Origin of the sequence: Kitasatospora sp. NPDC056800, assembly GCF_042789775.1 — a bacterium.
Classification (GTDB): domain Bacteria; phylum Actinomycetota; class Actinomycetes; order Streptomycetales; family Streptomycetaceae; genus Kitasatospora.
Window position 1 is genome coordinate 1 of the sequence record NZ_JBHUAL010000041.1, and the last position, 45,720, is coordinate 45,720.

Annotated in this window: 36 protein-coding genes; 10 read left to right on the forward strand and 26 right to left on the reverse strand. The window is 73.9% G+C overall.

Features of this window, described 5'->3' with window-relative positions:
* From ACFRQN_RS12290 to nrdR, 5 genes are all read right to left on the reverse strand, one after another.
* A partial coding sequence (locus ACFRQN_RS12290) for an ATP-binding protein (RefSeq protein WP_380740116.1) occupies positions 1-1,712 on the reverse strand: 1,712 nt, incomplete at its 3' end.
* 303 nt (positions 1,713-2,015) lie between these two features.
* A complete protein-coding gene (locus ACFRQN_RS12295) occupies positions 2,016-2,783 on the reverse strand; it encodes an SDR family oxidoreductase (RefSeq protein ID WP_380740118.1) in 768 nt (255 codons plus the stop codon).
* A 35-nt stretch (positions 2,784-2,818) separates the two neighbouring features.
* Positions 2,819-3,706, reverse strand: a complete 888-nt coding sequence (locus ACFRQN_RS12300; protein ID WP_380740120.1) for a hypothetical protein — start codon at positions 3,704-3,706, stop codon at positions 2,819-2,821.
* Between the two features lie 108 nt (positions 3,707-3,814).
* Complete coding sequence (locus ACFRQN_RS12305) at positions 3,815-6,721, reverse strand: vitamin B12-dependent ribonucleotide reductase (RefSeq protein WP_380740122.1); 2,907 nt, start codon at positions 6,719-6,721, stop codon at positions 3,815-3,817.
* 205 nt (positions 6,722-6,926) lie between these two features.
* Positions 6,927-7,427: a transcriptional regulator NrdR gene (nrdR, locus tag ACFRQN_RS12310; RefSeq protein WP_049653458.1), complete on the reverse strand. Its 501-nt coding sequence runs from the start codon at positions 7,425-7,427 to the stop codon at positions 6,927-6,929.
* A gap of 354 nt (positions 7,428-7,781) precedes the next feature.
* Here nrdR and lexA point away from each other — a divergent pair, with 354 nt between their 5' ends.
* A complete protein-coding gene (gene lexA, locus ACFRQN_RS12315) occupies positions 7,782-8,663 on the forward strand; it encodes a transcriptional repressor LexA (RefSeq protein WP_310593172.1) in 882 nt (293 codons plus the stop codon).
* Between the two features lie 176 nt (positions 8,664-8,839).
* Here lexA and ACFRQN_RS12320 read toward each other — a convergent pair whose 3' ends face one another.
* The 5 genes from ACFRQN_RS12320 to ACFRQN_RS12340 are packed head-to-tail and all read right to left on the reverse strand — an operon-like array spanning position 8,840 to position 16,687.
* Complete coding sequence (locus tag ACFRQN_RS12320) at positions 8,840-10,969, reverse strand: ATP-dependent DNA helicase (protein ID WP_380740124.1); 2,130 nt, start codon at positions 10,967-10,969, stop codon at positions 8,840-8,842.
* Between the two features lie 12 nt (positions 10,970-10,981).
* Positions 10,982-12,805: an IucA/IucC family protein gene (locus ACFRQN_RS12325; protein WP_380740126.1), complete on the reverse strand. Its 1,824-nt coding sequence runs from the start codon at positions 12,803-12,805 to the stop codon at positions 10,982-10,984.
* A complete protein-coding gene (locus tag ACFRQN_RS12330; protein WP_380740128.1) occupies positions 12,783-14,258 on the reverse strand; it encodes a lysine N(6)-hydroxylase/L-ornithine N(5)-oxygenase family protein in 1,476 nt (491 codons plus the stop codon). Before ACFRQN_RS12330 ends, ACFRQN_RS12325 begins: the two co-directional genes overlap by 23 nt.
* A gap of 9 nt (positions 14,259-14,267) precedes the next feature.
* A complete protein-coding gene (locus ACFRQN_RS12335) occupies positions 14,268-14,981 on the reverse strand; it encodes a GNAT family N-acetyltransferase (protein WP_380740153.1) in 714 nt (237 codons plus the stop codon).
* Positions 14,873-16,687 (reverse strand): IucA/IucC family protein, encoded by a 1,815-nt coding sequence (locus ACFRQN_RS12340; RefSeq protein WP_380740130.1) that lies wholly within the window; start codon positions 16,685-16,687, stop codon positions 14,873-14,875. Before ACFRQN_RS12340 ends, ACFRQN_RS12335 begins: the two co-directional genes overlap by 109 nt.
* 412 nt (positions 16,688-17,099) lie before the next feature.
* Between ACFRQN_RS12340 and ACFRQN_RS12345 the strand changes: the two genes are divergently transcribed.
* Together ACFRQN_RS12345 and ACFRQN_RS12350 are read left to right on the forward strand one after the other, a co-directional pair.
* Entirely contained in the window at positions 17,100-18,293 is a 1,194-nt protein-coding gene (locus tag ACFRQN_RS12345; RefSeq protein ID WP_380740132.1) for a trypsin-like serine peptidase, read from the forward strand.
* A gap of 58 nt (positions 18,294-18,351) precedes the next feature.
* The gene (locus ACFRQN_RS12350; protein ID WP_380740134.1) at positions 18,352-19,470 is read left to right on the forward strand and encodes a trypsin-like serine peptidase; all 1,119 of its coding nucleotides are present in this window, start codon (positions 18,352-18,354) and stop codon (positions 19,468-19,470) included.
* A 68-nt stretch (positions 19,471-19,538) separates the two neighbouring features.
* On the opposite strand, the gene hflX is transcribed toward ACFRQN_RS12350, so the two are convergent.
* From hflX to miaA, 5 genes are all read right to left on the reverse strand, one after another.
* The gene (hflX, locus tag ACFRQN_RS12355; RefSeq protein WP_049658942.1) at positions 19,539-21,041 is read right to left on the reverse strand and encodes a GTPase HflX; all 1,503 of its coding nucleotides are present in this window, start codon (positions 21,039-21,041) and stop codon (positions 19,539-19,541) included.
* 237 nt (positions 21,042-21,278) lie between these two features.
* A complete protein-coding gene (locus ACFRQN_RS12360; RefSeq protein WP_074005689.1) occupies positions 21,279-23,456 on the reverse strand; it encodes a bifunctional (p)ppGpp synthetase/guanosine-3',5'-bis(diphosphate) 3'-pyrophosphohydrolase in 2,178 nt (725 codons plus the stop codon).
* Positions 23,457-23,715: 259 nt separating this feature from the next.
* Positions 23,716-24,621 carry a diaminopimelate epimerase gene (gene dapF / locus ACFRQN_RS12365; RefSeq protein ID WP_380740137.1) on the reverse strand — a complete coding sequence of 302 codons (906 nt, stop codon included), beginning with the start codon at positions 24,619-24,621 and terminating at the stop codon, positions 23,716-23,718.
* A gap of 32 nt (positions 24,622-24,653) precedes the next feature.
* Positions 24,654-25,166, reverse strand: coding sequence for a hypothetical protein (locus ACFRQN_RS12370; protein ID WP_049658893.1), 513 nt, complete (start codon positions 25,164-25,166; stop codon positions 24,654-24,656).
* Between the two features lie 228 nt (positions 25,167-25,394).
* On the reverse strand, positions 25,395-26,339 hold the full coding sequence (gene miaA, locus ACFRQN_RS12375) for a tRNA (adenosine(37)-N6)-dimethylallyltransferase MiaA (RefSeq protein WP_049658895.1): 945 nt from the start codon (positions 26,337-26,339) through the stop codon (positions 25,395-25,397).
* A 163-nt stretch (positions 26,340-26,502) separates the two neighbouring features.
* Here miaA and ACFRQN_RS12380 point away from each other — a divergent pair, with 163 nt between their 5' ends.
* Positions 26,503-26,772, forward strand: coding sequence for an antitoxin (locus ACFRQN_RS12380; protein ID WP_241853171.1), 270 nt, complete (start codon positions 26,503-26,505; stop codon positions 26,770-26,772).
* 25 nt (positions 26,773-26,797) lie between these two features.
* On the opposite strand, the gene ACFRQN_RS12385 is transcribed toward ACFRQN_RS12380, so the two are convergent.
* Entirely contained in the window at positions 26,798-27,496 is a 699-nt protein-coding gene (locus ACFRQN_RS12385) for a class III extradiol dioxygenase subunit B-like domain-containing protein (protein WP_117489707.1), read from the reverse strand.
* 78 nt (positions 27,497-27,574) lie between these two features.
* Complete coding sequence (gene miaB, locus ACFRQN_RS12390; protein ID WP_255357448.1) at positions 27,575-29,077, reverse strand: tRNA (N6-isopentenyl adenosine(37)-C2)-methylthiotransferase MiaB; 1,503 nt, start codon at positions 29,075-29,077, stop codon at positions 27,575-27,577.
* A gap of 95 nt (positions 29,078-29,172) precedes the next feature.
* Between miaB and ACFRQN_RS12395 the strand changes: the two genes are divergently transcribed.
* A complete protein-coding gene (locus ACFRQN_RS12395) occupies positions 29,173-30,192 on the forward strand; it encodes a TAXI family TRAP transporter solute-binding subunit (RefSeq protein WP_117489705.1) in 1,020 nt (339 codons plus the stop codon).
* A gap of 15 nt (positions 30,193-30,207) precedes the next feature.
* Here ACFRQN_RS12395 and ACFRQN_RS12400 read toward each other — a convergent pair whose 3' ends face one another.
* Together ACFRQN_RS12400 and ACFRQN_RS12405 are read right to left on the reverse strand one after the other, a co-directional pair.
* A complete protein-coding gene (locus tag ACFRQN_RS12400; RefSeq protein ID WP_380740140.1) occupies positions 30,208-31,641 on the reverse strand; it encodes a sensor histidine kinase in 1,434 nt (477 codons plus the stop codon).
* 6 nt (positions 31,642-31,647) lie between these two features.
* A complete protein-coding gene (locus tag ACFRQN_RS12405; protein ID WP_049655579.1) occupies positions 31,648-32,421 on the reverse strand; it encodes a response regulator transcription factor in 774 nt (257 codons plus the stop codon).
* A gap of 391 nt (positions 32,422-32,812) precedes the next feature.
* Between ACFRQN_RS12405 and ACFRQN_RS12410 the strand changes: the two genes are divergently transcribed.
* The 5 genes from ACFRQN_RS12410 to ACFRQN_RS12430 all read left to right on the forward strand — a co-directional run bounded on the left by ACFRQN_RS12410 (position 32,813) and on the right by ACFRQN_RS12430 (position 38,003).
* Positions 32,813-33,586: an amino acid ABC transporter ATP-binding protein gene (locus ACFRQN_RS12410; RefSeq protein ID WP_049655580.1), complete on the forward strand. Its 774-nt coding sequence runs from the start codon at positions 32,813-32,815 to the stop codon at positions 33,584-33,586.
* Positions 33,587-33,707: 121 nt separating this feature from the next.
* The gene (locus tag ACFRQN_RS12415) at positions 33,708-34,616 is read left to right on the forward strand and encodes a glutamate ABC transporter substrate-binding protein (protein ID WP_074005695.1); all 909 of its coding nucleotides are present in this window, start codon (positions 33,708-33,710) and stop codon (positions 34,614-34,616) included.
* 53 nt (positions 34,617-34,669) lie between these two features.
* Positions 34,670-35,320, forward strand: coding sequence for an amino acid ABC transporter permease (locus ACFRQN_RS12420; RefSeq protein WP_049655583.1), 651 nt, complete (start codon positions 34,670-34,672; stop codon positions 35,318-35,320).
* On the forward strand, positions 35,317-36,165 hold the full coding sequence (locus ACFRQN_RS12425) for an amino acid ABC transporter permease (RefSeq protein WP_074005696.1): 849 nt from the start codon (positions 35,317-35,319) through the stop codon (positions 36,163-36,165). The genes ACFRQN_RS12420 and ACFRQN_RS12425 overlap by 4 nt, the downstream gene beginning before the upstream one ends.
* A gap of 122 nt (positions 36,166-36,287) precedes the next feature.
* Complete coding sequence (locus tag ACFRQN_RS12430; RefSeq protein ID WP_380740142.1) at positions 36,288-38,003, forward strand: FAD-dependent monooxygenase; 1,716 nt, start codon at positions 36,288-36,290, stop codon at positions 38,001-38,003.
* 28 nt (positions 38,004-38,031) lie between these two features.
* On the opposite strand, the gene rny is transcribed toward ACFRQN_RS12430, so the two are convergent.
* The 7 genes from rny to ACFRQN_RS12465 form a co-directional block, all read right to left on the reverse strand.
* Complete coding sequence (gene rny, locus ACFRQN_RS12435) at positions 38,032-39,501, reverse strand: ribonuclease Y (RefSeq protein WP_375877269.1); 1,470 nt, start codon at positions 39,499-39,501, stop codon at positions 38,032-38,034.
* Positions 39,502-39,634: 133 nt separating this feature from the next.
* A complete protein-coding gene (gene recX / locus ACFRQN_RS12440; RefSeq protein WP_380740144.1) occupies positions 39,635-40,687 on the reverse strand; it encodes a recombination regulator RecX in 1,053 nt (350 codons plus the stop codon).
* Positions 40,688-40,691: 4 nt separating this feature from the next.
* Positions 40,692-41,804, reverse strand: coding sequence for a recombinase RecA (gene recA / locus ACFRQN_RS12445; protein WP_049659177.1), 1,113 nt, complete (start codon positions 41,802-41,804; stop codon positions 40,692-40,694).
* 195 nt (positions 41,805-41,999) lie between these two features.
* Positions 42,000-43,226, reverse strand: a complete 1,227-nt coding sequence (locus ACFRQN_RS12450; protein ID WP_380740146.1) for an AI-2E family transporter — start codon at positions 43,224-43,226, stop codon at positions 42,000-42,002.
* A gap of 37 nt (positions 43,227-43,263) precedes the next feature.
* On the reverse strand, positions 43,264-43,458 hold the full coding sequence (locus tag ACFRQN_RS12455) for a DUF3046 domain-containing protein (protein ID WP_117489691.1): 195 nt from the start codon (positions 43,456-43,458) through the stop codon (positions 43,264-43,266).
* Positions 43,455-44,045 carry a GNAT family N-acetyltransferase gene (locus ACFRQN_RS12460; protein ID WP_074005700.1) on the reverse strand — a complete coding sequence of 197 codons (591 nt, stop codon included), beginning with the start codon at positions 44,043-44,045 and terminating at the stop codon, positions 43,455-43,457. Before ACFRQN_RS12460 ends, ACFRQN_RS12455 begins: the two co-directional genes overlap by 4 nt.
* 92 nt (positions 44,046-44,137) lie before the next feature.
* Complete coding sequence (locus ACFRQN_RS12465; protein ID WP_380740149.1) at positions 44,138-45,565, reverse strand: S8 family serine peptidase; 1,428 nt, start codon at positions 45,563-45,565, stop codon at positions 44,138-44,140.
* Between the last annotated feature and the right edge of the window lie 155 nt (positions 45,566-45,720).

Genomic DNA, 45,720 nt, shown 5'->3' on the forward strand with positions numbered 1-45,720 from the left:
AGCACCACCGCGAGGGCGGCGGCGGGCCGCCCGGCCGCCGCCGGACGGGCGGCGGCCCGGCGGAACGCGCCGAACCGGCCGGCCGCACCCGCCGCGTCGGTGCCGGCGGGCTTCGCCGCCCGGTCCGTCGCGGGGGCGGCGGTGGCCAGCGTCTGTCCGCGGCGGCGCTGTGGCAGGCCGCTGTCGGTCGTCCGGACGGGCGCGGCCGGCAGCGCGGGCGCGGTGGCGGTCCGCGTCCCGGCCGCGGCCTGCGCCCCGACGCGGGTCCGCTGCGCGGAGGGCGCCGGAGGCAGGGAGGCCGGGGCGGGGCGCGCCGAGGTGAGCGCGGGGCGCGCGGTCTCCGCGGGCGACGCCTGTACCGGTACGGACACCTGGACGGGCGCCGGGGCCGCGGCCGGTGCCGGGTGGGTGACCAGCTGATGCGGGATCAGCATCACCACGCCGGTACCGCCGCGTGCCGAGGGCCGGAAGGAGATCTGCAGCCCGTGCTTGCGTGCCAGCACGCCGACCACCGCCAGCCCCAGGCGGGTACCCGCGGAGAGCGTGGTGAGGTCCAGCGGTTCGGCGGAGACGGCCCGTTCGGCCCGGCGCAGCCAACTGTCGCTCAGGCCCAGCCCGCTGTCCTCGACGGTGACCGCCAGCCCGGCGGGCACCTCCTCGACGTAGACGTGCACCTCGGCCGGCGGGGCGGAGAAGTTGGTGGCGTTGTCCAGCAGTTCGGCCAGCGCGTGCATCACGCCCTCGGCCGCGTACCCGGCGACCGCGGCGGTGCTGGCGTTGTGCAGCCGCACCCGCTGGTAGGCGCCGATCCGGCCGAGCGCGCCGCGCAGCACCGACTCCACCGCGATCGGCTTGGCCCAACGGCGGCCCGAGCGGGCGCCGGTGAGCACGGCGATGCTGTCGGCCATCCGGCCCGCCTGGGCGGTCGAGTGGTCCAGGCTCAGCAGGTCGCCGAGGACCTCCTCGTCGTGCCGGTGCTGCATCTCGCGCAGCTCGGCGTGCATGCTCGTGGCCAGCGCCTGGACCCGCCCGGCGGCGGTCGCGCACACCGCGAGCGCGGCGGCCCGCAGCCGCTCGCCGCGGCCGATCTCCTCGCCGACGGCGCGCAGCAGCGGGTACTGGGGGTGCTTGCGGTGGACGGCCAGCGCACTGTCCACCGCCGCGCCGGCCCGCAGCTTCGCCACCACCTCGGGCAGCACGCCCTCGGTGATCCGGGCCAGTTCGGCGCGCTCGGCCTCGAGCCGGGTCCGCTCAGCCTCCGCCCCGGCCCGCTCGGCGTCGAGTTCGGCCCGCAGCCGGGCCAGCTCGGCGTGCGCGGTGGTGACGTCGGCCTCGGCCCGGGCCTGCCCGGCGCGGGCGGCGTCCCGCTCGGCGAGCGCGGCGGCGGTGCGGTCGGCGGCGGCCGTCTCGGCCTGCCGGGCCGTGCCCGCGGCGACCAGCGCCGCCCGGGTCTCCTCGTGCTGCGCGGCCAGGTCCTCGGCCAGCCCGCGGGAGCGCTCGACCCCGGCCGCCGCGAGGCCGACGGCGATCAGCCAGAGCACCGTGACGGCGCCCACCGCGAGGGCGGTGAGCGGCTGGTGCGCGCCGAGCGCCCTGGCCACGCCGACCGGCGCGGCGACCAGCGCCAGCAGCACGGCGGCCGCGGTCAGGGCGACGGTGCGCGGCGCGGGCCGTCGGCGCGATCGGCCGTCGGGGCTGGTGGCTTCTCTCATCGGTGCGGTCCTCGGCAACGTCGGCGGGCGGCGGCGCGGGCGGCGGGTCGGCGACGGTTGCGGCCGCCGACAGCTGGTCGGGCGCATACCAGTCCGCCCGGCGACGTAGCGAAACGTCTCCGGACGTCTGATCGGTTCACGCTTTCGGCCGATCATATCGATTCAGACATAGGCCTCAAGCGGCCAGTTGACGGCCAATCTCCTACCTTCACGCCGCCCACACCACACAACGACGCCCCGACGCCCACCCGAGCACCACGCCTCACACCCCGGGCGCCCGCCCTGTGCCGGCGGCCGCCGACCTCAGCGGCCGCCGAACCGTCGCTCCAGCGCCTCCTCGAAGGTCCCCCGGCCCACCGCCCGATCCGGCGTCAGATTGCCGCCCGCCCGCAGTCCGCGGCCGGTCGCTCCCGGGAGGGGCAGCGGCAGCAGCAACCGGCGCCTGCCCGCCGCCCGCAGGTAGGCCTCGGCCAGCTCCCGGTACGAACGCACCTGCGGGCCGCCGACCTCCGGGGCGAAGCCGGCGGGCTCCTCCCCCGCCAGGCCCGCGACCGCTGCGGCCACCTCCCGTACGTCCACCGGCTGGCACGCCACCCCGCTCAGCACCGGGAGGACCGGCAGCTTCACGGAGGCGTCGAAGACCTTCAGCACCAGGTCGTGGAACTGCGTCGCCCGCAGCACCGTCCAGCCCAGCCCCGACTCCCGCACCACCCGCTCGCAGGCGAGCTTCGTCGCGTAGTACCCGAACGGCACCCGGTCGATCCCGACGATCGACACGTACACCAGGTGCCGCACCCCGGCCTCCCGGGCCCGGGCCACCAGCGTCCGGACCCCGGCCACGTCCGCCTTCTTCTGCGTGGTCGCGCAGTCCACCACCACCTCGACCCCGGCCATCGCCTCCGCAACCCCGGCCCCGCCGACCAGGTCCCCGACCACCCACTCGACCCCGTCGCCCCCGTCCCGCACCCGCCGGCTCAACCCCCGCACCGCCACCCCGCGCGCCACCAGCAGCCGCACCACCTCCCGCCCCAACGTCCCCGTCGCCCCGGTCACCAGCACCGTTCCCACCACCGCGCCACTCCTTCCCTGAGAAAACCCGTCACCCCCTACAGACCGGACACCGCCCCCGAACGTGACATCGGCACGCCGGACGCGCTCCGGGACGTCCGGCCCCGCCTGACCGCAGTCCGGATCCGGTGGCAGTTCGCACACACGGCCTCGCACTTGGCGATCTCCGCCGCGACCTCCGACCACGGCTTCCGCTCGGCGATCAGCTGCGACACGTTCGCCGACTTGGCGCCGCGCACGTGGTCCCAGTCGAGGCCCCGGGCCCATCCCCGCCAACCGCAGTCGGCGCAGCCCCGCGCCAGCTTCAACCGGTCGTTCCGCGCCTGGGCCTCCACCATCCGGGCCCAGGACGGAGGCAGCCGTTCCGTCGAACGCCCGCGCTGCCGCATCGTCCGCGCTCGATGGCAGCGGGCGCACCGGACCTCGCACTTGGCGAGCTCGGCCAGCAGCCGGTCCTTGGCGACGCACAGCTGCACGAGGCGGGATATCGTCCCCGCCTTCTGCGTCGGGTCCAGGTGATCGGGGTCCAAGGCCCGTACATCGGCGTACCCGCAGTCAACGCAGCCGCCGCTCTTCCACTCCGTCACCACGGCCTGAAGCCTGGCCCGCGACCGGCGCAGATCGTGCCCGGCACCGAGCTTCGCGCGCCGAGCGCGCTGCCGCTCCAGTGCGGCGGCCCGGACCTCCGGCCGTTCCCACTTCTTCCGCCGGGCCCGGTTCGCGGCCTCGCGGGCCTCCGGCCTCGCCGCCCTCGCCCGGACGGCCTGCTTGCACTCGCTCTGCAGACCGCTCGGCCTGCTCGCGTTCCTCGGGAAATCGGCGGCCGGGTGGTGGTCCCGGCACGCCGGGCACCAGATCGGGGTCTCCGGTGTGATCTCCGCCGCCGGTGGCCGTCGTGGTGCCCGCTTCTCTGCTCCTGTCGCCATGCGCGCAGCAAAGCAACCCCGACCGACAGAAAAGGCGGGGCGAGGACGTGAAGTCCTCGCCCCGCCTCAGGTTTTCACCTCATCGGGTGAAACCGGGGTCGGGCGCGGTCAGCTGCAGCCGCTGGTGGAGCCGCAGCCCTCGCAGAGGTAGCAGCTGCCGGCGCGGCGCATCTTGGTGCCGCAGGAGAAGCAGAGCGGGGCGTCGGCGTTGAGGCCGAGCTGGATCTCCATCAGCTCCGTGGAGTTGTGGGCCTGCTTCGGGGCCGCCTTGGGCGCCTCGACGGCGGGGGCCGGGGCCGGGGCCGGGACGGCGGCCGGCTTGGCGGCGACGGGGGCGGACTGGGCGAGCGACTCGGTGTCGAGCTCCTCGGCCTCCAGCGGCTCGTACGAGCCCGTCTCCAGGTGGCGCTGGCGCTCCTCGACGGAGTGGATGCCGAGCGCCGAGCGGGTCTCGAACGGCAGGAAGTCGAGCGCCAGGCGGCGGAAGATGTAGTCGACGATCGACTGCGCCATCCGCACGTCCGGGTCGTCGGTCAGGCCGGCCGGCTCGAAGCGCATGTTGGTGAACTTCGAGACGTAGGTCTCCAGCGGCACACCGTACTGGAGGCCGACCGAGACGGCGATGGAGAAGGCGTCCATCATGCCCGCGAGGGTCGAGCCCTGCTTGGACATCTTCAGGAAGACCTCGCCCAGGCCGTCGTCCGGGTAGGAGTTGGCGGTCATGTAGCCCTCGGCGCCACCGACCGTGAAGGAGGTGGTGATGCCCGGACGGCCCTTGGGCAGGCGCTTGCGGACCGGGCGGTACTCGACGACCTTCTCGACCACGGCGGCCGGGGTGACCGGGGCGGCCGCCTCGGTCTTCTCCTCGGAGTCCTTCTTCTTGGCCGAGAGCGGCTGGCCGACCTTCGAGTTTTCGCGGTAGATGGCGAGCGCCTTGACGCCCATCTTCCACGCCTCGAAGTAGATCTCCTCGACGTCCTCGACGGTCGCGGCGGCCGGCATGTTCACGGTCTTGGAGATGGCGCCGGAGATCCAGGGCTGGATCGCGGCCATCATCCGCACGTGCCCCATCGGCGAGATGGAGCGCTCGCCCATCGCGCAGTCGAACACCTCGTAGTGCTCCGGCTTCAGGCCCGGGGCGTCCACCACGTTGCCGTGCTCGGCGATGTGGGCGACGACCGCCTCGATCTGCTCGTCCTGGTAGCCGAGGCGCTTGAGGGCGCGCGGGACGGTGCCGTTGACGATCTGCATCGAGCCGCCGCCGACCAGCTTCTTGAACTTGACCAGGGCCAGGTCGGGCTCGACGCCGGTGGTGTCGCAGTCCATCATCAGGCCGATGGTGCCGGTCGGGGCGAGCACCGAGGCCTGGGCGTTGCGGAAGCCGTTCTGCGCGCCGAGGCGGAGCACGTCCTGCCAGGACTTGTTGGCGGCCAGCCAGACCGGGGCGTCCAGGTCGTCGTGGGAGACGGCGTCCAGCGAGGCGTCGGCGTGCTGCTTCATGACCTGCTGGTGCGGGGCCGCGTTGCGGGCGTAGCCGTCGTACGGGCCGACCACGCCGGCGAGTTCGGCGCCGCGGCGGTAGGCGGTGCCGGTCATCAGCGAGGTGATGGCGCCGGCCAAGGCGCGGCCGCCCTCGCTGTCGTAGGCGTGGCCGGTGGCCATCAGCAGGGCGCCGAGGTTGGCGTAGCCGATGCCGAGCTGGCGGTAGGCGCGGGTGGTCTCGCCGATCTTCTCGGTGGGGAAGTCCGCGAAGCAGATGGAGATGTCCATCGCGGTGATGACCAGCTCGACGACCTTGGCGAAGGTCGCCGCGTCGAAGGAGTCGTCGTCGCGCAGGAACTTCATCAGGTTCAGCGAGGCGAGGTTGCAGCTGGAGTTGTCCAGGTGCATGTACTCGGAGCAGGGGTTGGACGCGTTGATGCGGCCGGACTCCGGGCAGGTGTGCCAGTGGTTGATCGTGGTGTCGTACTGGATGCCGGGGTCGGCGCAGGCCCAGGCGGCCTCGGCCATCTTGCGGAACAGCTTCTTCGCGTCGACGGTCTCGATGACCTCGCCGGTCATCCGGGCGCGCAGGCCGAATTCGGTGCCGTTCTCGACGGCGGTCATGAATTCGTCGTTGACGCGGACCGAGTTGTTGGCGTTCTGGTACTGGACGGAGGTGATGTCGTCCCCGCCGAGGTCCATGTCGAAGCCCGCGTCGCGCAGGGCGCGGATCTTCTCCTCCTCCTTCACCTTGGTCTCGATGAAGGCCTCGACGTCCGGGTGGTCCACGTCGAGCACGACCATCTTGGCCGCGCGGCGGGTGGCGCCACCGGACTTGATGGTGCCGGCCGAGGCGTCGGCGCCGCGCATGAAGGAGACCGGGCCGGAGGCGTTGCCGCCGGAGGAGAGCAGTTCCTTGGAGGAGCGGATCCGGGAGAGGTTCAGGCCGGCGCCGGAGCCGCCCTTGAAGATCATGCCCTCTTCCTTGTACCAGTCGAGGATCGAGTCCATGGAGTCGTCGACGGACAGGATGAAGCAGGCGCTGACCTGCTGGGGCTGCTTGGTGCCGACGTTGAACCAGACCGGCGAGTTGAAGCTGAACACCTGGTGGAGGAGGGCGTGGGTCAGCTCGTGCTCGAAGATCTCGGCGTCGTCCTTGGAGGCGAAGTAGCCGTGCTTCTCGCCGGCGGCGCGGTAGGTGAGCACCACGCGGTCGATGATCTGCTTGAGGCTCCACTCGCGCTGGGGGGTGCCGACGGCGCCGCGGAAGTACTTGGACGTGACGATGTTGACGGCGTTGACCGACCAGAAGTCGGGGAACTCGACGCCACGCTGCTCGAAGTTGATCGAGCCGTCACGCCAGTTGGTCATGACGACGTCCCGCCGCTCCCAGCGGACCTCGTCGTACGGGTGCACGCCAGGAGTGGTGTAGATGCGCTCCATCCGGAGACCGCCCTTCGGGGCCTTGGCGCCCTTGGCCGCGGCCTTCTCGGACTTCGACCCGCGTGCGGAACCGCTCGTGGTGTCTGTCACTTCTCGCTCCTCCTCCTGGGCAAACGCCCGAAGTGCCCTGAAAAGTCCGGGCACTGCTGGTTCGTTCTTCCGGTGTGCGGGCAGGCAGGAACCCTGCCTGCTTACGCACGGTTTGTAGTGTTCTGTGCCCCGATTTCGGGCACGCGTGGGCCCCGCGGGGCCGTGGTGGTGCGGGTGGCTGGGCCCGCGAGGGGCCCGGCGCCTCCTAGGGCGCGGCGGCGGACACGGACACGCAGGTGTCGTCCGCCTCGGGGGTGCGGGGCCGTTCTGCGCGGAGCTCCGCGATGGCGGCCTCGAAGTCTTCCAGTCCGTCGTACGCCTGGTACACGGAGGCGAAGCGCAGGTAGGCGACCACGTCGAGTTCCTTGAGCGGGCCGAGTATGGCCAGCCCCACGTCGTGGGTGGTCAGCTCGGCGCTGCCGCTGGCGCGCACGCACTCCTCGACCCGCTGGCCGAGCTGGGCGAGCGCGTCCTCGGTGACCGGGCGGCCCTGACAGGCCTTGCGGACGCCGGTGATGACCTTCTGCCGGGAGAACGGCTCGGTGACGCCGCTGCGCTTGATGACCATCAGCGCGGCCGTCTCCACCGTGGTGAAGCGGCGTCCGCAGTCCGGGCACTGCCGACGACGGCGGATGCAGCTGCCGTCCTCGGTGGTCCGGCTGTCGACAACACGGCTGTCGGAGTGCCGGCAGAAGGGGCAGTGCACCTCGGGATCCCTCCCTGGCAGAACGTTCGGACCTGTTGAGTCTATGCGATGCGCCCCCGGCCTGGGCAAGCTGATCATGCGGGGCGACCACTAGTACTGGGCACGGAGAGGACTGTAGCCACTACATCTAGGAGTCTGGGGGAGGTGAGCGCCTTGGCGTGTCGATGCCGCGAGGGGCCCGATTAGACTGCCGGGGGCGAGTTTCGCTCGAACATTTACTCGATGTACAACAAAGCCTTGATCGAGTCAGTCAACTCCCGAATAATTCACTCGAACGTGTGTTTGGCGCAACCTTTCGATAGGAGGCGCGTTGGGCTGGAAAAGGGGAGAGGACAGCCGTCGAGAGGGGCCGCCGTGAACACGATCGAAAGCAACACCATCCCGGTGCAGGAACACTCCCAGTTCAAGGTGGGGCAGCGCACCACGAATCAGCAGGGTGTGGACAGCAGCATGGACCGTAGCGAAGACCACCGCCTCTCCGGCGCGGCCCTTTCCGGGGCGACCCGCGTTCCCGACCAGCCGATCGAACACTCCACCGCCATGGACGACTCCCACACCTCCCCCGCCCGGGCGATGCCAGGTCGCCCCCCCGGCATCCGCACCGACGAGGCCGGTCTCACCGAGCGCCAGCGCCGGGTGATCGAGGTCATCCGGGATTCCGTCCAGCGCCGCGGCTACCCGCCGTCCATGCGCGAGATCGGCCAGGCCGTGGGCCTGTCCAGCACCTCCTCGGTCGCCCACCAGCTGATGGCCCTGGAGCGCAAGGGCTTCCTGCGCCGGGATCCGCACCGCCCGCGCGCCTACGAGGTCCGCGGCGTCGAGGTGGCCCGCCCGAACACCGCCGAGACGGCCGGCCGGCCCTCCACCTCCTACGTCCCGCTGGTCGGCCGGATCGCCGCCGGCGGGCCGATCCTGGCCGAGCAGACGGTCGAGGACGTCTTCCCGCTGCCCCGCCAGCTGGTCGGCGAGGGCGAGCTGTTCGCGCTCACCGTGCGCGGCGACTCGATGATCGAGGCGGCCATCTGCGACGGCGACTGGGTCACTGTGCGCCGCCAGCCGGTCGCCGAGAACGGCGACATCGTGGCCGCGATGATCGACGGCGAGGCCACCGTGAAGCGACTCAAGCGCGAGGACGGCCGGATCTGGCTGATGCCGCACAACCCGGCGTACGAGCCGATCAACGGCGACAACGCGACCATCCTGGGCAAGGTCGTCGCGGTCCTGCGCCGCCTCTGAGCGCACCCACGCCGCCCCTGGGCGGCCCCGTGCGCCTCTGAGCGCACCCGCGCCGCCTCGGCGCGCACAGCAACACGCACCAGCACGCACCGCACCACCACACACACCGGGAAGGGGCTCCTCCGCACAGTGCGGGGAGCCCCTCCGGCGTTCCACGGGCCGGGCGGCCGGTGCCCTCAGCCCCGCTTCACCACCGGCCGCACCGGCGCCGCCGAGGCGTCGATCGACGCCAGCGAGCGGCGCACCTGGTTGCGGTCCGTGGTGTACCAGAACTCCGGCATCGAGGAGCGGAAGAAGCTCCCGTACCGCTTGGTCTCCACCCGCGGGTCCAGCACCGCGACCACGCCCCGGTCGTCGGCCGCGCGCACCAGCCGGCCCGCGCCCTGCGCCATCAGCAGCGCCGCGTGGGTCGCCGCGACGGCCATGAAGCCGTTCCCGCCGCGCTGTTCGACGTCCTTCTGGCGGGCGCTCATCAGCGGGTCGTCCGGCCGGGGGAACGGGATCCGGTCCATCACGACCAGCTGGCAGGCCGAGCCGGGCACGTCCACGCCCTGCCAGAGCGAGAGCGTGCCGAACAGGCAGGTCGTCGCGTCCGAGGCGAACTCCCGGATCAGCTCGCCGAGGGTGTCCTCGCCCTGGAGCAGGACGCGGTGGTCCAGCCGCTCGCGCATCGCCTCGGCGGCCGTCTGGGCGCCGCGCATCGAGGAGAACAGGCCCAGCGTGCGCCCGCCGGCCGCGCCGATCAGCTCGGCCAACTCGTCCAGCATGTCGGGCCGTTCAGGATCGCGCCCGGGGTCGGCCAGGTGCTTGGCGACGTACAGGATGCCCTGCTTGGGGTACTTGAACGGCGAGCCGACGTCGATCCCGCGCCAGTGCGGCACCGCGTCCTCGCCGAAGCCCGCGTCGGCGTCCGGGTTGTCCCCGGCGGTGCGGACGTCCGGCAGCCGCGTCTCGGAGGGCAGGCCGACCGAGGCGGCGACGCCGTTGAAGTCCCCGCCGAGCTTGAGCGTGGCCGAGGTGAGGACGACCGAGCGCTCCTTGTACAGCCCCTCGCGCAGCAGCCCGGAGACGCTCAGCGGGGCGACCCGCAGCGAGGCGGTGCCCAGCCCGTAGCGGTCGCTGCGCTCGATCCAGACCACGTCGTACTCGGAGTCCTCCAGCAGCCGCTCGGCCGTCTCGTGCAGCGCCTCGGCCGAGGCCATCGCCTGCTTGCGGACGGCGTCCTCGTCGCTGAGCCCCTTGTCCCTGGTCTCGCCGAGCGAGGTGATCACCTGGCGGGAGGCGTCCCGGATCGCGGTGACCGCGTACGCGAGGTACTCGGGCAGCTCCTCGACCCGGCCGGGCTGGGCGGTCTCCATCAGGCCGTGGTAGTTCTCGGCGGCGGCCTGGAGCGCGTCCACCGCCTTCTCGTTGGCCAGCCGCGCGGCCCGCTTCACCGCCCGGTTGACGGCGCCGATGGTCAGCTCGGCGGTGGCCGCGCCGGTGACCCGGTTGACCAGCTCGTGCGCCTCGTCCACGATCAGCAGCCCGTGCTCGGGCAGCACCGGCGCGCCCTCGATCGCGTCGATCGCGAGCATCGCGTGGTTGGTGACCACGACGTCCGCCAGCTTGGCCCGCTCCCGCGCCTTCTCCGCGAAGCACTCCTGCCCGTACGGGCAGCGGGTGGCGCCCAGGCACTCCTTGGAGGTGACAGAGAGCTGGGCCCAGGCCTTGTCGGAGACGCCGGGGCTGAGGTCGTCGCGGTCCCCGGTGTCGGTCTCGTCGGCCCAGTCGCGCAGCCGCAGCACGTCCTTCCCGAGCTTCCCGGTGGGCCCGCCGAGCGCGTCCACCGGGTCGAACAGGCCCTCGCCCTCGTCGCTCGGGGTGCCTTCGTTGGCCCGGTGCAGGCAGAGGTAGTTGGAGCGGCCCTTGAGCATCGCGAACAGCGGGCGGCGGCGCAGCACCGGGTGCATCGCCTCGACGGTGCGCGGCAAGTCCCGCTCCACCAGCTGGCGTTGCAGCGCCAGGGTGGCGGTGGCGACCACCACCCGGTCGCCGTGGGCGAGCGCGGGCACCAGGTAGGCCAGGGACTTCCCGGTGCCGGTGCCGGCCTGGACGAGCAGGTGCTCGGCGTGGTCGACGGCGTCGGCGACGGCCTCGGCCATCCGGACCTGGCCGGGGCGCTCCACACCGCCGACGGCCGCCACCGCGGCGTGCAGCAGTTCGGGGATCCGCGAGCGCGGGACGGCGACGGCTTCCTCGGCCTCGTCGCCGAGGACTGCCGCCCGCTGGGATTCGGAGTCGTGGGATTCGGAGTCGTTCGTCATGACCCTCCCAGCCTACGGGGCGGGGGTGACAATCCGGTCCCGTTGCCCGGGCATCCGCACGTCCACGGCGACCAGCGCGTTCGGCACCGTCCCGTACCGGGCGGCGTGCGGGCGGTGCGGGCGGTCCTGGTAGCCGTCCATCAGCAGCCGGTTGCGGTTGAGGCAGAGCCGGTCGATCCGGGGGCGGAACAGGTCGAACAGCTCGAAGCGCTCGCGCAGCTCGGGGAAGCGGTCCTGGTAGCGCAGCACCTCGGCGCGCAGCAGGGCCCAGAACTCGGTCTCGGGCAGTCCGGTCTGCGCCTCCAGCAGCGGGGCGAGGAAGCGGAAGACGCCGATGAACAGCCCGGAGTGGATGAACTGGCAGAGCCCCTGCGGGCTCTCCCGCAGCAGCACCTCGGCCACCTCGTCGGGCAGGCCGCGCAGTTCGGGCAGGTCCTGGGCGCTGAGGTTGACGTCGTCCACGAAGTCCTTGACCGCGAGCCGGACCGGCGCGTCGGCGGGGTCGAAGACCACGATGGCGTTCTCGCCGTGCGGGGAGAAGACCAGCCCGTAGCGGTAGAGGAAGTGCAGCAGCGGCGGCATCATCGCGGCGAACAGCCGGGCGGTCCAGTCGCCGGGGAGCAGGCCGGAGCGGTCGATCAGCTCGGCGGCGAGCGCCCGCCCGTCGGAGCCGGTCTGCAGCAGCGAGGCCAGGGTGCGGGCGCGCTCGCCGCCGTCCAGGAAGGGGCCGAGCGGCTGGCGCCAGATCGCGCCGAGCAGTTCCTTGTACTGGTACGGCGCCTCGGGCAGCTCGCGGTAGAGCGGGTGGTCGACGGTGACGGAGGCGATCTCGCCGAGCAGGATCACCCGGCACTCGTCGCGCAGGTACGGGTCGGCGTCGCGCAGTCCGAGCAGCCAGGCGGTGACGGCGGGCGCGGCCAGCGTGCGCTCGACCGGCAGGCCGCGCCAGACCAGGGTGTTGAGGATGGACAGCGGCAGCTTGACGGTGCAGCGCTCGGGGTGGGCGGTGTTGAAGAAGGAGCGGATGGACTGCTGGGGCAGCCGTAGGTCGCCGTCCGAGGGCAGCGGGACGATCTCGCCGGAGGCGATCCAGGGCGCGAACAGCGGCAGGACCGTCTCGTCCCACTGCCAGGGGTGGACGGGCAGCAGCAGGTAGTCCTCGGCGTCCGGGCCGAGCGCGGCGCGCAGCGCGTCCACGTCGTCGAGCTCGCGGGCGTACAGCTGCTCGGGCCGCTCCAGGCCGGGCACGCCGCGGTACTCGGCGAGCCGGCGGTGCACGGCGATCCACGGCAGCGGGCGCGGGCTGCGGGCCTCCGGGGCCCAGCGGGCGGCGTCGGCGGCGGAGAAGCCGATCCGGCCCTTGTTGGGGACGATCCAGGGGTGGCCGGTCTGCCGCCCCTCCAGCGCGGCGTGGTCGAGGTCGGCGAGTTCGGCGGCGGTCAGCGCGGTGGCGAGCTGGCGGGCGTCGGCGGTGAGGGTGGCGGAGAGCTCGCGGATCAGGTGGCCGGTGGTCTCGCCGCGCAAGCCGAGGGTCTGCCGGGCGTACGGGAGGAAGCGCAGCGGGTCCAGGCCGTCCGGGCGGGAGCAGCGGACGGACTCCGGGTCGACCTGCCAGCTGTCGTAGGAGCCGCGCCGGGCGGTGAAGCGGTACTCGGCCTCGGGCAGCTCCAGCCGGTACTCGCCGGGCTCGTCGCCGGGGACGGGTCGGAGCAGTTCCTCGTAGGCGAACTCGCCCAGCATCTTGGCCAGCAGGGCGCGGCCGGCCCGCTGCCAGTGCCCGGCGGTGAGGTGCGGGGCCAGGTGGAGCGGCGGTTCAGCGGCCGACGGTTGCGGCACGGGTCAACTCCTGGGGGCGGGGGACGGCGGGGGTGGGCTGTTCTACGGGACCGGCGGGGGTGGGCTGTTCTACGGGACCGGCGGGGGCGGACTGTTCTACGGGACCGGCGGGGGTGGGCTGGCCGGCGGGCCCGGCGGGGCCGGGCGGCGCGAAGCCGGTCCAGGCGGTGCGGCCGGGCAGCCGGTGGACGGTGCGCCCGGTGACGGCGTTGAGGATCACGGCGGCCCGGTGGGCGCCGAGTCCGAGGTCGGGGGTGCCGACGCCGTGGGTGTGGAGTTCGGCGTTCTGGACGTACAGCCCGCCGGTGAGTCCGGGCCGGGTGGCGACCCGGTGGTCCTGGTCGACCCGGTAGCGCCCGGCCTCGTCCCAGTCGATCAGTTCGGCGAGCGGTTCGAGCGCGGCCGGGCGGGCCGCCCGGTAGCCGGTGGCGAGCACCACGGCGTCGGTGCGCAGCAGGTGTTCGGCGCCGGAGTCGGTGTGCCGGCAGTGCAGTTCGAGGCCGCCGCAGGGGCCGGGGCGGGCGGCGTCGACGGCGGTGCCGGGGGTGATCTCGACCGGGGCGGCGTCGATCGGGCGGCCGATGGTGCGCTCGTAGAGGTGGTCGTGGATCTCGGCGAGGGTCTCGGCGCTGGCGGCCTTGTGCAGCTGCCACTGGGCGGTGACCAGCGCGTCCCGGACGGCCGCGGGCAGGCCGTGGAAGTAGCGGGTGTAGTCGGGGGTGAAGTGCTCCAGGCCGAGCTTGGAGTACTCCATGGGGGCGAGCGCCCTGGTCCGGGTGAGCCAGCGCAGCCGGACGTCGTCGCCCTCGTGGCGCCGGAGCAGGTCGAGGAAGACCTCGGCACCGGACTGCCCGCTGCCGACCACGGTGATGTCGCGGGCGCCGGCCAGGTCGGCGCGGCGGTCCAGGTACTCGGCGGAGTGGAAGGCCCGCGGGTGGCCGGCCAGCGCGGCGAAGGCCTCGGGCAGCACCGGCCGGGTGCCGACGCCGAGGGCGAGGTTGCGGGCCCTGACCTCGGAGCGACGGCCGGTCGCGGTGTCGGTCAGTTCGGCGCGGTACCAGGGCGCCTCCCAGCGCAGGGCGGTGACCTCGGTGCCGAAGCGGCAGTTGGCCAGCCGCTCGGCGGCCCAGCGGCAGTAGTGGTCGTACTCGCGGCGCGGCAGCTGGAAGCGCTCGGCGAAGTAGAACGGGAACAGCCGGTCCTGGTCGCGCAGGTAGTTGAGGAAGGACCACGGGCTGGTCGGGTCGACCAGGGAGACCAGGTCGGCGAGGAACGGCACCTGCATCCGGGCCCCGTCGACCAGCATCCCGGGGTGCCAGCGGAACTCCGGGCGCTGGTCGCAGAAGAGCGTGCGCAGGCCGGGGACGGGTTCGGCGAGTGCGGCGAGCGAGAGGTTGAACGGGCCGATGCCGACGCCGAGCAGGTCGTACGGAGGGGGTGTCGAGGTGTCCACAGGGTCGTCCTAGGCGGGGAGTTGGGCCTGCGCGGCGGGCCCGTCGGCCCGGTCGCGGACCATCAGGGCGGCGCGCTTGTCGGGCAGGTCGAGTTCGGCGGCGGCCCGGAATCCGGCCCGTTCGAAGGCCCGGACGGACCGCCGGTTGCGGACGTCCGGCTCGGCCACCACCCGTTCGCAGCGCGGATTCCGGCGGAGAATCAATTCTGCGAGGGCGGCCAGCAGAACGGCGCCCAGGCCGCGGCCGCGGCTGGCGGCGGGGCCGAGCAGCAGGTGCACGCCGGTGTCGTACGGCCGGGCCGGGTAGTGCGCGGCGAGCGGGTCGAGGTCGGCGCGGTAGACCTCCCAGTAGCTCATCGGCTCGCCGTCGAGCAGGCCGAGGCACGGGAGGCTGCGGCCGTCGCCGTCCAGTTGGGCCCGGACGTGCCGTTCGGTGACCTCCGGCGGCCCGGCGAGCTCCCAGAAGGCGTCGACCTCGGGGTCGTTCATCCACAGGGCGAGCAGCGCCAGGTCGGCGGGCAGCCGGACCGGGCCGAGCCGGAACTCGCCGGCCGGGGTAAGGACGGCGCCCCACCCGGACAGGCCGTCCGGCACCCGGCACCCGTCGTCCGTCATCAGGCACCCGCCACCGGGTTGGGGATGTCCACGTACACGGACTGGCTGGCGACCGGGCCGACCAGTTCGTCCATGCCGTTGACCCGGGTGAGCAGGTTGGCCTTGCAGGGCAGCGCGGGCGCGTCCAGCAGCAGCGCGGGCAGCGCCGAGCCGGTGGCGGCGGCCCGCGGGCCGGCCAGGAACCGGCGCAGCGCGGCCAGCAGCACCGTCTCGTCGGCGAGCCGCTGGGAGCCGAGGGCGCCGATCAGGCCGAGCACGTGGTTGATGCCGAGGTAGTAGGCGAAGTGGTGGTCGATCACCTCGTCCGGCAGGAAGGTGTCGCTGTCCGCGCCGAGTCCGGGCAGCCGGGCGGCGAGCCGCGCGGCGGCGCTCTCCCGGTAGTAGTAGCCCTGGTTGTCGCGGTAGCGGCCGCCGCAGGGCCAGCCCTCGGCGTCCAGCAGGACGAGGCTGTTCTGCTGGTGGGCCTCCAGGGCGATGCCGCCCCGGCCGTCCAGCCAGAGGATGGGCAGCACGACCGCGTCCAGGTAGCGCAGGAACCATTCGGCGGCCACCGTCGGCAGCGGGCGGGCGCAGCGGACGGCCAGGGCCCGCAGGGTGTCGCCGAGCCGGGAGGGCACGGTGTCGCCGGTGCCGAGCGGCTGTTCGGCGACCAGGCCGGCGACGCACAGCGCCCGGTCGGTGGGCGCGAAGGGCTGGGCGCGCAGCACGGTGTCCAGGCCGCCCGGGTCGCCGAGGGCGGGGTGGTCGACGCCGATCCAGGCCGGGTCGCGGACGATGTCGAAGCCGGGGTGGGCGGCCCGCCACTCGGCGGCCAGCCCGCTCTCCAGCAGCCGGTGCATCTCCAGGCCGCGGTGCAGTTCCTTGCGCAGGTTCTCCCGGCGGGAGTTGGTGATCCGCAGGCCGAGCGAGAGCTTGAGCATCCACGGGGTGCCGGGCCGGTAGACGGTGCGCACCGAGGAGGTGGGGTACCAGGGGTCGCCGGCCGGGCCGAGGTCGTGCAGCAGCCCGTCGGCGAGCAGGGCGGCGACGGCCGGGCGGTGGGCGAGTTCGCGTGCCTGCCAGGGGTGCAGCGGGACGGCGGCGGTGCCGGGCGGCAGCGGCACGGCGCCGTCGAGCAGTCCGGCGGTGAGCCGTTCGGCGCTCTCGGCGACGGCGGAGCCGGCCGCGAGCAGTTCGCGGTCGACGGCGTACCAGTGCAGTTGGAAGGAGCCGTGCAGTTCGGGCGAGTAGGCGGCGCTCTGGGCCGGGCCGAGGCCGTCGCGGCTCTTCGGCGTGGGGTGCAGCGGGTGGCCGAGCAGCAGGGACTGCTCGGCGGCGAGGAAGTGCGAGCGCTCCGGCCCGCCGGGCACGGCGGCGGTGCGGCGGTGGGCGAGGATCTCGGCGGTGCGCACGACCGAGTCGCCGACCCTGGCGGCCAGGTCGGCGACCTGCCCGGGGTCGGGTCGTTCGGCGGCCGCGGCGGCGAGCAGCGCGGCGGCGGTGACGGCGTCGACGGGGGCCTCGCGGACGTCCCCGGCCGGGCCGGTCTCCCCGACCGCGAGGGTGGCGGGTCCGAAGCGGTGCCAGCCGCCGGGCGACCAGTAGCGGACCGGGGCGGTGAGCCGGGCGGCCCCGCCGAGGACGGCGATCCGCAGCCGGCCGTCCGGGCCGGGCCGGGCTCCGGTCTCCCGGGTCCAGCAGCGCAGCAGGGCCTCCAGTCCGGCCTGTTCGGCGGCGACGGCCGGGTCGGGGTGCAGCAGGAGGTCGTGCCCGTGGGCCCGCTCCACGGTGGGCGACGGTACGGGCGGGGCGACGGTGAGGGCGGCGGTGCTCAAGGCTGCTCCTTGGGGCGCGTGGGGGTGCGGACGCGCACTGTGGTGGAGGGGTCGGCGGGCGCTCGCACCGTCGCGTCAGGTAAGGGTTACCTATCCCTGACGGGTGATCACAAGGACGACTCACTCGTCAGGGTGAAGATCGGGGATTGTCCACCAACGGGGCCCGATGCCCTGCTGCGTCGGCGGACCGGGCGGGCCCGGATCACGGATCGGTGACCTCCGGCCCGCACCGCAACCCGGGGGGCGGGCAGCGCCGTCCTCGTCCGCGATGGAAGACTCCATGGCGGCGAACCGCCGCACCGCGAACCGGCCGGACACGCACCACCGCGGTGCGCAACCGCCGGCCGTGACACCACCGGGCGGCCCGGCACCGACCGGCACCGACCGACCGAGCACAGGGGGAAGCGCACAGATGCCCACGATCCACCGGTCAGCCCTGGCCGCCGCCCTGGCCGCGGGCACCCTGCTCGCCGTGACCGCCTGCGGGCCGGACGGCCCGGCGGGCGGCGGGACCAGCCCCGCACCGCCGCCCTCCACCGAGTCGACCCAGGCCGCGGGTTCGGGCGGCGTGATCGGCGGGATCCCGCTCCCGTCCGGGCTGCCGACCAGCCTGCTGGAGGGACTGCCCAGGAGCTGGGACGACCTGAAGAAGTGGAAGTACGAGGACTGGGACAAGTGGGCGTCCAAGCACGTCTTCAACAACCCGGTGGTGAAGGACTTCTGGGACCCGGACAAGATGGGCGACTCCAAGCCCGCCGACCCGGCCCCGCCCACCGCCAAGCCCGCCCCCGCCACGCCCAAGCCGGCCACCGACGACGGCGTGACCGACCCCGATCCCGCGCCGGTCAAGGCCGTGACGGTGCCCCGCCCGTACCTGAAGCAGCCCTCCGGCAAGGTGTTCTTCTCCGCCCAGGGCGGCCGCGGCAACTGCTCGGCGACGGTGATCGCCGACCCCCAGCACCCGGGCAAGAGCAACCTGGTCTGGACGGCCGGGCACTGCGTGCACGAGGGCAAGGGCGGGAACTTCTACAAGGACCTGGTCTTCGTGCCCGCCTACAACAACTCCGGCGCCTCCAGCGGCGGCAAGCGGGCCCCGCTGTCCGAGCTGGCCCCGCTCGGCACCTGGTGGGCCGACCAGGTCACCACCTCGCCGCAGTGGATGGTCGAGGGCGGCGGCACCGGCGACGCCGCCAACCAGTACGACTTCGCGGTGATGCGCGTGCACAACCAGAACGACACCGGCAAGTCCCTGGAGGAGACGGTCGGTTCGGCCGTCCCGGTCTGGTTCGACGCGCCGCGCGACCAGCTCAAGGTCTCGGCCGTCGGCTACCCGCTCGCCAAGCCGTTCGACGGCCAGGAGCTGTACAAGTGCGACGGCGGCAAGCCCACCCGGCTCTCCTTCGACGCCAAGCGCCCGACCATGCTGACCATCGGCTGCACCATGACCCAGGGCGCCAGCGGCGGCGGCTGGTTCGCCACCATGCCGGACGGCCGGACCGCGCTGGTCAGCAACACCTCGATCGGCACCCAGGAGCACACCTCGCTGAGCGGGCCGTACCTGGAGGCGGTCGCCCGGCAGGCGCTGGACTGGATCTCCAAGAAGTAGCCGCCGCCGACGGGGGGCGGTAGGGAACCACCAGCACAGCACGGGGGGACGAGCCAGCATGCCGAGAACCACCAGCCGGCGGCGCCGGGCCGCGACGGGCGGCGCTGCGCTGCTCGCCGCGCTCGCGCTGGGCGCGGCCGGGTGCGGCCCGGACGGCCCCGCCCGGCCCGCCACCGCGCCCCTCGCCCTGCCCAGGTCGTCGCCCACCAGCCCGGGCGACCTGAGCGGCTGGAAGGTGGACGACTGGGCCCGCTACGTCGCCGAGAGCGCCTTCGCCAACGACGCGGCGCCCGGCGCCTGGACGGCGGCCCGGATGGACGCCGCCAGGCCCCGGCCCACCCCGGAGTACTCGCTGACCGCCCCCGCGGCGGCCGGCGTCGAGCGGGACGCCCCGCCCGCCGCCGTGCCGGCCAAGCCGCAGCCGCACCCGTACGGACCGGTGGGCTCGGTGGTCGGCCGGCTCTTCGCGACCACGCCGCAGGGCGACGTGTCCTGCTCCGCCACCGTGGTCTCCGATCCGGTCAACCCGGGCCGCAGCAACCTCGTCTACACCGCCGCGCACTGCCTGCACGACGGCAAGGGCGGCGGCTGGCTGAAGAACCCGGTCTTCGTGCCCGGCTTCAACCGGGACGGCCAGGCGGTCCACGGCAAGGCGAACGCCGACCGGCTGGTCGCCCCGTACGGCCGGTGGACGGCGGTGCGCGCGCTGGTCTCGCCGACCTGGCTCCAGGAGAGCGGCGTCGGCGCCCACCACCAGTACGACTACGGCGTCCTGCGGGTGCGCGGCGAGGACGGCTCCGGGAGGTCCCTGGAGGAGACGGTCGGCGGCTCGGTGCCGATCTGGTTCAACGCCCCGCGCGACCAGATCACCGGGACCGCCGCCTACGGCTACCCGGCCGAGCGGCCGTTCGACGGCCTGGAGCTCGAGCACTGCGACTCCCCGCTCGCCCCCGGGCTGCTCTCCTTCGACCGGGACCGCCCGCCGATGTACGTGATCGGCTGCACCATGACGGCGGGCGCCGCCGGCGGCGGCTGGTTCGTCATCCGGGACGGCAAGCCCAACCTGGTCAGCGTCGGCGCGGTCGGCAACCGCAACCCGGCCGGCTACCAGGCCGGCCCCTCCCTCCAGGACCAGGCGAAGCAGGCCTTCGACTACTTCGCCAAGAACGTCCGGTAGCACCGCCGGAGACACGGAGGGGCCCCGGGACGGCGATCCGTCCCGGGGCCCCTGCGTGCGCTTCGGGCTCAGCCCTGCAGGGCCACCGCGAAGTACTCCAGCTCGGCGGCCAGCTCGGCCGGCACCTTGGCGTGCAGCAGGGTGCCCTCGCCGGTGTGCTCGGTGGAGAGCAGCTCGCCCTCGGCGTGCACCCGGGAGACCAGCGCGCCCTGGGTGTAGGGCACCAGGGCCCGCACCTCGACCGCCGGACGCGGCAGCTCGTCGTCGATCAGCCGCAGCAGCTCCTCGATGCCGGCGCCGCTGCGGGCCGACACCACGATGGCGTGCGGCTCGCGGCGCAGCAGGCGCTGGAGCACGTGCGGATCGGCGGCGTCCGCCTTGTTGATCACCACGACCTCCGGCACGTTCTGCGCGTCGACCGAGACGATGACCTCGCGGACGGCGGCCAGCTGCGTCTCCGGCTCGGGGTGCGAGCCGTCCACGACGTGCAGGATGAGGTCCGCGTCGGCGACCTCCTCCATGGTCGAGCGGAAGGCCTCGACCAGGTGGTGCGGCAGGTGCCGGACGAAGCCGACGGTGTCGGCCAGGGTGTAGAGCCGCCCGGTCGGGGTCTCGGCCCGGCGCACCGTCGGGTCCAGGGTGGCGAACAGCGAGTTCTCCACCAGGACGCCGGCGCCGGTGAGCCGGTTGAGCAGGGAGGACTTGCCGGCGTTGGTGTACCCGGCGATGGCCACGGACGGCACCTGGTGGCGCCTGCGCTCCTGGCGCTTGGTGTCGCGGCCCTTCTTCATGTCGGCGATCTCCTTGCGGAGCTTCGCCATCTTCTCGCGGATCCGGCGCCGGTCGGTCTCGATCTTGGTCTCACCGGGACCGCGGGTGGCCATGCCGCCGCCCGAGGAGCCGGAGCCACCGCCACCCATCTGCCGGGACAGCGACTGACCCCAGCCGCGCAGCCGCGGCAGCATGTACTGCATCTGCGCGAGCGAGACCTGCGCCTTGCCCTCCCGGGACTTGGCGTGCTGGGCGAAGATGTCCAGGATCAGGGCCGTCCGGTCGACGACCTTGACCTTGACCACGTCCTCCAGGTGGATCAGCTGGCCCGGGGTGAGCTCACCGTCGCAGACCACGGTGTCGGCGCCGGTGGCGGCGACGATGTCGCGCAGCTCCTTCGCCTTGCCGGAGCCGATGTAGGTGGCCGCGTCGGGCTTGTCACGGCGCTGGATGACGCCGTCCAGCACCTGGGAGCCGGCCGTCTCGGCGAGCGCGGCGAGCTCGGCCATCGAGTTCTCCGCCTCCTCCAGCGTGCCGTCCGTCCAGACGCCGACGAGCACCACGCGCTCCAGGCGGAGCTGGCGGTACTCGACCTCGGTGACGTCTTCGAGTTCGGTGGAGAGGCCGGCGACACGGCGCAGGGCGGCTCGCTCGCTGCGGTCGTACTGGTCGCCGTCGTAGTGGTGGCCGCGGTCCTCGTCGATGGCCGCGAGGTCCTCGTCCATGAGGGCTTCCGCCCGCAGACCGTCGAGGCGGCGCGGAGCGTCGGCGTGGTCGCGGGTGTCGAACGTGGAGGTCATTCTGTCCTTTGGCTGGCTGGTACGGGTGGCCTTCGGGGACCGCGGTGGCGGTCCCGTACGGAGTCTGCCCAGCTGCCGCCCCGGCTACCGTCCGGGCGGGGTGAGCTACCCCTCAGGTCCCCGGGTGCCCCCGGGCTCCTGTGCCCGGAGAACGCCGTGGACCGGCCGTGAATTCCCCATGATGGTCGCACGCCCGGCGCGGGCCGGTCATCCCCATTTTCCCCGGGACGGCGGCCCCTACGAACCCTCCGGGGCCTGCGGCCGGCTCACGTCGTACACCCCGGAGACCTTGAGCATCGCCCGCATCAGCCCGGGCAGCGCGGCCGGCTCGGGCAGTTCGACGGTGTAGGTGTGCCGGACCCGGGACTCCTGCGGCGGCTCGACCTCGGCCGAGACGATGCCGACGCCCGCGCCGGAGATCGCCGCGGTGAGGTCGGCGAGCAGCCGGGGCCGGTTCAGCGCCTCGGCCCGCAGGGTGGCCCGGTGCCCGGCCGCCGGCGCGCCCTCCGACTGCCAGCGGACCTCCAGCTCGGCCCGCCCGTCCGCGCGCATCCGCTCCCCCGCCGGGCAGCCGGTGCGGTGCACCGCGACCGCGCCGCCGCGGATCGGGTAGCCGGCCACCTCGTCCGGCGGCACCGGGGTGCAGCAGCGGGCCAGCCGGACCGACGCCCCGGGCCGGCCGGCCACCGCGACCGGGGCCGCCCGCCGCTCGGCGGCCGGGCGCCCGGGCGGGGCGGGCTGGCCGCCGGCCGGGCCGGTGCGGACCACCGGCTGCCGGGCCGGGGGATCGGCCAGCCAGCGCTCGATGGCCAGCCGGGCGGCGGGGGTGCGGGCGTGCGCCAGCCACTCGGGGGCGGGCCCGGAGGGCGGTCCGCCGCCGGCCGGGAGGGTCTCGGTGAGCACCGCGATCTGGTCGCCGTCCTCCAGCACGGTGGACAGCGCGGTGAGCCGCCCGTTGACCCGCGCGCCGATACATCGGTGGCCGGTCTCCTCGCCGAGCAGGTAGGCCGCGTCCACGCAGGTGGCGCCGGCCCGCAGCTGAAGCGTTTCGCCGCTCTCCGTCACCACGGTGATCTCGCGGTCGCCGGCCAGGTCGGCGGTGAGCGCGGACCAGAAGGCGTCCGGGTCGGGCGTCTCCTGCTGCCACTCCAGCAGCCGGCTGAGCCAGCCCGGGCGGGCCGGGTCGGTGCGGTCCAGCTCGTCGGCGTCCTGGACGGCGCCGGCCGGGGACGGGTCCCCGAGCGCGACCACCCCGGTCTCGGCCACCTCGTGCATCCGCCGGGTGCGGACCAGCACCTCGACCACCGCGCCGCCGCTCAGCGCCACGGCGGTGTGCAGGGACTGGTAAAGGTTGAACTTGGGCGCGGCCACGAAGTCCTTGAACTCCCCGGGCAGCGGCGTCCAGCAGGTGTGCAGCTCGCCGAGCACGGCGTAGCAGTCGGCGTTCTCCTCGACCACCACCAGCAGCCGCCCGAAGTCGGCCGGCCGCGGCCCCTGCGGCCGGCCGTCCGGCCCGGGCACGGCGGCCCGCCGGAGCAGCACCCGGTGCAGCGAGACGCAGTGCCGGGGCCGGACGGTCACCTCGGCGGCCACCCCGCCCTCGGCCAGCTGGCGGGCCAGCTGCCGGGCGAAGGGCTCCAGCAGGGTGTCCGGCTCGGCCTCGTGACCGGTCATCAGGGCGCGGGTGCGGGCGTGCTCCTCGGGGTGCAGGGTGGCGAAGACGATGTCCTCCAGCTCCGCCTTGAGCACCTGGATGCCGAGCCGCTCGGCCAGCGGGATCAGCACGTCCCGGGTGACCTTGGCGATCCGCACCTGGCTGGCCGGCTTCATGTGCCGGATGGTGCGCATGTTGTGCAGCCGGTCGGCGAGCTTGATCACCATCACCCGGACGTCGTCCCCGGTGGCGACCAGCATCTTGCGGAAGGTCTCGGCCTCGGCGGCGGCCCCGAAGTCGACCTTCTCCAGCTTCGTCACCCCGTCGACCAGGTAGGCGACTTCCGGCCCGAACCCGGCACCCACCTGGTCCAGCGTCAACTCGGTGTCCTCGACGGTGTCGTGGAGCAGCGAGGCGACCAGGGTCGTCGTCCCGGCGCCGAGTTGGGCCAGGATCATGGTGACGGCCAGCGGGTGGGTGATGTACGGCTCGCCGCTCTTGCGCTTCTGGCCGCGGTGGCTGGCCTCGGCGAGCCGGTAGGCCCGGGCGAGCAGGCCGAGGTCGGCCTGCGGATGGTGCCGGCGGTGGACCCGGACGAGCGGTTCCAGGGCGTCCGGCACGGGCGGCCGGCCGGTGGCGAGCAGGGCGGCCCGCCCGGCCCGGCCGAGGGCGGCCAGGCCGAGCTCCCCGAGGGGCCGCCTGGCCCCTCCCTGCCGTACGGTCGTCGGCTGCCCCAGGGGCTGCCCGGCTTCGATGGTCATCGGCACCTCCGGCAACGGTCGCCGGGCGCCGCCCCGTCCGAGGGGGTGATCTCGACACCCCTCCCCATGGGGTGATCGACCCGGTGGTCCATGCTACCGAGCAGAGCACGTTCCGCGACGCCCTGATTCCCGTCCGCGACCGGTATCACCCGATCGGGGGGATTCATCACCGAACGAATTGGGCAAACCGGGCTGCCGGCCCCCGGGCCTGCCGCCCCGCGGACGCGGGTTCGAGGACGAGCCCCACCGGAGACGGGCCCTAACGGACCGACCCCCACCAGCTCCCGTCCAGCCGGCCCTCGGCCACGATCACCGCCGGCCCGGCCATCTCCACCCGGCCGTCCGGGTGCTCGGTGATGACCAGCCGACCGCCCAGCACGTCCACGGTGTACGAGACCGCCTCGCCGGTGACCGCCGGGTCGGCGCCGTCCCGGCGGATGGCCGCCACCGCCACCGCGCACGCGCCGGTGCCGCAGGAGCGGGTCTCGCCCGAGCCGCGCTCGTGCACCCGCATCGCGACGTGCCGCGGCCCGCGGTCCACCACGAACTCGACGTTGACGCCCTCCGGGTAGGCGTCCGCCGGGCTGGTGAGCGGCGCGGTGTACAGGTCCCCGGCGTGCTCCAGGCTCTCCACGAAGGCCACCGCGTGCGGGTTGCCCATGTTGACGTTCAGGGCCGGCCAGCGCCGCTCGCCGACCGCGACCTCGATGCCGTCCGGCCCGGGCAGCCGGGCCCGGCCCATGTCGATGGTGACGTCGCCGGGCGTGCCGTCCGCGGCGGCCCCGGCGACCTTCGCGGTGAGCACCCCGGAGCGGGTGGCGACGGCCAGTTCGCCCGGCTCGGCCAGTCCGGCCTCGACCAGGAAGCGGGCGAAGACCCGCAGGCCGTTGCCGCACATCTCGGCGACGCTGCCGTCCGAGTTGCGGTAGTCCATGAACCACTCGGCCCGGTCGGCCATCGCCGCGGCGGCCGGGTCGGCGGCGGCGCGCACCACGCGCAGCAGCCCGTCCCCGCCGATGCCGGCCCGCCGGTCGCACAGCGCGGCGACGGTCTCGGGACCGATCTCCAGCGCGCCGTCCGGGTCCGGGACGATCACGAAGTCGTTCTGGGTGCCGTGGCCCTTGAAGAAGGGGATGCCGACCTGCTGGGGGGAGGATGCGCTCACCCCTCCGATGGTACTGAGCCGCCGGGAGGCGCTCAGCGCAGGTAGGCGACCCGCCAGACCGCGAGCGCGCAGGCGGCCAGCGCGATCAGGGTGTAGACCGCGATCGCCTTCCAGCCGGCCCGCTGCCCGGAGCCCCGGCGCGGCAGCCCCGGCCACGTGTAGCCGGCGTGCCGGGCGGCCATCGCGCCCCAGCCCATCGAGGCGGCGGTGAACAGCAGCCCGAGCATCCCGACCATGGTGGCGCGCGCCCCGGCCGAGCCGAAGGCGAGCGGGAAGGCGAACATCAGCGAGCCGAGGGTGCCCAGCAGGGCGATCGGCAGCGTCTGCCACCAGCGCAGCCGGCGCAGCGGGCGGATCTCCCGTTCGTGCACCGCGCCGCCGGGCGGGGTGCGGGTGTCCAGGGCGGGCACCGCGGCCGCGTAGGAGGTCGGCGCCTCCAGGCCGGTCAGCACGGGCAGGTCGCCCATCGTCGACTCGTCGAACTCCTCGGCCGGTACGGTGACGCTCCCGCCCTGGCCGGATTCGGGGCCGGTACCCGTCGACACACGGCCTCCCCTGACAGTTCGACACGAGCGGACTCGCGGCCGGGCACGGCCGGCCCGTTCGGTCGACCCCTACGGCATCGATGATGGCATGTCCAGAGGGGCGTTCCGGGCCTGACCGGGGTCGACGGGTGATCCGTGGCCATCACGTGATCGGCCCGTGACCGCCGGTTCGTCCTGCACGGTCGCCTGCGCGCGCAGGTGCACCGCCGGATTGGCCGGAAACCCTTCCTACGCGGCCGGAACTCCCTGACGGTCGATCAGTTCCAGGGAGCGTTCCAGCAGCTCGACGGGGTCGGTGCCGGCCGGCCGGGAGAGCCAGTGGATCCGGTCGTCGCGGCGGAACCAGGACTCCTGGCGGCGGGCGAAGCGCTTGGTGGCCCGGACGGTCTCGGCCCGGGCCTCGTCCTCGGTGCACCCGCCGGCGAAGTGGTCGAGCACCTGCTGGTAGCCGAGCGCCCGGGAGGCGGTCCTGCCCTCCCGCAGTCCGACCTTCTCCAGCTCCCGCACCTCGTCCAGCAGTCCGGCCTCCCACATCCGGTCGACCCGCAGCGCGATCCGCTCGTCCAGCTCGGGGCGCGGCACGGCGACGCCGATCTGCACCGCCTCGTAGACGGCGGTGTTGCTCGGCAGGTTGGCGGTGAACGGCTGCCCGGTGATCTCGATGACCTCCAGGGCGCGGACGATCCGCCGCCCGTTGCCGGTGAGGATCGCCTCGGCGGCCGCCGGGTCCAGCTCGGCCAGCCGCCGGTGCAGCGCGTACGGGCCGGCCTGCTCCAGCTCGGCCTCCAGCCGGGCCCGCACCGCCGCGTCGGTGCCCGGGAACTCCATCTCGTCGATCGCCGCCCGGACGTACAGCCCGGAGCCGCCGACCAGGACGGGCGTGCGGCCGGCGGCGAGCAGCCGGTCGATCTCGGCCCGGGCCAGCCGCTGGTACTCGGCGACGCTGGCGGCCTCGGTGACGTCCCAGACGTCCATCAGGTGGTGCGGCACTCCCCCGCGCTCCTCCATCGTGAGCTTGGCGGTGCCGATGTCCATGCCCCGGTACAGCTGCATCGAGTCGGTGTTGATCACCTCGCCGTCGAGACTGCGGGCGATGGCGACGGCCAGGTCGGACTTGCCGGCGGCGGTCGCGCCGACGATCGAGATGACGCGCGGGGTACGGGAGCTGCTCACCGCTCCAGTCTCGCAAAACGGCCGGGCGCCCGCGGACCGGGCTGCCACCCGCCCGCGACTGCGCGAGGATATGACTGTTTCCCGGACACTTTCCGGCCGTTTCCCCGGTTGGGCCGGTTTGCGAACGCTTTGCCGAGCCCGGTCGTTGTGCGGGGAACAGCGGATGAAGGAGATCGCCATGGGTCTGATGGACAACCTCAAGGGCAAGGCCGAGGAGCTCAAGGACAAGGCCAGCGAGTTCGCCGGCAAGCACAGCGACCAGATCGAGAAGGCCGTGGACAAGGCCGGCGGCGCGATCGACAAGGCGACCAAGGGCAAGTACAGCGACAAGATCGAGCACGGCGCCGGCAAGGCCAAGGGCGCGGTCGGCGACTTCGCCCACAAGCCGAAGCCCGGCGACGAGGAGCAGCCCCCGCAGGCCCCGCGGTCCTGAACCGCAGGCCTGCCCCGCCGACTTGCTAGGACCAGGACGCCACGAAGTACCCGACCCCGTACGGCGCGTCCTGGTAGCCCAGCCGCCCGGTGAGGCCGGCGCCCTGCGCGGCGCCGGCCAGCACCTGCCAGGGTGCCCGGCCGTCGGCCTTGAGCTCGGCGGCCAGGCCCGGGTCCAGTGCGGCCAGGGCGGGCAGGTCGGCCGTGCCCAGGGCGGCGGCCAGCGCGGTGTCGAAGCCCTCGGCCCGCTCGTCCAGGTAGCCGGGCGCCTTCACCGAGCGGCAGGCGCTGCCGTCGCCGAGCACCAGCAGGGCGACCCGGTCGGCGAGCCCGGCCAGGCCCTGGCCGAGGCCGAGCATCCGGTCGGCGGGGGCGTCGGCGGGCACCGCGCAGGCGTGCGTGGGCAGGCCCACCCCGGCGCGCTCCAGCAGCCAGGCGCCGACGGTCAGCGAGGGGGCCAGCTCCGGCCCCTCGACCCGCTCGCCGGGCAGCTTGGCGACCAGCGGCACTCCGTAGCGGTGGAAGGAGCCGGCCCCGCCCTCGGTCCACACCTCGGCCGCCGGCCCGGTGCCGACCACCACGACCAGCTGCGGTCCGGCCGCGACCAGCGCCGCGAGCGCCTCGTCGCAGGCCGCGCGCAGGCCGTCCAGCTCGGGCGCGGCCCCGGCGGCGACCTCGGGGACGAGCAGCGGCGGACAGGGGCACACGGCGGCGGCTACCAGCATGCGGATCACTCTAGCCAACGACGACGGCGGCCCGGCGGGAGTGGATCCTCCCGTCAGGCCGCCGTACCGGGCACGGTGTCAGTCGCCGCAGCAGGCCCCGCCCGCCGGCGCGGCCAGTGGCAGCTCCGCCGGGGCGCCGATCTTCGGCAGGCCGAGCAGCACGCCGGCCGGCTTGGCGGCGGGCGCGGCCTGGCGCTTCTCCCAGGCGTCGCCGGCCCGGGTGCGGCGCACCGCGAGCGCGGGGCCCTCGGCGAGCAGGTGGTGCGGGGCGGCGTAGGTGATCTCGACGGTCACCGTGTCGCCGGGGCGCACCGGCTCCTCCGGCTTGGTGAAGTGCACGAGCCGGTTGTCGGGGGCGCGGCCGGAGAGCCGCCGGGTCTGGTCGTCCTTCTTGCCCTCGCCCTCGGCGACCAGGATCTCCAGGGTCCGCCCGACCTGCTTCTTGTTCTCCTCCCAGGAGATCTCCTCCTGGAGGGCGATCAGCCGGTCGTAGCGGGCCTGCACGACCTCCTTCGGCACCTGGTCCGCCATCTCCGCGGCGGGGGTGCCGGGGCGCTTGGAGTACTGGAAGGTGAAGGCGTTGGTGAAGCGGGCCTCGCGGACGACGTGCATCGTCTCCTCGAAGTCCTCCTCGGTCTCGCCGGGGAAGCCCACGATGATGTCGGTGGAGATCGCCGCGTCGGGCATCGCCTCGCGGACCTTCCGGATGATCCCGAGGAAACGCTCCTGCCGGTAGGAGCGGCGCATCGCCTTGAGGACGCGGTCCGAGCCGGACTGCAGCGGCATGTGCAGCTGGTGCATCACGTTCGGGGTCTCGGCCATCGCGGCGATCACGTCGTCGGTGAAGTCGCGCGGGTGCGGCGAGGTGAAGCGGATCCGCTCCAGGCCCTCGATCTGGCCGGCGGCGCGCAGCAGCTTGGAGAAGGCCTCGCGGTCGCCCAGGTCGGAGCCGTAGGCGTTGACGTTCTGGCCGAGCAGGGTCACCTCGATGACGCCCTCGCCCACCAGCGCCTCGATCTCGGCGAGGACGTCGCCGGGGCGGCGGTCCTCCTCCTTGCCGCGCAGCGCGGGGACGATGCAGAAGGTGCAGGTGTTGTTGCAGCCGACCGAGATGGCGACCCAGGCGGCGTACGCGGATTCGCGGCGGGTCGGCAGGGTGGAGGGGAAGGTCTCCAGCGACTCCAGGATCTCGACCTGGGCCTTGCGCTCGACCGCGGCCCGCTCCAGCAGCGCCGGCAGGTGGCCGATGTTGTGGGTGCCGAAGACCACGTCGACCCAGGGGGCGCGCTTGACGATGGTCTCGCGGTCCTTCTGGGCCAGGCAGCCGCCGACGGCGATCTGCATGCCCTTGTGGCGGGTCTTGACCGGCGCGAGCTGGCCGAGGTTGCCGTACAGCTTGTTGTCGGCGTTCTCGCGCACCGCGCAGGTGTTGAACACCACCAGGTCCGGGTCGCCCTCGGGCCCGGCCTTGACGTACCCCGCGTCCTCCAGCAGGCCGGACAGCCGCTCGGAGTCGTGGACGTTCATCTGACAGCCGTGCGTGACGACCTTGTAGCTCTTCAATCCGCTCTCACCGCTCACCAGACCAGGGTACGGGCAGCGGCGAAGGGCTTTTCCCGGAGCTTCCACCACCCGTTCCCCTCCCGTTCGGCCGGAGCGCCTGGCAGTATCCCTGCATGACCCCCACCACTCCGTACCGTCCCGGCGCCGCCGTCCGTGCCGCGGCCCGCAGCCCGTTGTGGCGGACGGTGCTGGTGCTGGTGCTGCTGGTGGCCGGGTTCGGCGGCTGGTGGCTGTCGGCGGGCCGCTCGCCCGGGTACCCGCGCGGCGAGGTCCGCTTCGCCACCGGGGTGCAGCGCGGCGTCTACGACCGGTACGGGCAGCTGCTCCAGGGCCACGTCTCGCGGGCGATGCCGGGGGTGCGGCTGGCCCTTGACAACTCCGAGGGCTCGGTCGACAACATCGGCCGGGTGATCAACGGCCGGGACACCTTCGCGATCGCCACCGCCGACGCGGTCGCCGACTACCACGAGCCCGGCAAGGAGAAGCTGCGGGCGATCGCCCGGCTGTACGACGACTACCTGCAGCTGGTCGTCCCGGCCTCCTCCCCGGTGCGGCGCACCGCCGACCTCAAGGGCCTGAAGGTCGGCGTCGGGCTGCCGCAGTCCGGGGTGAACCTGGTGACCAGGCGGCTGCTGACCGCCGCCGGGCTGGACCCGGACCACGACATCGTCCCGGTGCCGAAGGGCGTCGGCGAGGCCGCCGACGACCTGCGCGCGGGCACCCTGGACGCCTTCTTCTGGTCCGGCGGCCTGCCCACCAGCGCGCTCACCGACCTCTCCGAGCACGTCCGGATCCGGATCGTGCCGCTGAGCGACCTCGCCGAGGCCCTGCACAAGGCCGAGGGCGGCGGCACCGACGCCTACCGGGCGGCCACCATGCCCAAGGGCACCTACCCGAACGCCGAACCGAAGGACGCGGTCGCCACGGTGGCCGTGCCCAACCTGCTGATCACCCGGGACGACGTGGACCCGGGCCTGGTCGAGGGCATGACCCGCGCGGTGATCGACAGCCGGGACCAGATCGGCGCCCAGGTGCACGCGGCCCAGCTGGTCGACCTGCGCACCGCCGTCTACACCGACCCGCTCCCGCTGCACACCGGCGCGGCGCGCTACTACCGCTCGGTGAAGCCGTAGGCCCCGCCCCGGCGGCTACTTCTCCGGCTTCTCCGGCCGGGGCACCGCCAGCGTCACCGCGAGCCCGGTCGGCTTGACCGGCGCGAAGCCGAGCGTGCCGCCGCCGGCCGCCAGCAGGGTGCGGGCGATGGACAGCCCGAGCCCCGAACCGTCCACGTTCTGGTGCCGCGGGCTGCGCCAGAACCGGTCCCCGGCCCGGGACAGCTCGTCCTCGGTGAGGCCGGGCCCGGCGTCGGTGACGGTCACCGCGACCTCGTCCCGGCGCACCGCGACCCGCAGCCGCACCTCGCTGCCGGGCGGGCCGAACTTGAGCGCGTTGTCGACCACGGCGTCCAGGGCCGAGCCGAAGCCGATCGGGTCGGCCATCCCGATCGCCAGCGCCGGGCCGTCCCAGCGCAGCGTGATCCCGCGCTGCTCGGCCGCCGGCCACCAGGCGTCGACCCGGGCCAGGGTGAGCTCGGCGAGGTCGGTGCGCTCCGGTTCGGGGCGGGCGTGCTCGGCGGTGGCCAGCCCGAGCAGGTCGTCCAGCACCCGGGCCAGCCGGACGCCCTCCTCCCGTACGCCGCTGAGCTCCTCCTCGTGGCCCTCGGGCAGTTCCAGGCCGAGCAGCTCGACTCGCAGCAGCAGGGCCGACAGCGGGTTGCGCAGCTGGTGCGAGGCGTCCGCGACGAAGGCCTTCTGCTGGTCCATGGCGAGCACCACGTGGTCCGCCATCTCGTTGAACGAGCGGGCCAGCCGCTGGAGTTCGGGCGGTCCGCCGCCGGGGGCGACCCGGGCGGCCATCCGGCCGGTGGCGATGTCGTGGGTGGCCCGGTCCAGGGTGCGCACCGGGCGCAGCACCCACTCGGTGAGCCGGACGGCGAGCAGCACGGCGACGATCATCGCGGCGGCCTCACCCGCGACGATCACCAGCCACTTGTGCAGCACCCGGGTGCGCAGCGCCTCGGTCGGGGACTCGCTCAGCACCACCGCGACCACGTCGCCGTCGCGCACCACCGGGGCGGCGACGATGATCGTCCGGTCCGGCGTCCACGGCCAGACCTGCGGCGGGTTGTGGCTGCGCCGCCCGTCCAGCGCCTCCTGGAAGGCCTGGGCGCCCCAGCCCTCGCCGGGCACCCGCCAGTCGCCCGGGGCGGCGGCGATCGCCACCCCGTCGCGCTGGAAGATGCCCAGGCGGACGCCGTACAGGTCGTGGTAGCGGCGGACCTCGGAGAGGATCGCGCGCTGCCGGCTGAGGTCGCCCGGGGCGGGTTCCGGTTCGCCCTTGCGGGCGGAGTCGGCGGCGCCGGAGGTGGGCAGGTCCTGGGCGAGGCGGGCGGCGTCGTCGAGCCGGTCGACGACGACCTTGGTCTGCTCGGCCGCCGCGACCGCCGCCGCGAGCGGCAGCCCCAGGGCGGCCAGGACGCAGAGCATGAGGGCGATCAGGATGCCGAGCAGGCGGGTGCGCACGTGCGGTCAGTGCTCCGCGGGAGCGGGGGCGGACGGGGCGGGGGCCGACGGGGCGGGGGCGGCCGGCGCCGGACAGTCGGGGATCAGCCGGTAGCCGACCCCGCGCACGGCCTCGACCAGTCCGGGCAGCGCCAGCTTGTTGCGCAGCGAGCCGATGTGCACCTCCAGGGTGCGCCCGTTGCCCTCCCAGCCGCTGCGCCAGACCTCGCTGAAGATCTGCTCGCGTCGGTAGACCACGCCCGGGCTCTGGGCGAGCAGCGCGAGCAGGTCGAACTCCTTGCGGGTGAGCGGCACGTCGCGGCCGTCCACGCTGACCCGGCGGCGCTCCCGGTCGATCCGGATGCCGCGGGACTCCAGCGGGCCGCGCTGCTGCGGCACGGTGTCGGGCGCGGGCACCGGCACCGCGGCGGGGGCGGCGCCGCGGCGGGCCACGGCGTGGATGCGGGCGAGCAGCTCGCCCATGTCGTACGGCTTGGTGACGTAGTCGTCGGCGCCCAGGTTGAGGCCGTGGATCCGGGAGCGGACGTCGGCGCGGGCGGTGACCATGATCACCGGGACGCCGCTGCCGGCCCTGATCCGGCTGCACACCTCGAAGCCGTCGCGGTCGGGCAGCCCGAGATCGAGCAGCACCACGCGGTACGGCTCGTTGCCGTCCGGCACCAGGGCGTCCAGCGCCTCGTGCCCGCTGCGGGCGTGCCGGACCTGGAAGCCGTGCCGGCCCAGCACCGCGACCAGCGCGGCGGCCACGCGTTCGTCGTCCTCGACGAGCAGAAGTCGCATCCTGTTCTCCTCCTTCCCCCACCTGATCACCAGTGATCACCGGGCCGATCGGTCAGGTCCCGGTCCTGCGCAGTATGAGCCAGTGAACGGCCCGACGCCAGGTTCGACCGCGCACCGGGCCCGTGGGGGACGGGGAGCACCGGAGCGGATTCCCGCTGTGACATGCCCCGTCGGCGCCCGCGCGAACAGCGCGTGGGCGACGCGTGGCCGTTTCGTGATCCTCAAGTTCCGCTCAGATCGGCTGACGGCGAACGGTCACGGCTCCTAAGGTCGGCCCACCGGGGGCTGCGGCTCCGCCGGCCGCGGCCCCCGGATTCGCACCACCACTGCCTCCCAAGGGAGTTGAGACTTCTCGGGCAGGCGTTATTCGACGACAGAGGGAGCAGGCGCGATGACCGAGAGCCCGGTCGAGGACTCAACCACCGCAGCCGCCCCCCTGGTCGTGCTGAGCAAGGTCAACAAGCACTACGGCGCACTGCACGTGCTACAGGACATCGACCTCAGGATCGCCCAGGGCGAGGTGGTCGTACTGATCGGCCCGTCCGGTTCGGGCAAGTCGACGCTCTGCCGGACGATCAACCGGCTGGAGACGATCGACTCCGGCACGATCACCATCGACGGCCGACCGCTGCCCGACGAGGGCAAGGAGCTGGCCCGGCTGCGCGCCGAGGTCGGCATGGTGTTCCAGAGCTTCAACCTGTTCGCGCACAAGACCGTGCTGGAGAACGTGGTCATCGGCCAGGTGAAGGTGCGCAAGGTGCCCCGCCCGCAGGCCGAGAAGACCGCCCGGGAGCTGCTGGAGCGGGTCGGCGTCGGCGCGCAGGCGGACAAGTTCCCGGCCCAGCTCTCCGGCGGCCAGCAGCAGCGCGTGGCGATCGCCCGGGCGCTGGCGATGAAGCCCAAGGTGATGCTCTTCGACGAGCCCACCTCGGCGCTGGACCCGGAGATGGTCAACGAGGTGCTGGAGGTCATGCGCCAACTGGCCGCGGACGGCATGACGATGGTCGTGGTCACCCACGAGATGGGCTTCGCGCGCTCCGCCGCCAACCGGGTGCTGTTCATGGCCGACGGGAAGATCGTCGAGCAGAACACCCCGGACGCCTTCTTCACCGCACCGCGCTCCGACCGCGCCAAGGACTTCCTCTCGAAGATCCTCCACCACTGACGCTTCGAGACCAGCGGGGCCGCCCCCGGCATCGTCACCGGTGCCGGCCGGTCCCGCCGTGCAACGCCTTCCAGACGCCAGAGCCCGGTTGACACCGCGGCCCACCCCCAGGAGAACCCTCATGAGGACGTCCCGCACCCTCGCCGTCGCGCTCTGTGCCGTCGCGCTCACCGCCACCGCCGCCTGCGGCAAGGACGGCACCCCCGGCACCACCGCCGCGAGCAGCGGCGGCAGCGCCGCCCCGGCGCTGCCGACCTACACGGTCAAGACCGACGTCAAGGTCGACTCCGCGGTCCTCGCCGAGGCCAGGAAGCGCGGCCAGCTGATCATCGGCGCCAAGGCCGACCAGCCGAACCTCGGCTGGGAGGACGTCGCCAGCGGCGACCGCAGCGGCTTCGACATCGAGATCGCCAAGATGATCGCCGCCGACCTCGGCTTCACCCCGCAGCAGATCAAGTGGCAGACCCTGGTCTCCTCGCAGCGCGAGCCGGCCATCGCCAAGGGCCAGATCGACTTCTACGTCGGCACCTACAGCATCAACGACGAGCGCAAGAAGAGCGTCTCCTTCGCCGGCCCGTACTACATCGCCGGCCAGGACCTGCTGGTGAAGGCCGACAACACCACGATCACCGGCGCGGAGAGCACCGGCGGCAAGAACGTCTGCACCGCCACCGGCTCGACCTCGATCAAGAACATCCAGCAGTACAACCCGAAGGTCACGCAGTTCGACACCTACTCGGCCTGCGTCGAGAAGCTGATGTCCGGCGAGGTCGACGCGGTCACCACCGACGACGCGATCCTCAAGGGCTACGCCTCCAAGTACGCCCCCAAGCTCAAGGTGGTCGGCAAGCCGTTCACCAAGGAGAACTACGGCGTCGGCCTCAACAAGGACGACAAGGCGCTGCGCGACGCCATCAGCGACGCCCTCAAGGCCCACGAGGACAACGGCGACTGGAAGAAGGCCTACGACGCGACCCTGGGCGCCTCCGGCTCCGCCGCGCCGGACGTCCCGGCCCTCGAGCGCTACTGATCCACCCGCCGTACGTCGACTTCCCGACCATGAACTGAGAGGAGGGCCGCCGGATGGGGTTCCTGTTCGAGGACGACAACTTCGCGTTGTTCCGCGACGGCTTCCTACAGACGATCGAGGTGAGCGCGCTCAGCGCTCTGCTCGCCCTGCTGCTGGGCACCCTGCTGGCGGCCTTCCGGGTCTCCCCGGTGCCGGTCCTGCGCGCCTTCGGCACCGCCTGGGTCACGCTCTTCCGCAACACCCCGCTGACCCTGCTGTTCTTCGCCGTCACCTTCGGCCTGCCGCCGCTGGGCGTGCACTTCAGCCACCTGGTGTTCGCGGTGCTGGCGCTCGGCGGGTACACCGCCTCGTTCGTCTGCGAGGTGATCCGCTCCGGCATCAACACCGTGCCGCTCGGCCAGGCGGAGGCCGCCCGCAGCCTGGGCATGTCCTTCGGCCAGACCCTCACCCTGGTCGTCCTGCCGCAGGCCGCCCGGACCGTCCTGGGCCCGATGAGCAGCGTGTTCATCGCCCTGCCCAGGAACTCGGCGATCGCCGGCGCGTTCAGCGTCTCCGAGCTGTACAGCGCCCAGCAGACCTTCTCCGAGCGCGGCTTCTCGATCTTCGCCATCTTCTTCTGGGTGGCCTGCGCCTACCTGCTGATCAGCGCGACGATCGCCACGTTCTTCCGCTTCCTGGAATCCCGACTGGCGGTGGCCCGATGAGTGTTCTGAACCGCCAGGCTTCGGCCAGCGTCCTCTACGACGCCCCCGGTCCGAAGGCCCGCACCCGGTACCGCGCGTTCGGCGTCCTCTCGGTGCTCGGCATCGCCGGTCTCCTCTGGTACGTCTTCACCGCGCTGAACGACAACGGCCAGTTCGACCCCGACCTGTGGGACCCGTTCCAGTACAACTTCGTCCAGCAGATGATCCTGGACGGCCTGCTGGCCACCCTGAAGGCCTTCGGGCTGGCGGCGGTCTTCTCGCTCGCCCTGGGCGCCCTGCTGGCGGCCGGTCAGCTCTCCGACCACAAGCCGGTCCGCTGGTTCTGCACGGCCTTCACCCAGTTCTTCCGGGCGATGCCGCTGCTGATCCTGATCGTCGGGCTCTACTACGCCTTCTTCGCCAAGGAGTCGATGTGGGCGCTGGTGCTCGGCCTCACCCTCTACAACGGAGCGGTCCAGGCCGAGATCATCCGCAGCGGCGTCAACGCCGTGCCGCGCGGCCAGGGCGAGGCGGCGTACGGGCTCGGCATGCGCAAGACCCAGGTGATGACGTCGATCCTGGTGCCGCAGGCCGTCCGTTCGATGCTGCCCTCGATGATCGGCCAGCTGGTCGTCACCCTCAAGGACACCTCGCTCGGTCTGATCATCACCTACCAGGAGCTGCTGTTCATCGGCAAGAAGATCGCCAGCCAGCCGATGAACGCCGCGGGCTTCCCCTACATCCCCGTGGTGCTGGTGATCGGACCGATCTACATCGCGATGTGCCTCCTGTTGACCGCGCTCGCACGCTGGATCGAAGCACGCGGCCGTCGCGGCGCGAACCGGCGCACTTCGACTTCTGCTTGACGGACACGCAGGCGAACTGTTGCATTGCTCTTCGTGACACCTCCCGGGAGCATCCACGCGGCATATGCGGCAGCGGTAACTGACGCCGGCCGATCGGCCGGTTCGTGCCCGGAGGTTCCCTCATGGACCCGGTGATCGTGGTCGGGGCCGGACCGGTCGGTCTGGCCCTGGCCCTCGCCCTGGCCCGGCACGAGGTCCCCACCATCGTCCTGGACGAGGGCTCCGGCCTCTGCCCGGAAGGCCCGCGCAGCCTCGTCCTCGGCGCCGACACCGCCGCCTTCCTGACCCGGATCGGCTACCCGCGGGCCGTCTCGGACTCCGCGCTGTGGGACTCCTTCGCCGTCTGGCGCCGCCGCCAGGAGGTGCTGCGGATCGACCTCACCGACTCGCCCACCTACCACCTGCCCCAGCACCGCCTCCAGCGCGGGCTGCGCGACGCCCTGACCGGCACCCCGCTGATCAGGCTGGTCCCGCTCAACCGGGTCGTCGAGCTCGAACAGGACCGGGACGGCGTCAGCCTCCGCACCACCGGCACCCAGGACGGCTCCACCACCTGGTGGCGCGGCAGCCACCTGGTCGGCTGCGACGGCGCCAGATCCACCGTCCGCAAGCTCCTGAAGATCCGCTTCCCCGGCCGCCCGGCGGTCGACCGCAACGCCATCGCCACCGTCCGGGTCGACCTGCCCTTCGACGGCGCCCGGCTGCACCGCGAGCCCCCGTGGCGGGGCGACCGCGAGGCCTCCGCCCGTCCGCTGCCGGACGGCGTCTGGCGGCTCGACTGGCGGCTGCCCCCCGGCCGCCCCGCCGCCACCGAGACCGTCGACCCGCACGCCACCTGGCCCGGCATCGTCACCGGCGACACCCTGCTCACCCGGGTCACCTCCACCCTCACCGGCTGGTGCGGCGAACTGCCCCGCTTCGAACTGCTGGCCGCCGCCGACCACACCGCCCAGCAGCGGCTCGCCGCCCGCTTCCGCAGCGGCCGCTGCTTCCTGGCCGGCGACGCCGCCCACCTGCACGGCGCACTCGGCATGCAGAACCTCGCGGACGGGCTGCGCGACGCCGACAACCTCGCCTGGCGGCTCGCCCTCGCCTGGCACCTCCACTCCGGCGGCCCGCAGCCCGGCGGCTCCCTGCTGGACGGCTACGAGGCCGAGCGGCGCGGGGCGGTCGGCGCCCGGCTGCGCGCGGTCGACCAGTCCATGCCGCTGCTGCGCCCGCTGCGCGGCTGGCAGCAGACCCGGCGCTCGCTGCTGGTCGGCGGCTTCCGCAAGCACGCCCCGCTGCTCGCCGACGGCCAGCTCGGCACCGGCCGGTTCGGCGGCGCGCCCGCCTACCCGGCGGCCCCCTCCGGCGTCCCGGCCCGGGTCCCGGTGCAGCGCGGCGCGCGCGGCACCACCTCGCTCAGCGAGCTGCTGCCCGCCACCGCCCCCGGCGTACTCGTCCCGGACCTGCCGGTGCTCGCCGACGACGGCACCCCCGACCACCTGCACGCCCGGCTCGGCACCACCTTCCTGCTGCTGCTGGTCGCCCCCGGCACCGCCGTCTGGTCCTCCGAGCACTGGCTCGGCGCCGGCCTGATGCCCCGCCTCGCCGAGGTCGCCGCCGCGCTGCCCGTCCCCGCCGAGGTGCTGGTCACCGAGGACTACCCGGGCGCCGGGCCGCACACCGTCCTGCTGATCCGCCCGGACGGCCACCTGGTCGGCACCACCCAGGGGGCCGTCGCCGAGGACCTGCTCGCCCTCGCCGACCGCGCCCGCGGCGGCCCGGCCACGCTCGGCCCGGCCCCCGACCCGGCCGAGCAGCCCTCGCCCCAGCAGGTGGACTCCCCGAGCTGAGGCCTCCGGGCCGCGGCGGGCCACGGCCTCAGCCGGCCACCGCCGTGGCCCGGCTCTCGCGGACCACCGTCACCCGGATCTGGCCCGGGTACGTCAGCTCGGTGGAGACCTGGCGGGCGACCTCACGGGCGATCAGCTCCGCACCGAGGTCGTCCACCGCGTCCGGACGGACCATCACCCGCACCTCACGGCCCGCCTGCATCGCGAACACCTCGGCCACGCCCTCGTGCGAACGCGCGATCTCCTCCAGCCGCGCCAGCCGCCGGACGTACAGCTCCAGCGACTCCTTGCGCGCACCCGGCCGGCCGCCCGAGCAGCCGTCCGCGGCCTGGGTCAGCACGGCCGTCACGGTGCGCGGATCGACCTCGTTGTGGTGGGCGGCGATCGCGTGCACCACCTCGGCGGACTCCCCGTACCGCCGGGCGAGCTCCGCGCCGACCGCGGCGTGGCTGCCCTCCGACTCGTGGGTGAGCGCCTTGCCGATGTCGTGCAGCAGCGCCGCGCGCCGCACCGGCTCCGGGTCCACCCCGAGCTCGGCGGCCATCATCCCGGCCAGGTGCGCGGACTCCAGCAGGTGCCCGAGCACGTTCTGCCCGTACGACGCCCGGTAGCGCAACGAGCCCAGGGTGCGGACGAGTTCGGGGTGCACCCCGTCGACCCGGGCCTCCAGCAGGGCGTCCTCGCCGGCCCGGACGCAGCTCTGCCCGACCTCCTCGCGGCTGCGCTCGTACAGGCTCTCGATCCGGGTCGGGTGGATCCGGCCGTCCTCGACCAGCTGCTCCAGGGTGAGCCGGGCGGTCTCCCGGCGGACCGGGTCGAAGCAGGACAGCTGCACCGACTCGGGGGTGTCGTCGACGATCAGGTTCACGCCGGTGACCGCCTCGAAGGCGCGGATGTTGCGGCCCTCGCGGCCGATGATCCGGCCCTTCATGTCCTCGTTCGGCAGCCGCAGGACGGTGACGGCGCTCTCCGCGGTCTGCTCCGTCGCCAGCCGCTGGACCGCCCCGGCGACGATGTCCCGGGCCCGGCGCTCGCCCTCCTCCCGGGCCTCGCGCTCGATCTCCCGGACGGTGACCGCGGCCTCCCGCCGGGCCGAGTCCTCGGCCTCCCGCAGGAGTTCGGCGCGGGCCTGCTCGGCGGAGAGCCCGGCGGCCCGCTCCAACGCCGCCGCCCGCCGGGCGACCAGCGCCTCGGCCTCGCCCCGGGACTGCTCCACCTCGGCGGAGCGCTCGGCCAGTTCGTCCTCCCGGCGGCGCAGCCTGCGCAGCTCCTCGGCCATGTCCTCCTCGCGGCGGGCCAGTTCGGTCCGCTGCCGGGCGGACTGCTCCTCGGCCCACCGGCGGGCCTGCTCGGCCTCGGCCAGCGCACCGCGCCGGGCCGCCCGGAGCCGCCTGATCGCCAGCCCGGCGGCGGCCACGACCACCAGCAGCAGGAGTGCGGCCGATCCGGCGACCGGCACCAGTGAGCCGCCCGGGCCGGTGCCCGCCGAGATCCCCATTCCCGCCCACTCCCCCGTCGCCGCGCGCGCCGCCGTCCGGAGGCGCCCCGGGCACTGAAGGCGAGGCTAGGTGGGGGTCACGGGAGGGTCAAGAGTTGACCTGGTCCACTCCAAGACACCTACAGAACTGCCACTACTCCCGACCCGACGGTTCACTCCACTCCTCTTCCAGCGCGCTGCGCACCACCCGGAACGCCAGTCCTTCGGAGTAGCCGCGCCGGGCCAGCATCCCGACCAGCCGCCGGGTGCGCACCTGGGCGTCCAGCCCCCGGGTGGACCGCAGCTTGCGCTCGACCAGCGCCCGGGCCGCGTCCGTCTCGTCGTCGTGGTCGAGCTGGGCGACGGCCTGCTCGACCAGGTCGGCGGCGACGCCCTTGGTGCGCAGCTCCTGGGCCAGCGCCCGCCGGGACAGGCCCCGGACGGCGTGCCGGGACTCCACCCAGGCCGCGGCGAAGGCCGCGTCGTCGATCAGCCCGACCTCTTCGAGCCGGGTGAGCACCGCGTCGGCGGCCTCCTCCGGGATCTCCCGCTTGCGCAGGGCGTCGGCGAGCTGCTTGCGGGTCTTGGCGGCGCCGGTCAGCAGCCGCAGGCAGATGTCCCGGGCGCGGGTCTCCGGGTCGGCCGACTCCTCGGCCTGCTTCCGGGAGGTACGGCCGGAGCCCTCCTCCCCGGGCAGCCCGGTGGCGGAGCGGCCCCGGCGCCCGCCGCGACGGGAGGCCGAGGCGGCCACACCCCCGTGACCGGCCGCCTCGCCGCCGCCGCGGCCGCTCTCCACGGCCGTCGGTGTCGAAGCGGGCCCGGCCGCTTCGGTTTGCTCGGCCTCCAGGGCCGAGCGCCGCCGCCGGCGGCCGGTGGGCAGCTCGGAGGCGGAGACCAGGCCGAGCGCCTCGACCGGGGTTTCCGCCGGCTCCGGCCCGGGCGCCGCGCCGCGCACCGCCCGGGTCGGAGCCAGGTCGAACTCCGGCTCGGCGCCGGATGCCCACTGCGCGGTGGACGGACGGCCGCGCCGGGAGCGCGAGGCCCGGGGCTTCGCGGCCACCGGCTCGGGCTCCTCCGCGACGGCGGCGAACCAGTCCGGCGGCCCGTGCTCGTCCTCCTCCGCGACCGCGGCGAACCAGTCCGGCGGCCCGTAGTCGTCGTCCTCCGGGCCCGCCGGGCCGCCGCCCACTGTGTCGTACTGCGTCAACGGCTCAGGCCTTGGCCGCCGCCGTCTTCTTCGCCGCGGCCGTCTTGGTGGCGGTCGCGGTGATCGGCTTGGCCGCGCCGTCGGCGGCGGCCTCGGCACTCTCCTCGGCCGGCTCCTCCACCTTCGGGCCGATGCCGAGCTTGCCCTTGATCTTCCGCTCGATCTCGTCGGCGAGCTGCGGGTTGTCCCGCAGGAAGTTGCGGGCGTTCTCCTTGCCCTGGCCGAGCTGGTCGCCCTCGTAGGTGTACCAGGCGCCCGACTTGCGGATGAAGCCGTGCTCCACGCCCATGTCGATCAGGCCGCCCTCGCGGCTGATGCCCACGCCGTAGAGGATGTCGAACTCGGCCTGCTTGAACGGCGCGGCGACCTTGTTCTTGACCACCTTGACGCGGGTGCGGTTGCCGACCGCCTCGGTGCCGTCCTTCAGGGTCTCGATCCGGCGGATGTCGAGGCGGACCGAGGCGTAGAACTTCAGCGCCCGGCCACCGGTCGTGGTCTCCGGCGAACCGAACATCACGCCGATCTTCTCGCGCAGCTGGTTGATGAAGATCGCGGTGGTGTTCGACTGGTTCAGCGCACCGGCGATCTTGCGCAGCGCCTGGCTCATCAGCCGGGCCTGCAGACCGACGTGCGAGTCGCCCATCTCGCCCTCGATCTCGGCGCGCGGCACGAGCGCCGCGACCGAGTCGATGATCACCAGGTCGATCGCGCCGGAGCGGATCAGCATGTCGGTGATCTCCAGCGCCTGCTCACCGGTGTCCGGCTGGCTGACCAGCAGGGCGTCGGTGTCCACGCCGAGCTTCTTGGCGTACTCCGGGTCGAGCGCGTGCTCCGCGTCGACGAACGCGACCGTGCCGCCGGCCTTCTGGGCGTTGGCGGCCAGGTGCAGGGTCAGGGTGGTCTTGCCGGAGGACTCGGGGCCGTAGATCTCGACCACGCGGCCACGCGGGATGCCGCCGACCCCGAGGGCGACGTCCAGGGCGGTGGACCCGGTGGAGATCACCTCGACCGGCTCGTTGGCCTTCTCGCCGAGGCGCATCACCGAGCCCTTGCCGAACTGCCGCTCGATCTGGGCGAGCGCGGTCTCAAGGGCCTTCTCGCGATCCGTACCTGCCATGGCTTTTTCCCTCGGGTTCTGTGCTGTGCGCTTCATCGTCCTCGACGCTAGCGCGTCCCACTGACAAACGGGCCCGGCCGGGCTCCGCCTGTGGAAAACTCCACGCCGGAGAGTACAAAGAACATCTGTTCGATTCAAGCGTCGCACGTCCAGGCCCCGCCGCCCCCGGGGACGCCCCGGGAGCGGCGCCCCGGGTCACTCCCCGCGCCTCGCCCCGTCCCCGCCGACCATCCGGCGCAGCCGCCGGGCCGCCTCCCGGCGCAGCTCCCGCCGGGCCCGCCGCTGCTCGCCCCGGTCGATCCGCGGGTCGGTGGCCACCTCGTACCGCCGCACGTACGTCCCCACGAAGCCCTGGAGCGTCGCCGCCGCCGGGATCGCGATCACCGCGCCGACCGCGCCGAGCAGCGCCGCGCCCGCGATCACCGAGCCGAAGGCCACCGCCGGGTGCACGTCCACCGTCCGCGCGGTGATCCTCGGCTGCAGCAGGTAGTTCTCGATCTGCTGGTACACCACGACGAAGACCAGCACCCAGAGTGCGTCCACGGGCTTCACCGTCAGCGCCACCAGCACCGGCAGCGTCCCGGCCAGGTAGGTCCCGAGGGTCGGCACGAACTGCGACATGACGCCGACCCAGACCGCCAGCGCCGCCGCGTACGGCAGGCCGAGCAGTTCGAACATCACCCAGTGCCCGGCGGCCGACACCACCGCGAGCAGCGCCCGGGAGTACAGGTAGCCGCCGGTCTTGGCGAGCGCGATCTCCCAGGCCCGCAGCACCTCGGCCTGCTTGGCGGGCGGCAGCATCGAACAGACCGTCCGGCGCACCCGCGGGCCCTCGGCGGTGAAGTAGAAGGTGAACAGCCCGACCGTGAAGGCCTTGAAGAGCCCGCCGATCACGGTGGACGAGACGCCCCAGGCGTTGTCGGCGGCCTGCTGGACGTAGGTCTCGATGGTGCCGGAATCCTTGAGCAACCGATTCTGCAACTCGCCCAGCGAGAGGTCCTGGTGGAAGGTCCGGTTGATCCAGTCGATCAGGTTGTCGACCAGGTGCGGCAGGTCCCCCGCGAGCTTCGCCACCTGGTCGACCAGCAGGGTGCCGAGCGCGGCGAGGAAGCCCACCACCGCGATCCCGACCGCCACGAACACCAGGAAGGTCCCGACCCCCCGGCGCACCCCCCGCGCGGCCATCCGGTCCACGGCCGGCTCCAGCGCCAGCGACAGGAAGAACGACACCAGCAGCATCACGAACAGGTCGATCAGCTGCCGGAACGCCCAGTCCGCGAGCTGGAAGGCCCCCACCAGCACCAGGAACAGCACCATCGCCCGCGGCAGCCAGCGCGGCATCCCGCCGCCCCACAGACCCCCACCCGCCGGAGCGCCCTCGGCGTCCCGGTCCGAATTCTTCTGTTCCGCGCTATTTGTCACCCGAACAGTCTGTCCCATGCCCCCGGGGGGCCGGCAGTCAGCGCAGCACCCCGGAGACGCCCTGGGTGTCGCAGACCACCCGCCAGACCTCCTTGGCCTCCCAGCCCGCCTCCAGCGCCTGCCGCACCGTCCGCCCGCCCAGCTCGCTCATCACGTGGTCGGTCGCGAACGACTCCGCGTACGCCTCCCCGAAGTGCGCGTACATCCGTCGCCAGAACTCCGTCAGCCTCATGCCCCAAGTATCCCGGACCGGGCCCGCCACTCCCCGGCCGTCAGCGCGTACTCGACCTCGCCGTGCTCGCTGCCCGGGATCATCTCCGGGTAGTCCTCGTGGAACGTGCGGACGTACGACAGCCCGCTCTTCTCCATCACCCGCCGCGAGCCCGCGTTCACCGCCATGGTGTACGCCACCACCCGCTCCACCCCCAGCTCCGCGAACCCGAGCCGGACCAGCGCCCGCGCCCCCTCCGTCGCGTAGCCGCGCCCCCACGCGGCCTGCCGCAAGCGGTACCCGAGCTCGACCTCCCCGCGCTCGCCCTCCCGCGTCGGCCGGAACTCGAACCACCCCAGGAACGCCCCGCCCGCCCGCTCCTCGGCCGCCCACCAGCCGAGGTCGCCGTAGCGCCGGTAGTGCTCCAGGTAGCGCGGCAGCAGCTCCCCCTCGACCCACTCCCGCGGACTCGGCTTCCCCCCGGTGAGGAAGCGCATCACCGCAGGGTCCCCGTCCAGCTCCACGAGCCGGTCCGCGTCCGCCGTCGTGAAGCGCCGCAGCACCAGCCGCTCGGTCGTCAGGAACACGGCCGCACCCGAATCACCCATGCCCCGATCCTCACCCCCGTCCCACCGCCCCGTCACCTGCTTTTCCCCGCCCCACCACCCGACGGGCGCGCGGGGCGCGGCCCGCGCCCCCGTCACCGGGGCAGCACCAGCAGCCCCGCCCCGAAGTACTGCCGTTCCCCGCAGCCCAGGAGCCCCGGGGGACACCCCGGCGCCGCCGCCCCGGCCAGCAGCGCGGCCAACCCGTCCGCCCCCAGCTCCGGGTGCAGGGCCGCCGCCACCGCCACCGCCCCGGTCACGTGCGCGGCCGCCATCGAGGTCCCCGCCAGCGCCGCGTACCGCCCGTCCGGCCAGTCGGAGACGACCGCCCCCTGCGGCCCGCCGTCCGGGTCGCCGCCGGGCGCGGCCAGCGAGACCCGTCCGCGCCCGTAGTTGGAGTAGGCCGCCGGGTGCCCGTCCCGGTTCACCGCCGTGACGGTGACCACCCCGGGCAGCTCACCGGGCAGCCGTACGCACTCCGTGCCCAGGTGACGCAGGGGCGCCGGCCCCGAGACCCGGTCGTTGGGGCTCCGCTCGTCGGTCCGCGAGGCGCCGAGGTCCTGCCCGTCGTTGCCCGCCGAGGCGACCACCACCGCCCCCGCCCGCCGGGCGTACCCGGCGGCCCGCCCGACGGCCGCGATCAGCGCGGCCTGGTCCGCGTCCCCGGGGCAGTTGTACTTCCACGGGTCGGCGAAGTAGCTGTTGTTGACCGCCTTCGCCCCGTGGTCGGCGGCCCAGAGCATGCCGCAGACGATGTTCTCCGCGTAGTACTGCCCGAGCGGCCCGAGCAGCCGGACGGCGGCGATCCGCACCCCGGGCGCCACCCCGGTGACGCCGTGGCCGTCCCGGGTGGCGCCGACGATCCCGGCGACGTGCGTGCCGTGGCCGCTCTCGACCACCCCGGGGTCGGGCCGCCAGGCGCCGGTACGGGCGTCGGGCCGGCCGTCCGCGCAGGAGGCGGAGGCCTTCGGGTCGACGGCGGCCCGCAGGTCCGGGTGGGTGTCGTCGACCCCGGAGTCCAGCACCGCGACCAGCACCCCGTGCAGCGCGTCGGCGCTCGGTGCGGCACCGCCGGAGACCGCCGAGGCGTCCGCCGCCCCGCGGGCGGCACCGCCGAGCATGGCGAGGTTCCAGGCGCCCGCCTCCCCCGGATCGGGCACCGTGACGGTCTCCCCGTCCATCCGGTCGCCGCCCGCCCGGCCACCGGTCCCGGCCCCCGCCGTGAAGTCCCCCGCCCCCGTCACCGCCCGCGGCGGCGCGACCACCGGCGCGGTCCTGGTCGCCCCGACGGCGGCGATCCCGGGCCGGGCCCGCACCCGGTCGGCGAACGGGCCGGTCGCGTACACCAGCACGGCCCCGATCTGCGGGTACTCCTGGACCACCTGCCCGCCCGCCGCCCGGCTCTCCGCCCCGGCCCGGGCGGCGCCGGCGGCGTCCTCGCCCTCGGCCAGCACCAGGTAGCTGAGGTACGCCCGCCCCGCCCCGGACACGGACGGGACGGCGCCGCCCACCACGAGCGCCATCAGCAGCATCGCAAGCAGCGCCCGGGCGGGCCCGCGGACCCGACGGCGTCGGGGGGGGCCGCCCCCCCGGGGCGCCGGCGCCCGCGCACCGGCGCCGGTCGCTTTTAAACAAAAACCAGCCCACCAGACCCAACAAAAAAACGTGTGGCGTGGTG

Excerpts from the sequence above, each read along its gene's own strand:
- rny (WP_375877269.1), bottom strand. The coding sequence starts at position 39,501 with ATGGGGATCTCGGCGGGCACCGGCCCGGGCGGCTCACTGGTGCCGGTC.
- recA (WP_049659177.1), bottom strand. The coding sequence starts at position 41,804 with ATGGCAGGTACGGATCGCGAGAAGGCCCTTGAGACCGCGCTCGCCCAG.
- ACFRQN_RS12300 (WP_380740120.1), bottom strand. The coding sequence starts at position 3,706 with ATGGCGACAGGAGCAGAGAAGCGGGCACCACGACGGCCACCGGCGGCG.
- hflX (WP_049658942.1), bottom strand. The coding sequence starts at position 21,041 with ATGACCTCCACGTTCGACACCCGCGACCACGCCGACGCTCCGCGCCGC.
- ACFRQN_RS12420 (WP_049655583.1), top strand. The coding sequence starts at position 34,670 with ATGGGGTTCCTGTTCGAGGACGACAACTTCGCGTTGTTCCGCGACGGC.
- ACFRQN_RS12460 (WP_074005700.1), bottom strand. The coding sequence starts at position 44,045 with ATGGGTGATTCGGGTGCGGCCGTGTTCCTGACGACCGAGCGGCTGGTG.
- ACFRQN_RS12430 (WP_380740142.1), top strand. The coding sequence starts at position 36,288 with ATGGACCCGGTGATCGTGGTCGGGGCCGGACCGGTCGGTCTGGCCCTG.
- ACFRQN_RS12350 (WP_380740134.1), top strand. The coding sequence starts at position 18,352 with ATGCCGAGAACCACCAGCCGGCGGCGCCGGGCCGCGACGGGCGGCGCT.
- ACFRQN_RS12455 (WP_117489691.1), bottom strand. The coding sequence starts at position 43,458 with ATGAGGCTGACGGAGTTCTGGCGACGGATGTACGCGCACTTCGGGGAG.
- ACFRQN_RS12395 (WP_117489705.1), top strand. The coding sequence starts at position 29,173 with ATGACCCCCACCACTCCGTACCGTCCCGGCGCCGCCGTCCGTGCCGCG.
- ACFRQN_RS12320 (WP_380740124.1), bottom strand. The coding sequence starts at position 10,969 with ATGACGAACGACTCCGAATCCCACGACTCCGAATCCCAGCGGGCGGCA.
- ACFRQN_RS12425 (WP_074005696.1), top strand. The coding sequence starts at position 35,317 with ATGAGTGTTCTGAACCGCCAGGCTTCGGCCAGCGTCCTCTACGACGCC.
- ACFRQN_RS12380 (WP_241853171.1), top strand. The coding sequence starts at position 26,503 with ATGAAGGAGATCGCCATGGGTCTGATGGACAACCTCAAGGGCAAGGCC.
- ACFRQN_RS12360 (WP_074005689.1), bottom strand. The coding sequence starts at position 23,456 with ATGACCATCGAAGCCGGGCAGCCCCTGGGGCAGCCGACGACCGTACGG.
- ACFRQN_RS12345 (WP_380740132.1), top strand. The coding sequence starts at position 17,100 with ATGCCCACGATCCACCGGTCAGCCCTGGCCGCCGCCCTGGCCGCGGGC.
- ACFRQN_RS12385 (WP_117489707.1), bottom strand. The coding sequence starts at position 27,496 with ATGCTGGTAGCCGCCGCCGTGTGCCCCTGTCCGCCGCTGCTCGTCCCC.
- ACFRQN_RS12410 (WP_049655580.1), top strand. The coding sequence starts at position 32,813 with ATGACCGAGAGCCCGGTCGAGGACTCAACCACCGCAGCCGCCCCCCTG.
- ACFRQN_RS12465 (WP_380740149.1), bottom strand. The coding sequence starts at position 45,565 with ATGGCGCTCGTGGTGGGCGGCGCCGTCCCGTCCGTGTCCGGGGCGGGG.
- ACFRQN_RS12405 (WP_049655579.1), bottom strand. The coding sequence starts at position 32,421 with ATGCGACTTCTGCTCGTCGAGGACGACGAACGCGTGGCCGCCGCGCTG.
- ACFRQN_RS12415 (WP_074005695.1), top strand. The coding sequence starts at position 33,708 with ATGAGGACGTCCCGCACCCTCGCCGTCGCGCTCTGTGCCGTCGCGCTC.